The following is a 57152-nucleotide window of genomic DNA, read 5'->3' on the forward strand; positions in this document are numbered from 1 at the left end:
GGCGGCAGCTGGCATTGCTGATGAGCCACAAACTGCGCCTGACCTTCATCAACCTCGAACAGCTAAGCCTGATGCCCGCCCCGGCACGCCTGGCTCACCGCCTGCTGATGATCGCCGAGGGCTACGGCGAATACGATCCGCCGCGCCGAGTGCTGCAACTGCCGCAGGAGCAACTGGCGTCAATGCTGTCGCTGTCGCGCCAGACCACCAACCAGATCCTCAAGGACTTGCAGGGGCAGGGCATTCTGAATTTGAAGTATGGCGAGATCGAAATCCTCAACGCCGAGGGCTTGCGGGCATTGGCGATTTTCTGAAACTCAGCGTTTTTGATGGGCTTTGCCCGCGAACGCGCCTAGCCTGTGATGACGACAATCGAGGTGTGCCATGCGTGTGCTGCTAGTAGAAGACGAATCGGAGATCGCCAAACGCCTGGCCAACGGCCTGAACGAGGCGAGTTATTCAGTCGATGTGGCGCTCAACGGTATGGACGGGCGTCGCTTTATCGAGTCCGGCGAATACGATCTGATCATCCTCGACGTGATGCTGCCGGGGCTCAACGGCTGGCAGTTGCTGCAACAGATCCGCAAGCTCGGCGACACGCCGGTGCTGTTGCTGACCACCAAGGACGGCATCGAAGATCGCCTGCGCGGTCTGGAGCTGCATGAAGATGATTACCTGCTCAAGCCGTTTGCCGTGAGCGAACTGGTGACGCGGGTGCGCAAGTTGTTGCGGCGGGATCGGGGGCGTTAGGGCGTTACTGCGGTGTCTGGTCTGGCCCCTTCGCGGGCAAGCCTCGCTCCTACAGGTTTTTCGATTTGCCGCGATATTGGGGTCCATATGGAACCACTGTAGGAGCGAGGCTTGCCCGCAAAGAGGTCGGTTCTGGCAAACCATCTTTCCGATGTTTCACCGCAACCCATCCCGAAACTGCCCCGGTGTCATCCCGGTCCAGCGCTTGAACGCGCGGCTGAAGCTGCTGGTATCGGCGAACCCCAGCATATAACTGACTTCACTCAACGAGCATTGCGGGTCACGCAGGTGCAGCAGCGCAAGGTTTTCGCGGCTTTCATTGAGCAACGCGTCGAATCGACAACCTTCGTCCGCGAGATGCCGTTGCAGGCTGCGCAAGCTCAGGTGCAGGGCCTTGGCGATGTGTTCGGCGCTCGGTTCGCCTTCGGGCAATTGTTCTTCAATGGCATCGCGGACCTTGCGTTCCCATGTCAGCGGCTTGAGTTGCGCCAAAGTACGCTTGAGCACCGCTTCGTTGTGTTCGGCCAGTTCCGGGTTGGCATCGTCCAGGTGACTGTCGAAGTCCACGAGGGCAAATTCCAGTCGGTCCTCGTCGGCGGCGAAGTGCACCGGCGAACGAAAGACTTTGTGCCATTGATGCGGGTCGGCCGGTTCCGGGCGGCGCAGATACACCGCCAGCGGGGCATATTCGCGGCCCAGACGATTGCGGCAGGTGCGCACGTAAATCGCGGCAAACGCGTCGATGGCCTCCAGCGCCGGTGCGGGATTGCCTTGCGGAATTTTCAGGCGGAAGCGGTAGCGATCTTCAGCGCGGGTCAGTTCCAGTTCCAGCGCATCGCTGACCACCTGGTGATAACGCACGATGCGCTCGAACACTTCGCGCAGACTGCCGCTGGCCACCAGCGCATAACCGAGCGCATGGAACGTGGTCGGGCTGACAAAACGCGACACCCGCAAGCCAATCGCCGGGTCGCCGCTGACCTGCACCGCGATTTCCCACAGGCGCGTGGTGCCCGACAACGGGTAACGGGCGTTCGGGTCGTCCATCAATTGCGGGTCGAGCCCCGCCTGCTGGCACAAAGCGGTGCTGTCGAGGCCCAGCGCATCGAGTTGCTTGCGCAGGGCGCGGGTCCAGCTGGCGAGGGAGGTCGGTTCAGTCATGCTGATTGGCGCTTCCGGTCAACAGGTTGGCGTTCACGGCTACCACGGTGTGAGGGTTCACAAGGCAGGATGCGAACATCAATAACCAGAGGATGGAAGCATGGACGGTACTTCTGCAAGTCCCCAGCGACTGAATGCAGCCCAACGATCAGCGCATATTCGCGAAGTGGTGCTGGCCAGAGGGGTCGAACTGCGCAAACGCTACCCGATTCTCAACCATCAGGACGCCTTGGGCGCGGGCATTCTGGCCTTCGCGCTGGCCGGAATGATCGGTTCAGCGGCGCTCTACCTGACCGGGCACCTGGCCTGGTGGGCGTGCCTGTTGCTCAACGCGTTTTTCGCCTCGTTGACTCACGAGCTGGAACACGACCTGATTCATAGCATGTACTTCCGCAAACAACGGGTGCCGCACAACCTGATGATGGGCCTGGTGTGGCTGGCGCGCCCGAGCACGATCAACCCATGGATTCGCCGGCATCTGCACCTCAATCACCACAAGGTGTCCGGTACGGAAGCCGACATGGAAGAGCGCGCGATCACCAACGGCGAGCCCTGGGGAATCGCGCGGCTTTTGATGGTCGGCGACAACGTGATGTCGGCGTTCATTCGCATGCTGCGCGCCAAGACCTGGGCGCATAAATTCAGCATCATCAAACGCACGTTGAAGGTCTACGCGCCGCTGGCGCTGGTGCATTGGGGCGCCTGGTACATGTTCCTCGGATTCCATGCGGCGAATGGCATTGCCTACCTGATGGGGTCACCCATCGAATGGTCGGCGACCACGCTGTCGGTGATGACGGTCATCGACATCGCGGCGGTGGTGATCATCGGCCCGAACGTGTTGCGCACGTTTTGCCTGCATTTTGTCAGCTCCAACATGCATTACTACGGGGATGTGGAGCCGGGGAATGTGATTCAGCAAACCCAGGTGCTGAACCCTTGGTGGATGTGGCCTATGCAAGCGTTCTGCTTCAACTTCGGCAGCAGCCACGGGATTCATCACTTCGTGGTGAAGGAACCGTTTTACATCCGCCAGATGACCGTGCCGGTGGCGCACAAGGTGATGCGCGAGATGGGCGTGCGGTTCAATGATTTCGGGACGTTTGGGCGGGCGAACCGGTTTGTACGCGAGGAAACAGCAGAGGCGCAGGAGGTGCGTGCCGCTCAGGCGTGATCGATGTTATCGGAAACTCAACACGGCAAAGGCGCCCGTCATCAATCTGACCCAAAGGGTCGGTACGTTATGACCCAAACAGGATGACTTGGTAGTTGCTGTATCGCGATCCACTTATGCGTTTCGGATCTAACAAAGTAATTAAATATTCCTTTGTTGGATAAGTATTTAAGTCAATCATCGCATCCAGTGATGTTGATTAGCGCTAGCAGATTTTGAGTTTCCGGGGCCGTCTCCTTGGCAGGGTGCGGTCCCTTTTTTTGTCTTTTCAAAACCACCGCATATTCCTTATGGATCTTAATAAATAGCTTCTTATTCCTTAACGGATATAACTCTCCTCCCTATACTCGACCGGGAACAGACACGCAGCAGGAGAGCTCCCCCATGCGCAACGAATCAATTCGCTACCTGATTGTGCCGGGCTGGCAAGGATCGCCGAAAGATCATTGGCAAAGTCACTGGCAGAACAGCCTGCCCAATAGCGCTCGGGTGGAGCAGGCCGACTGGCTGACGCCGCGTCGTGAAGACTGGGTTGCCGCGCTGGCAGAAGCGATTGCTGCCGACAGCACGCCGGTGATCTTGATTGCGCACAGTCTGGGTTGCATTACGGTCGCCCATTGGGCGGCCACGGCATCGCTGCATTTTTTGCGACAGGTTCGCGGTGCCTTGCTGGTCGCGCCGGCGGACGTTGAACGTCCGGCATGTGCTCCGGCCTTGCGTAACTTCGCACCGATTCCCACAACCCTTTTGCCCTTCCCGAGCCAGGTCGTCAGCTCCGACAACGACAGCGCCGTGAGTGCGCCGCGAGCTCTGGAGCTGGCTCGCAACTGGGGCGCCGAGGCGGGGATTCTGCCGGGTGCCGGACACATCAACGTGAAGTCCGGTCACCAGCGATGGGAGCAGGGATTTGCCTATCTCTACCGCCTGCAAAATCGAATGGAACACCACGCCCTGCGACGTGCTTGAACCTTTTTCTTTTTTAGAACGCCAACCCGTCTCCCGGCGGTTCAGGGCGGGAGTCTGCCATGAGTTTCGAAGCCTTCGGTCAGCCACTGCTGACCTTTCCCGACGCAGAAAAAAGTCCCCTGAGTATTCGCGCCAAGGCGCTGGTGTTTGTCGATCCACGTTCCCGGCAGTTGCGCCTGGAGCTGGAACAACTGGCGCCGCGCTCGATCTCGGTGTTGATCCGTGGTGAAACCGGCAGCGGCAAGGAATTGCTTGCGCGGCACATCCATCGTGCCAGTGATCGCAGCGGGTTATTCGTCTCGGTCAACTGCGGCGCCATAAGCCCGACCTATGCTGACGCCGAACTGTTCGGCTATGCCGCCGGCAGTTACAGCGGATCGGCCAGCAGCCGCGCGGGGTGGTTCGGTTCGGCCAATGGCGGCACGCTCTACCTGGATGAGATCGGCGACTTGCCGCTGCCGATTCAGATCAAATTGCTCGCCGCCCTGGAAAACCACGAAGTCACCCGCGTTGGCGCTCAGCAACCGAGCCCGGTGGACGTGCGCCTGGTGGCGGCCACCAGTATCGATCTGGCCCAGGCGGTGGCGGCCGGGAAATTCCATGAGCGGCTTTATCACTACCTCAGCGAAGGTCAACTCGAACTGCCGGCATTGCGTGACAGGGTCGGGGATATTTTGTCGCTGTCAGAATATTTCCTCGGCATCTACAGCCAGCGCCTCGACCTGCCGGTGCCGCTGATCAGTGAGGCCGCGCAGTTGGTGCTGGAGCGGCACAGTTGGCCGGGCAATACCCGGGAGCTGGAGAATGTCATTCACTTTGCGCTGCTGGTCAGTACCGGCGACGAGATTTTGCCGGAGCATTTGAATCTGCCTGAAGTGCCTGTGTCGTTGGTGCAGATTGAGCAGCAGATCGCGCAAGTGAGCAAAAACGGCACGGCTGACGAGCGTTCGGCGCTAAAGGATCTGCTCGAAAGCTTTAGCCGAATGCTGTAACCCGTGTGGGTTAGAGCTGTATGAACAAAATGGAATATGAGAGTGAATAAAAGATATTGTTCGGGAATAAAAAATCCCGGTATTGTCCGCTTCACGCCAGCGATAGCACTTCACTGGCACACGTACTATTTAGCCGTCGTCGCTGACGACCGTGATTTTCGATAAGGACACTGCATGAAAAAGGTTCTGTTGTTCACCGCACTGGCGGCTGCCCTGACCGCGGGCCTGGCCCAGGCTGGCGAGAAACTGGTGGTGGCGGCGACCCCGGTTCCACACGCCGAGATTCTGGAACTGATCAAGCCAACCCTCGCCAAAGAAGGCGTGGACCTGGAAATCAAAGTGTTCACCGACTACGTTCAGCCGAACGTACAGGTCGATCAGAAGCGTCTGGACGCCAACTACTTCCAGACCCTGCCGTACCTGAAAAGCTTCAACGAAGGCAAAGGCACTAATCTGGTAACCGTGATCGGCGTGCACGTCGAACCATTCGGCGGCTACTCGAAGAAAGTCAAAACCCTGGCTGAGCTGAAAGACGGCGCGACCATCGCCATCCCGAACGAAGGCAGCAACAGCGGCCGTGCCCTGATCCTGCTGCAGAAGGCTGGCCTGATCGAGTTGAAAGACCCGAAAAACGCTCTGGCTACGCCGAAAGACATCGCCAAGAACCCGCACAACTTCAAGTTCAAGGAATTGGAATCGGCCATGCTGCCGCGTGTGCTGGATCAGGTCGACCTGGACATGATCAACACCAACTACGCGCTGGAAGCAGGTCTGAACCCGGCTAAAGATGCGCTGGTGATCGAAGGTGCCGATTCGCCTTACGTGAACTTCCTGGTGGCTCGTCCGGACAACAAGGACAGCGTTGCCATCCAGAAACTGGCCAAAGCCCTGACCAGCCCGGAAGTGAAAGCATTCATCGAGAAGAAGTACAGCGGCGCGGTACTGCCGGCGTTCTGATTCGCGAGGTAAACCCCTTCAAGGTTTCGAACGCCGACGGCTGGTAAAGCGTCGGCGTTTTTTTGCCTGCGAGAAACCTGTGGCGAGGGCGCTTGCTCCCGCTGGGTTGCGACCCTAAATCCTGCACATGCGCTTCTTCAGGCACACCGTTTCGACTGATTTTGCGACTGCTGCGCAGTCGAGCGGGACGGTGCGGCGGTCCGACAAGCTCCCTCGCCATAAAAGCGCCCGCGCATTCAGGCTACCCTGGCCTCCAGCGCCCGGCGCAATGCCACCAATAACTTCACGATTTCCTGCGGATCCAACCGCTGTGGCACTTTCATCTCAGCCATTTTTCTCTTCCTTGTGAGGGTTCAGCCAGGGAGTCTGGCCAAAAGCTGTGCGTCCTTGGAGGGGCTTTTTGAAAAAAAGATCCCTCCTACAGCTGCAAGGAAAATAGTCGTCTTCTTTCGCCGCGACAAATCCGCGAGATAGTTTTTTGCGTGATGCGACAAGGTCGACGTGAAGCTGGCCAACACGACCGTCATCCGAACCTCAGGCTGGCTCTCAGTGGGCTCCGCCGCGTGCTACAAGATTTGTGACTTGATGGCTTTATTTGAGGGCGTCAGGTGCACCCATGGAACCCTGTTCTAAGCTCACAGTCGTATCGCCATTGGCACGTCCGTACAACGCAAAGGAGTCTGCATGGCTGGTCCCGGATTGAAAATAGCGGTTGGTCTGAGCCTCCTTGCACTACTGACCGCGTGTGGCGATAAAAAACCGGTCGAGAAGGACCGTCCACGGGTCTTCGTCCAGGAGGTCAAACCCTTGGATTACGCCGCGTCGGTGACGCTCACCGGCGATGTTCAGGCCCGGGTCCAGACTGAGTTGTCGTTCCGCGTGGGCGGCAAGATCATTCAGCGCATGGTCGATGTCGGTGACCGAGTGTCGGCCAAACAAGTGCTGGCCAGACTCGATCCCAAAGACCTGCAGACCAGCGTCAATTCGGCCCAGGCCCAAGTCACCGCCGAGCAGGCCCGGGTCAAGCAGACCGCCGCCGCGTTTGTCCGCCAGCAAAAACTCCTGCCCAAGGGCTACACCAGCCAAAGCGAATACGATTCCGCGCAAGCCGCCTTGCGCAGCAGTCAGAGCGCGCTGACCGCTGCTCAGGCGCAGCTTGCCAATGCTCGCGAACAACTCGGCTACACCGCGCTGATTGCCGAGGCGCCAGGCGTGATAACGGCGCGTCAGGCCGAGGTCGGTCAGGTGGTGCAGGCGACGGTGCCGATTTTCAGCCTGGCGCGCGATGGTGAGCGTGACGCGGTGTTCAACGTCTACGAATCGCTGCTGGCCGAGGCGCCGGAGGATAAAACCATCGTGGTCAGCCTGCTCGACAACCCGTCGATCAAAACCACTGGCACCGTGCGGGAGATCACTCCGGCGGTGTCCGCGCAGACCGGCACCGTGCAAGTCAAAGTCACCCTCGACAGCCTGCCCGAGGGCATGCAACTGGGCTCGGTGGTAAGCGCTACGGCCAAGACACCGGGCAAGTCCGCCGTGGAATTGCCGTGGTCGGCCCTGACCAAAAACCTCAGCGATCCGGCGGTATGGCTGGTGGATGGCGAGGGCAAGGCGCAACTGCACAATGTCACGGTCGGTCGTTACCTGACCGGCAAAGTGATCATCAGCGCCGGCCTGCAGAGCGGCGAAAAAGTCGTCATCGCGGGCGGTCAGTTGCTGCACCCCGGCGTGAAAGTTGAAATCGCCGAAAACACCTACAAGGATCTTGCTGTGGAAGCTCAGCCATGAAGCGTCTGTTACTGGTGTGCACGGCGATGATGCTGGCGGCTTGCTCGAAAGAGGAACCGCCGCCGGAGCCGATACGTCCGGTGCTGTCGGTCAAGGTCGAATCGCTGGACGAGGAACATCTCGGCCGCTTTGCCGGCAGCATCCAGGCCCGCTATGAAAGCAATGTCGGGTTCCGCGTGCCGGGGCGCATCGCCAGCCGTAACGTCGATGTCGGTGCCGAAGTGGAAAAGGGCGCGCTGCTCGCCACCCTGGACCCTACCGATCAGCAGAATCAGCTGCGTTCCGCCCAGGGCGATCTGGCCAGCGTCCAGGCGCAATACATCAACGCCCAGGCCAGCGCCCGGCGGCAGCAGGAATTGTTCGATCGCGGCGTCGGCGCCCAGGCGCAACTCGATGTCGCGCAGACCGACCTGAAGACCACCCAGGCCTCTCTCGATCAAGCGAAGGCGGCGGTCGATCAGGCCAAGGATCAGCTCAACTATGTCGAATTGCGCTCGGACCACAAAGCCATCGTCACCGCGTGGAATGCCGAAGCCGGGCAAGTCGTCACCGCCGGCCAGCAAGTGGTGACCCTGGCGCAGCCGGACATCAAGGAAGCGGTGATCGACCTGCCGGACACCCTGGTCGACCAACTCCCGAGCGACGTCGTCTTTCAAGTTGCGGCGCAACTGGACCCGAGTATCAACACGACGGCCACTGTTCGTGAAATCGAGCCCCAGGCCCAGAGTGCGACCCGTACCCGTCGAGCCCGCCTGACCCTGACAGACACACCGCCCGGTTTTCGCCTGGGCACAGCGATCAGCGTCACCCTCAGCTCCGCGATCAAACCCCGCATCGAACTGCCCTTGAGTGCGCTACAGGAGGTCGGTGGGCAATCGCGCATCTGGGTCGTCGATACGCAGACCCAGACCGTTGCCCCACGGGACGTCAACCTTCTCAGCCGCACCGATTCGACCATGGTCCTGGCCAACGGTGTGAAGTCGGGTGAGCGGGTGGTCAGCGCGGGTGTGAACAGCCTGAAACCGGGACAGAAAGTGAGAATCGACGAGGACAGCCCCCAATGAAAGGGAGTTTCAACTTATCCGAATGGGCCCTCAAGCATCAGTCGTTTGTCTGGTATTTGATGTTCGTCGCGCTGCTGATGGGCGTGTTCTCGTACATGAACCTGGGGCGCGAGGAAGACCCGTCGTTCACCATCAAAACCATGGTCATCCAGACCCGCTGGCCGGGCGCGACCCAGGAAGAAACCCTCAAGCAGGTCACGGATCGCATCGAGAAAAAACTCGAAGAGCTCGACTCCCTCGATTACGTCAAAAGCTATACGCGGCCCGGCGAGTCCACGGTGTTCGTCAACCTGCGCGACACCACCAGTGCCAAGGACATCCCGGAAATCTGGTACCAGGTGCGCAAGAAGATCAACGACATTCGCGGTGACTTCCCCCAAGGCCTGCAAGGGCCGGGATTCAACGACGAATTCGGTGATGTGTTCGGTTCGGTCTACGCCTTTACCGCCGACGGCTTGTCGATGCGCCAGTTGCGCGATTACGTGGAACAGGTTCGCGCTGAAATTCGTGAAGTGCCGGGGCTGGGCAAGGTCGAGATGGTCGGTGAGCAGGACGAAGTCCTCTACCTGAATTTCTCCACCCGTAAACTGGCGGCGCTGGGTATCGATCAACGCCAGGTGGTGCAAAGTCTGCAAACCCAGAACTCAGTGACCCCGGCCGGTGTGATCGAGTCCGGCCCGGAGCGCATCTCGGTGCGCACCTCCGGGCAGTTCGCTTCCGAGAAAGACCTGGCCAACGTCAACCTGCGGCTCAATGACCGCTTCTACCGCCTGGCCGACATCGCCGACATCAGCCGTGGCTACGTTGACCCGGCGACCCCGGAGTTCCGTTTCAACGGTCACCCGGCCATCGGCCTTGCCATCGCCATGAAGAAGGGCGGCAACATCCAGGAGTTCGGCAAGGCGTTGCACCAGCGCATGACTGACCTGACCGCAGACTTGCCGGTGGGCGTTGGTGTGCACACTGTGTCCGATCAGGCCGAAGTGGTGGAAAAAGCCGTCGGAGGCTTCACCAGTGCCTTGTTCGAAGCGGTGGTGATCGTGCTGATCGTCAGCTTCGTCAGCCTCGGTGTGCGCGCCGGGCTGGTGGTGGCGTGCTCGATCCCGCTGGTGCTGGCCATGGTGTTCATCTTCATGGAATACAGCGGCATCACCATGCAGCGGATTTCCCTCGGCGCATTGATCATCGCCCTCGGCCTGCTGGTGGACGACGCAATGATCACGGTCGAAATGATGGTCACACGCCTGGAAATGGGCGAGACCAAGGAGCAGGCGGCGACGTTTGCCTACACCTCCACGGCGTTCCCCATGCTCACCGGCACATTGGTGACAGTCGCCGGGTTCGTGCCGATTGGCCTCAACGCCAGCTCGGCGGGCGAGTACACCTTCACCCTGTTTGCCGTTATCGCGGTGGCGATGCTGGTGTCGTGGATTGTCGCTGTGTTGTTTGCCCCGGTGATCGGCGTGCACATTCTCAGCGCCAAGGTGAAACCCCATGACGCCGAGCCCGGGCGCATCGGCCGTGCATTCAATTACGGGATGTTTTGGGCCATGCGCAATCGCTGGTGGGCGATCGGTATCACCATTGCGCTGTTTGTGGCCTCGGTGTTTTCCATGCAGTTTGTGCAGAACCAGTTCTTCCCGTCGTCGGACCGCCCGGAAATCCTCGTCGACCTCAACCTGCCGCAAAACGCCTCGATGGCCGAAACCCGCAAGGCGGTGGACAAGCTCGAAGCGACGCTCAAGGATGACCCGGACATCGTGCGCTGGAGCACTTACATCGGCGAGGGAGCGATCCGATTCTACCTGCCCCTCGACCAGCAATTACAGAACCCGTACTACGCGCAACTGGTGATCGTCAGCAAAGGCCTGGAATCGCGCAACGCCCTCAGTCAGCGCTTGCGCGAACGGCTGCGCAAGGATTTCGTCGGGATCGGCAGCTACGTCCAGGCGCTGGAAATGGGCCCGCCGGTGGGTCGCCCGATTCAATACCGGGTCAGCGGAAAGGACATCGATCAGGTGCGCAAGCACGCCATCGCCCTGGCCACCGAGCTGGACAAGAACTCGCACATCGGCGAGATCATTTACGACTGGAACGAACCGGGCAAAGTCCTGCGCATCGAGATCGCCCAGGACAAGGCGCGGCAACTGGGGCTGTCGTCGGAAGACGTGGCCAACTTGATGAACAGCATTGTGGTTGGTTCGCCGGTGACTCAGGTCGATGACGATATCTACCTGATCAACGTCGTGGGGCGCGCGGTGGACGCGGAACGTGGCACGCCGGAAACCCTGCAAAACTTGCAGATCGTGACCCCGAGCGGCACGTCGATTCCGCTGCTGGCGTTCGCCACGGTGCGTTATGAACTCGAGCAACCGCTGGTCTGGCGCCGTGACCGTAAACCGACCATCACCATCAAGGCGGCGGTGCGTGATGAGATTCAGCCGACTGACTTGGTGAAGCAGCTCAACCCCGCCATCGATAAATTCGCCGCCGGTTTGCCGGTGGGTTACTCGGTCGCCACGGGCGGCACGGTGGAGGAAAGCGGCAAGGCCCAGGGGCCGATAGCCAAGGTGGTGCCGCTAATGCTGTTCCTGATGGCGACCTTCCTCATGATCCAGCTGCACAGCGTGCAGAAGCTGTTCCTGGTGGCGAGTGTCGCGCCGCTCGGGCTGATCGGCGTGGTGCTGGCGCTGATCCCGACGGGCACGCCAATGGGCTTTGTGGCGATCCTGGGGATTCTGGCGTTGATCGGCATCATCATCCGCAACTCGGTGATCCTGGTGACCCAGATCGACGCCTTGGAGAAAGAGGGCGTTTCACCTTGGGATGCTGTGGCGCAGGCCACGGAGCATCGACGCCGACCGATTCTGTTGACCGCTGCGGCGGCCAGCCTGGGGATGATCCCGATTGCCCGGGAAGTGTTCTGGGGGCCGATGGCTTACGCCATGATTGGCGGGATCATTATTGCGACGTTGCTGACGCTGCTGTTTTTGCCAGCGCTTTATGTCGCCTGGTACAAAATCCGCGAGCCGCAGAAAGAGGTGCAGTAAGGCGAGCGCTACGCGCTCATCGCGAGCAGGCTCGCTCCTACAGGGGGACCGCGTCCGTCTGGACAACTCGGTCAACTGTAGGAGCGAGCCTGCTCGCGATGGCGTCCTGTCAGGCTACACCGGCTTGCGCCACACACTCGCCAACCAAGGCTGCTGCTCCCGCGGCAGCCCGGCCGGCCGGTAGTAATGCTCCAGCTCCACAAACCCCGCCTCAGTCAGTAATTGCTGCCACGCCGCAAGATCGTGGTAAGCCCCATAACGCGGCCCATTCCACCCTTCCTGATTCTCGCCGCGAGGATTGGAACTGAACAACACGCCACCTGGCTTCAACGCCCTGCGCAACTCCTTCAACACCCGAGGCAATTCCTGGCGCGGGATATGAAACAACACCGCATTGGCAAAAATCCCGTCGAAGCGTCCATCCGGCAGGTCCAGCTTCAGAAAGTCCTGCTGCCATACTTCGCATCCACTGTCCTCACGCGCCATCTGCGCAAACTTTTCCGAACCATCGAGCCCGACAGCCGTGTGGCCCATGCGCGTGAACGTCTGCAAATCCCGCCCCGGCCCACAGCCGAAATCGAGAATGTCGAACGGCGCCTCGCCCTGAATATGCCGCAGCAGGGCATCGATGTTCTGGCTGACATCATGATCGCGAGTCCCCTCGCGAAAACCTTCGGCCACCGAGTTGTAATGGTCCAGGGTGGTGGCGGTGATCTTCTGGAGGTCGTCGGGGGTTTGCTTCATGGTCGGCTGCGCAGGCAATGGGGATATGGCCGAATATACGCCATCAGACGTGGGGCTGCTTCGCAGCCATTCGCGGGCAAGCCTCGCTCCTACAGTTGATCGAGTTGTTTCGACAGACGCGTACTCCTGTAGGAGCGAGGCTTGCCCGCGAAGGCGATTTCACTGCCGACCGATGTCAGCCCTGCTTCATCCCCAAACAATCAATGGAGCGATCAACCATGGCTTTGGCAATCTCCAGCAAATGCCAAACGGAAAACACCATGGCTCGATCCGCCCCCTTGAGGTGATCGCCACACTGATACGCGGTGACTGAAGCGCAGCGCAGCAAGTCCGCAACATAGAGTTGGGTGTCTTCAAAGCTCACGTCTTCACTGACGTTGTAGAACCGCAGTTCATCGGGGGCCGAAGGCTGTTCTCCGGTGAGGTAGAAATCGATCGCACGATAAAGGGCGGAACGATCTCTGAGTGGATCGTCGGTGGGTTTGTCTTGGGTGGATGTTTCGGGAGGTGGATCGGGGACAGATCTTTTCATTGGCGTTGCTCCTATTGCTGCAGGGGAGCCGACACCTTCGCCTACTAAGCGGTGGGTGGCAGCTGTACGCAGGTAGTAGGCCGGTCAATAGGAAAACCGGTGCACCCGAGAGTGCCCCACGTACAGCCACCATTTTCTGCACGCGGCAAGCAACACCGGGCATGAGCATGGAACCGCCATACGCCTATTGTTCCGGGCTACTAAACCCGATCACTGATGAGCAGTGACGGACCGAGACTAGCCACCGAATTTGGCAGGCGCAAGCGAGCGGAATGATCTAGGAAATGTCCTGCAAATGAAAGGGACCAGGCCTGTAGGCACACTGATTTTCCTGTGGGAAATGTTCCCCCTGTTGCGAGGGAAATTGCCCGTGTCGAGGACACTTTTGTGGCGAGGGAGCTTGCTCCCGCTGGGCTGCGAAGCAGCCCCCAGCCATTCAATGAGGAGTGTCAGATAAACCCGGTCTAAAGATCTTGCGATTGCTGCGCAATCGAGCGGGAGCAAGCTCCCTCGCCACAAAAGCGCTACAACCTTGACCGTGTTCAGCGCTTGTTGAGCCCCTGAGCCAAGCGATCCCCACCCAGCTGGATAATCGCTACCAACACCACCAGCAACACAATCACCGTCAGCATGATCTGGCTGTCAAACCGCTGATACCCATACCGATACGCAATGTCCCCCAACCCCCCGCACCAATGGCCCCGGCCATGGCCGACGAGTTGATCATGGTCACCAACGTGATGGTGAAACCACCGACAATCCCCGGCAGCGCCTCGGGCAACAGCACGTGCCAGACGATGTGCCAGCGCCGGCAACCCATCGCTTGGGCCGCTTCGATCAAACCGTGATCCACCTCGCGCAAACTGACTTCGGCTATGCGCGCAAAGAACGGCGTGGCGGCAATCGTCAGCGGCACCACCGCGGCCCAGACCCCGTAAGTGGTGCCGACGATCAACCGGGTGAACGGAATCAGCGCCACCATCAGAATCAGAAACGGAATCGAGCGGAACAGGTTCACGAAGGCGCCCAGTGCACGGTTCAGCGCCGGTGCTTCGTAGATGCCGCCTTGTGTGCTGGTGACCAGGATGACCGCCAGCGGAATCCCCGCCAGCAGCGCAATCAGCGACGACACGCCCACCATCAGAAACGTGTCGATGAAGCCTTGCAACAAACGATCAAACCACATAACCGAGCACCTCCACCTGTTGCGCCCAGTGGCCGGCGCGCTGACGCAGTTGCTCGGCGCCCAAGGACGACCCCGTCACCGCCAGCAGCAATTGCCCCAGCGCATGGCCCTGAATGCGTTCCACGCCACCTTGCAGCAACCTCACGCGACCGCCGAGGGCGCTGAACAGCGCTGCCAGATCCGGTTCGTCTGTGGCGCTGCCGGTGAAGCGCAAACGCAACACAACCGCCGCATCCGAGGACTGAGGTTGTGGACGCAAACCGCTTTGCAGTTCTTCCGGCAGCGCGTGTTGCAGCGGCGCGAGCAAGGTCTTGCTGACTTCATGCTGCGGGTCGCCAAAGACTTTCCAGACCGGCCCTTGCTCGACGACTTTTCCGTGCTCCAGCACCACCACCCGATCACAGATATCGCGGATCACCGCCATCTCGTGGGTGATCAGTACGATGGTCAAACCAAGCCGCTGATTGATCTCGCGCAGCAGGCCGAGGATCGATTGCGTGGTCTCCGGGTCCAGTGCCGATGTGGCTTCGTCACACAGCAGGATCTCCGGGTCATGCACCAACGCGCGGGCGATGCCGACACGCTGTTTCTGTCCGCCGGACAGCTGCGCCGGATAGGCCTTGTGCTTGCCTTGCAGGCCGACCAACTCCAGCAGTTCGCGGACTTTCTGTTCGCGTTTTTCCTTGGGCACACCAGCGACTTTCAGTGGCAATTCGACGTTCTGCCAAACGGTCTTGGCCGACATCAGGTTGAAGTGCTGGAAGATCATGCCGATCCGTCGGCGCAGCGCGACCAGGCGGTCTTCATCGAACTCGCCGATGTCCACTTGATCGATCAGCACCCGGCCGCTGCTCGGTTGTTCGAGACGGTTGATGGTGCGGATCAGCGACGACTTGCCAGCGCCGCTGCGACCGATGATGCCGAACACTTCACTGCGCTGGATCGCCAGGTCGATGCCGTGCAACGCCGCCACTGGACCCTGCTGACCGGTGTAGGTTTTGCCCAGGCCGATGAAGCGCACATGAGCGCGGTTCAGGTCCGGGTGCAGTTCGGTCTGTTCGGCTTTATGTGGCTCTGGAATCTCCAGTCGCCGTTGGATCGCGGCCGTCATCCTCAGCTTTCCCAGCCGGCTTGATAGAGCTTGCCGTGGGCTTTATCCAAGGCTGCACGAACAGCCGGCGAGTGCTGGTAGATATCGACAAACTTGATCAGGCGCGGATCGGTTTTGCTCTTGGGCTGGATCACGAACTGGATCACGTATTCCTTGTGATCGAGACCGTCGAACAGCAACGCCGAACCGGCATCGAAAGTCTTCGACAGACGTATATACGCCGGGTAGCCCTGCACCAGATCGGCATCGTCATAGGCGCGCACCAGCTGTACCGCTTCAACCTGGAGGATTTTGATGTTCTTCGGGTTGGCGATGATGTCTTCTTCGGTGGCCTTGTAGCCGACACCCGGTTTTAGGGTGATCAGGCCGGCCTTGGCCAGCAGTTGAAGACCGCGACCGCTGTTGATCGGGTCGTTGGCGATGGCGACGCTGGCGCCTTGCGGCAGTTCGTCGAAGCTTTTGTATTTTTTCGAGTAGAGGCCGACGTTGTTGATGATCCCCGGCGCAAACGGCACCAGGTCAAAACCGGCGGCAGCCTTGGCGTTTTCCAGGAACGGTACGTGCTGGAAATAGTTCACGTCGATGTCGCCGGCCGCGAGGCTGACGTTGGGGGCGATCCAGTCGCTGAACTCCACGAGGTCGACTTGCAGGCCTTGTTTTTTGGCTTCCTCGACGGCGGCTTCCAGCGGGATGGCGAAGGCCGCGGTGGTGCCGACTTTCAGCGGCGCGTCGGCGGCGAAGGTGACAGAACTGAAGAGGCCGAGGGCCAGGGCCAGTGCTTTGACTGGGTGGGAGAGGCAGGTCTTTTTCATGATGGGGTTTCCAGTCAGTGCATAAATTTTGGGTGTTTGGGCGGGCCTCTTCGCGGGCAAGCCTCGCTCCTACAGGTTCAGCGCCGTACCGGACATTTGTGAACGACCAATACCTGTAGGAGCGAGGCTTGCCCGCGAAGCTTTTAGCGCCGAAACGCCGAGCCCGTATGTTGCTCAGGCAAATGCGCTTCGCCGTGAAACAGCTTTTCCCGCAGGCTGCCGTTGTCATAAGCCGTTTTGTACGACCCACGCCGCTGCAGCTCCGGAATCACTAGCTCAATGAAATCCACATAGCTTTCCGGCGTGACAATCCGTGTCAGGTTGAAGCCATCCAGCCCGGTCTCGGCGATCCACGATTCCAGTTCGTCCGCCACTTGCTCAGGCGAACCCACCACCGTGATGTAGCGGCCGCCGAGGGCGTGTTGCTCGAGCAATTTGCGCCGGGTCCAGTCGTTGTTTTGCAGGTTTTTGGTCGCCGACTGGATCGCATTGCTCTTCACGTACTGGATCGGCTCGTCGATCTCGTAGTCGGAGAAGTCGATGCCGGTCGACGCCGAAAAATGCGCCACGCCGGCCTCCGCGCTGGCATAACTCAGGTATTCGGCGTGCTTGGCCCAGGCCAGTGCTTCGGTGGCGCCGACAATCACGTTCAAGCCCATGAACACCTTGATGTCTTCGGGATTGCGCCCGGCTTCAATAGCGCTGGCGCGAACCTTATCCACCTGAACCTTGGTCGATGGTTTGTTCTGCCCGCTGATGAACACGCACTCGGCATGACGCCCGGCGAACAGCAAACCGCGATCGGAACTGCCGGCCTGAAACAACACCGGCGTGCGCTGCGGCGATGGCTCGCAGAGGTGATAACCCTCGACCTGATAGAACTCACCCTTGTGTTCGACCTTGTGCACTTTTTCCGGTTGGGCGTAGATCCGCTGTTGCGGGTCATTCAACACCGCGCCGTTTTCCCAGCTGCCTTCCCAGAGTTTGTAGAGCACTTCGAGGTATTCATCAGCCTGGTCGTAACGGCGGTCGTGTTCGACCTGTTCGCTGAGGCCCATGGCCTTGGCGGCGCTGTCGAGGTAACCGGTGACGATGTTCCAGCCGACCCGGCCGCGACTCAGGTGATCGAGCGTCGACAGGCGGCGGGCGAACAGGTACGGCGGTTCGTAAGACAGGTTGGCGGTGAGGCCGAAACCGAGGTTTTTCGTCACCGCCGCCATGGCTGAAACCAGCAGCAGCGGGTCGTTGACTGGCAGCTGGATCGATTCTTTCAGAGGCACGTCCACCGAGTTCTGGTAGACGTCGTACACGCCGACGATATCGGCGATGAACAGACCGTCGAACAAGCCGCGTTCCAGCAACTGCGCCAGTTCGGTCCAGTATTCAACGGTTTTGTATTGGGTGGAGGTGTCCCGTGGATGCGTCCACAAGCCGTGGTTGATGTGCCCGATGCAGTTCATGTTGAACGCGTTGAGCAGGATCTTCTTTCTCGCCTCGGCCATCAGATGGTCCCCCGCAACGGAGGGTTTTCATCGTTGAGGTAGTAGTTGCCGACGGCGTGATACTTCCAGCGCACCGGGTCGTGCAGGGTATGCACCCGCGCGTTGCGCCAGTGGCGATCGAGGCCGTGTTCGATCAGCGTTGCCTGGCTGCCGGCCAGTTCAAACAACGTGCTGCCGGCGGCGAGGGAAATGTCGGTGCTGATGGCGCGGGCTTCGGCAACGGCAATCGAGGCCGCAGCGACGGTCTCGGCGTTGGTGTTGGCCTGGGCTTTGTCGAGGAATTCGCCGGAGCGTTCCAGCAAGGCTTCGGCGGCGTGCAGGCGAATGCTCAGGTGGCCGAAACTCTTGAGGGTGAGCGGGTCGTCAGTGGCTTTTTCATGGGTGGCGTCGATCCACGGTCGGGTTTTGGTGCGCACGAAGTGCAGGGCATCTTCATAGGCGGCGCGGGCGATGCCGGTGTCGATGGCGGCGTGAAGAATCTGTGCCAGCGGGCCAACGGTGGTCGGGCGCTCGAACGCACTTTGAAACGGGATGACGTCTTCGGTGGCGACGTAGACGTCTTCGAACACCACCGAACCGCTGCCGGTGGTGCGCTGGCCGAAACCGCTCCAGTCGTCGATGACGGTCAGGCCTTTGCTGTTGTGGGGGACGAACGCCAGTTGCTGCACGCCGTTTTCATCCACCACCGACGTCGGAATGCGTTGCGCATAGATCGCGCCGGTCGCGTAGAACTTGCGACCGTTGATGCGATAACCGTCAGCGTCGCGGGTCAGGCTGGTGACGCGGTCATGGGCGGTTTTGGTGCCCAGTTCCGCCAAGGCATTGCCGAAGCGCTGGCCGGCGAGCACTTCGGCGTACAGGCGTTTTTTCTGCTCTTCGCTGCCGTTCACGCGCAGCACTTCGAGGGCGTAGAAATGGTTCTGCGGGATCTGTCCGAGCGAGCCGTCAGCCTGGGCAATCAGCGCGATAACCTTGGCCAGGGTCACGTTGGAAACCCCGGCGCCGCCGTATTCCTTGGGCACGCTGATGCCCCAAAGACCCGAGCGGGAAAACACTTCCAGCTCCGGGTGCGGCAAACGGCGTTCGCGGTCGCGCAGGGCGCTGTCGCGTTTGAAATCTTCGGCCAGATCGGTAGCGACGATCAGGGCTTGCTCATCGCTGGTTATGACCGCGACGTGGTGAGAATGAGTCATGTGTTTCTCCAGAGATCTGGTCGTTAAATCCAGGAGTGGCGAGCGGGCAGCGTGCCGTTCAGGTGATAGCTGCCGATGGCGTGGTATTTCCAGCGCACCGGGTCGTGCAGCGTGTGCACGCGGGCGTTGCGCCAGTGGCGGTCGAGATTGAATTCGGCGAGGGTCGCGCGGCTGCCGGCCAGTTCGAAGAGCTTTTCGCTGGCGAGCAGCGAGATCTCGGTGGTCAGCACTTTTGCTTCAGCGACGGCAATCGACGCGCGCGCGGCGGACTCGGCAGTGAGTGGCGCGGCGCTGACCTCATCGAGTACTTGCCCGGCCTTGCGCAGCAGTGCCTCGGCGGCGTGCAGTTCAATTTTCAACTTGCCGATATCGGCGATGACGTAGAGGTCGTCGCTGGCCCGCTCGACCTTGGCGTCGATCCACGGACGGGCACGGGTTTTCACGAACTCGATGGCATCGTCGATGGCACCGCGAGCGATACCGGCGTCAATGGCCGCTTGAATCAGTTGCGACACGGCACCCTGGATGTTCGGGCTGTCGTTGATCTTCCAGTTGTCTACCACCAGCTCGGCGTCGACCCGCACGTTGTTGAGCAAAATAGTGCCGCTGGCGGTGGTGCGCTGACCGAAGCCTGACCAGTCATCCACAATGCGCAGGCCCGGTGTGCCGCGACGGACGAAGGCCAACACTTGCTTGCCGTCGTCGTTCAGCGCCTTGACCGCCACCCAATGGGCGAACAGTGCTCCGGTGGAGTAAAACTTCTGCCCGCTGATGACAAAACCATCCCCGTCAGCGGTGATTCGTGCTTTGAGTTCGAGGGTGTTTTTGGTGCCGCGCTCCGGCCCGGCATTGCCGATGCGCCAGCCTTCGAGCACGCTTTTGAACAGCTGTTTTTTTTGCGCATCGGTGGCGCTGCCGAGTACCAGGTGCAGGATGCCGAACTGGTTCTGCGGGATCTGTCCCAGTGCCGGGTCCGCCGCAGAAATGATCGCGAAAACCTCGGCCAGGGTGACGAACGAAACCTGCGGGCCACCGTACTCGCGCGCAATGGAAATGCTGCCCAGGCCGCTGCGGGTGAACTGTTCGATTTGCGACCATGGCAATTTGCGCTGCCGGTCACGTTTGGCCGCTTGCAGGCGGGCGACTTGCGCCAGCTCATGGGCGGCCTTGATGGCTTGTGCGTCGTTGCGCAGGACCTGCGCGGGCAACAACAGGGGGCGATGTCCAGATCACTCTGAACGATTGCATCTGCAAGACTGGACATCAGTGCCGCTCCTTGGCTGCACGCAATGCCCTGGCGATCTGCACTGGGGTGATTGTGTTCCGGGCCATACCTACCTCACATCTCATGGAGTCGCCGCGAGGGTTGCGGCGAACGAAAATCAAGAATGTCCGGTGGTCCGGTGCATATACCCTAAACGCGTATAAAAAATTAATAAACTAACTTTTGGGAATATGCATAGAAGGGTGTTGCTTCCCCTGTAGGAGCGAGGCTTGCCCGCGAAGGCGGAGTGTCGGGCACCTTTGATGTTGGCTGACGCACAGCCTTCGCGGGCAAGCCTCGCTCCTACAGGGACGGCGGTGTTTTTACTTTTTGCGCGTTTCGGCGGCTTTCAATTGCTCTTTGAACGGCACTTTCAGATAGGGATTGTTGCAACCGATCTTGAGCCAGCGCGGTGGTGCCCAGCCGGAGTTGTTGCCCACGCGATCGAGGATGCAGTAAGTCACCTCCAGCCGAAGGTCTTCGCCGGCTTCGAGAATGATCGCCGGCGGCACCCAGACCTGAACCGGCTGGCCCACCTCGTCGGCCTTGAGCTGCGGCAGGTCCATGCGCACATCACCCCAGCGCAGGGTGATTTCATCGTCGACGGCCATGTTCAGGTAAGGCTCGATGGTCAACGGCACGCCCCGCTTGATCTGGTTCGGATTGACCCCCTGACGGCGAATGGTTTCGGGGATGCCCACTGGCGCCAGGTGCTCGTTTTCGTGGCCGCACAGCGTGAGTGGCTGACCGCCCGGGCAATCGAGCTTGATCTGTACCCGTGTGGCGAGCGACAGCGCCGGCCCCTGTCCGACTTGCATGACGCGGTAGTGAATGCAGGAGGAGCCATTGGCAATGAAGCTTTGCGGCACACGCAGACTGACGACTTCGCCGACATCGTCGGCCATGAGGACGCGGGAGGCGACGTAGCAGTTGTCCCAGAACAGTTCGATCAGGTCGCCTTCGTCCATGCCGGGGTAGGGCGCCACATCGATCAGCAGATGGGCCGCCGAAGTGACATTGATGCCAGTCTTGTGGGATTGCGCCAGGGTAGGGGCCGCAAGTCCGGATTTATTCGAGGTGCTTGTCATGGGTTTCTCCTTGACGCCTTGCAGCGAAGTCCGTTTCTGAAAAAATCAAAAGGCGTGTATTACCGAGCAACAAAGTTGTTCACTATTTGCAAGTTTCAATAATGGTTTTTAACGATGGTTGACGCCTGCTGGGGACTAGATAAGAGTGCGCCTGAATAGGTGTCAATAGAACTGACTAGTTAAGTAGGGTATTCAGTGCTATTCAGAAAAATCCTACGCCTTAAAGTTAATATGCCGCACCGCTCTGTCGAATTTCGCCGCGTATTTATTGATTTTCGGGCGCGGGTGGCGGCGACGGTGTGCTCATTGATGGCACTGGATCTGGCGGATTTTAGGCGCGTTTAATCTGTTGCAGAACATATATATGTACCGCATGCAGTTGTAAAAATTAATCTATTGTTCGAATGAACGAGAAGAGAGAGTCGAGCGATGTGGGTGGCGGGGTAAGTTGTCACTTCCATCCATGGAAGTTGACAAATAGTGAAGCGATATTAAGGGTTGGTGTTATTCAGGAACTTGCTGAGAAACTGCTTCGTCCGTTCTTCTTTCGGGTTGGCAAACAACGCCTTGGCTTCGCCTTGCTCGACGATCACACCCTTGTCAAAAAACACCACACGGTTGGCCACGTCCCGGGCAAAGCCCATTTCGTGGGTAACGATCACCATGGTTCGCTTCTCTTCGGCCAGGCTGCGGATGGTCGCCAGCACTTCACCCACCAGCTCTGGATCAAGCGCTGAGGTGGGTTCATCGAACAGGATCACTTCCGGCTCCATCGCCAGTGCACGGGCAATCGCCACACGCTGCTGCTGACCACCGGAAAGGCGTCGCGGGTAAGCGTCTTCCTTGCCCGCCAGGCCAACCCTGGCCAATAGCTTTTTACCCAGGGCAACGGCGTCGGCGTGCGGGATCTTCTTCACGATGATCGGGCCTTCGATGACGTTTTCCAGGGCGGTGCGATGGGGGAACAGGTTGAAGTTCTGGAACACGAAACCGACATGCTGACGCAAGCGCCGCACCAGGTTCTGCTGCTGGTTCAACGGGCGGCTGCCATCGATCTCGATGTCACCGACCTTGATCCGGCCGCTGGTGGGTTCTTCCAGAAAATTCAGGCATCGCAGGAAGGTGGTTTTACCCGAGCCGCTAGGCCCTATGATCGCGACGACCTCACCTTCCTTCACTTCCAGATCGATGCCGTTGAGCACCACTTGACCCTTGAACTGCTTTGTCAGTTTTTCCACGACAATCATTGGGTCAGGACTCCTGGTCGTGCCGATTGACCCGCTCTTCCAACTTGTTCTGCAGGTGCGAGAGCACCGTGGCCAGAATCCAGTAGATCAGCGCGGCGGCAAGGTACATGGTGAACACTTCGAAGGTGCGTGCTGTGATCAGTTGCGCCTGGCGGAACAGTTCCGGCACCTGGATGGTGGCGGCCAGCGCGGTGTCCTTGACCAGCGAAATGAAGCTGTTGCCCAGCGGCGGTAATGCGGTGCGCATCGCTTGCGGGATAATGGCCCGGCGAAGGGTTTGCGCACGAGTCATGCCGATGCTGGCGGCAGCTTCCCACTGACCGCGCTCGATGGAGCTGATCGCGGAACGCAGGATTTCACAGGCGTAAGCGGCCATATTCAGCGAGAAGCCGATCAGGGCCGCCGGCAGCGGATCGAGTTCCATGCCCAATTGCGGCAAGCCGTAATAGATCACGAACAGTTGCACCAGCAACGGCGTGCCGCGAAAGAACGACACGTAGATGCGGGCGATCCAGCTGACCAGCTTGAAGCGCGACAGGCGCATCAGTGCCAGGCCGAAGCCCAGCATGAGGCCGAAGAACATCCCGCCCAGGCTCAAGATGACCGTGTAGTAGGCCCCCTTGAGCAGGAAAGGCAGGGAGTCCAGTGCGAGTTGAAAAGCTTCTTCCATTATTGAGTGACGTCAGCGCTGAAGTATTTTTCCGAAAGCTTTTTCAGCGTACCGTCGGCACGCAGCTTGTCGATGGCTTTGTTCACCGCAGCCAGCAACTCAGGCTCGCCTTTGCGCAGGGCAATACCGGCTTCCTGACGGGAGAACGCTTCGCCGGCGGCGGTGGTGTCCTTGGCTTTCTTGGCGTATTCCAGAGCGGCCAGACGGTCGATCAGAATGGCGTCGATGCGGCCGACGCGCAGGTCCTGGAACTTGGTCGGATCATCGTCATAGGTCTTGATGATGGCTTTTGGCTGATTGTCTTTGAGCCACTGCTCGTAGTTGGTGCCCAGGCCTACGCCGACTTTCTTGCCGGCCAGATCGGCGGCAGACTTGATGTTCAGCTCCGCGGCCTTCTTGGTCAGCACCAGCGCCTGAATCCCGGAAACGGTGTACGGCTCGGAGAAGTCATACTTCTTCTTGCGCTCTTCGGAGATGGTCACCTGGTTGATCACTGCGTCCAGACGTTTGGATTCCAGCGCCGCGAGGATGCCGTCCCATTTGGTCGGTTGCAGTTTGACCTTCACGCCCAGTTCTTTGGCCAGGGCTTCGGAGAACTCGACTTCGAAACCGGCCAGTTTGCCGTCGGCGTCAACGAAGCTGAACGGTGGGTAAGTGCCTTCCAGACCGACGTTGATCACGCCCGCGTCCTTGATTTTTTGCAGCTGCTCACCGGCAACCGCTTGCCCCAGCAGACCGGCGCTCAGCGCCAGGCCCAGCGAACCGACCAGCAGATTTCGACGTAGTGCGGAAAAATTCATGACAAGCCCCTGTGTTTTCTTATGAAGACGCTTTTAGGAATGTTGGCAAAATCGGGATTTGGACGACTGCAATATCCTGCCCTAAAGCAGCGTATGCGTCTCGCTGCAAATTCGCCTGCGGCGTGACTATATGATGGCGCTTTTAGATAGGAAAATAATAAATATCGTGTTTGTTATTCTTTTATTTCATATGAGATACACGCGATTCCCTGTGGCGAGGGAGCTTGGTCCCTCGCCACAGGAGTACTTCAACTGGTCAGCGAGTCCTTGTAGGCAAACAACGCTGGTGCCCCGCCGGTATGCAGGAAAATGATCGGGCCATCGTTGAACCGTTGACGACCGATGCCATCCAGCAACCCGGCCATGGCTTTACCGGTGTAAACCGGGTCCAGCAGCAACCCTTCCTGACTCGCCACCAGCTTCACCGCCGCCAGCGTCCCGGCATTCGGCTCGCCATACCGCGGGCCAAAATATTCGTCCCACAGTTCGATCTTGAAACCCGCCGGCAGGCTCACGCCCAGCAACTCGGCAGTGCGCTCGGCCAGGCCCTGGACTTTCGGGCGCTGATCTTCATCGCTACGGGACACCGTGACACCAATCACTGGCAAATCCGGCAGTACTTCACTCAGTGCCAGCGCCAGACCACTGTGGGTCCCGGCACTGCCCGAGGCCAGGACCACGGCGGCAAATTGCAGGCCGGTGTCCTTGATCTGTGCGGCCAGTTCCAGCCCGGCGCGCACATAACCCAAAGCGCCCAGCGCATTGGAGCCACCAATCGGCACCAGATACGGTTTCTTGCCGTTATTGCGTAAACGGTCGGCCAAGGCTTGCAGTTGCTCGTCGGCATTGTCGAGGTTTTCCACCAGCTCGACCTTGGCATCGAACAGGTCGAGCAGCAGCCGATTGCCGTTGCCCAGGTAGTTGGCGTCGTCGGTGCCCAATGGATTTTCCAGCAGCGCGACGCAGCCCAGGCCAAGCTTGGCCGCAATGGCGGCAGTCTGGCGCACGTGGTTGGACTGAAGCGCACCCGCGGTGATCAACGTGTCGGCGCCCTGGGCCAAGGCATCGGCCGCCAGGTATTCGAGTTTGCGCAGCTTGTTGCCGCCCATGGCCAGCGGTGTCAGGTCATCGCGTTTGACGTACAGATCACGGCCGAGCCAGGTCGACAGCCGTTCGAGTTTTTCAAGTGCGGTAGGGTGGCCGAGGAGGTCGAGGCGGTTAAAGCGGGCAAGCTGTTGTTTGATCATGGGTCCGTACTGGCCAAGGAAGATGTCAGGACTATAGGCACGGCTATATGCATGGGCAACCGTCAATCGCTTATAGCCAAAAGAACTGAACACAGCACAATTGGTTCTTAATTCGGCCTCCAGACCTTGCCGTAAAGTAATCGCCGACAACGCGGCCAGACACTCCGGCCGCCCGTGAGGAGTTTTTACCGTGAGCGAGCGTTCCAGCCATTGGCAATTGCAGACCATCGTCAGTCAACTGCGTACTGCGCGGGACCAGTGGCGCGCACAAAACGGCCGAGTCAGCGGCGAGCAGGGCGGTCGCGAATTGCCTTCCCGGGCCGCCATGGCGGAGATACTGGAAGCGCTGTGCGGTGCCTTGTTTCCGATGCGTCTGGGACCGGTGGATTTGCGTGAGGAGAGTGAAGACTTCTACGTCGGGCACACGCTGGACGTCGCGTTGAACGCGTTGCTGGCGCAAGCACGACTCGAACTGCGTTACGCCGCTCGTCACAGCGCCGAAGCTGACACCGAAGTGGAGGCCAAGACTATTGCGATCATTCAGGATTTCGCCCTCGCGTTGCCGGGGCTGCGCAGCTTGCTGGACACCGATGTGCTGGCGGCCTATCACGGTGACCCGGCAGCTCGTAGCGTCGATGAAGTGCTGTTGTGCTATCCCGGGATTCTGGCGGTGATCCACCATCGCCTGGCGCACCATTTGTACCGCTCGGGGCTGCCGCTGCTGGCGCGGATCAGCGCAGAAATCGCCCACTCGGCCACCGGTATCGACATCCATCCTGGGGCGCAGATCGGTCGCAGCTTCTTTATTGATCACGGGACGGGTGTCGTGATCGGCGAGACGGCGATCATTGGTGAACGCGTGCGGATTTATCAAGCCGTGACGTTGGGCGCCAAGCGCTTCCCGTCGGATGAGGACGGCCAGTTGCAAAAGGGCCATCCGCGGCATCCGATCGTTGAGGATGATGTGGTGATCTATGCCGGCGCGACGATTCTGGGGCGGATCACCATTGGCAAGGGCTCGACCATTGGCGGCAACGTCTGGCTGACCCGTAGCGTACCGCCGGGGTGCAACCTGACGCAGGCGAATTTGCAGCATGATGACGGGACGCAGAAGTAAGCTTCGAAATTTCAGCTGATTGCACCGGCCTCATCGCGAGCAGGCTCGCTTCCACAGTGGATTTTTGAACGACACATCTCCCTGTGGGAGCGAGCCTGCTCGCGAATGGATTTCAAGGCGCACGGTAATCATGGCATTTAGCTAATTTCCCGCTGAACGAATCCCCCAAATCCCACGTCATACCCATCCTTGAGCTAGCGTACAGAACGTACCGCCGAGCCCTGCGATTAGTCCTTAGCACCCTATTCATGTTTAACTTGAACGCTCATTCAAGTTAAACCGCCGGTTTGCTGCCCGTTCACAACAGGAGGCTTGCCTTGCCGAGTCCGTTATTGATTGCCCTGTTTCACCCCCTTGAGGTGCACCTTTCATGAGTGCATCGTCCCTCCCTCCAAGCGGCCAGGTCCGCATGAATCCGCCGGTGTTTTATTTCGCGGCGACCTTCATTCTGCTGTTCGGCATCGTCGTCATTGCCATGCCTGAACAGGCCGGCGCCTGGCTGCTGGAAGCGCAAAACTGGGCGGCCAATACGGTCGGCTGGTATTACATGCTCGCGATGACGCTGTATCTGGTCTTCGTGGTGGTCACCGCCTTGTCTGGCTACGGCAAGATCAAGCTCGGTGCCGACCACGACGAGCCCGAATTCAGTTACCTGTCCTGGGCCGGCATGCTGTTCGCCGCCGGGATCAGCATCACGCTGTTCTTCTTTTGCGTGTCCGAACCGCTCACTCACTTGGCCCAACCACCGCAAGGCGAGGCCGGCACGGCGGATGCGGCGCGTCAGGCGATGCAGATTCTGTTTCTGCACTGGGGCCTGCACGGCTGGGGCGTGTTCGCCTTTGTCGGCATGGCGCTGGCCTACTTCGCCTACCGCCACAACCTGCCGCTGGCCTTGCGTTCGGCGCTCTATCCGCTGATTGGCAAGCGCATCAACGGCCCGATCGGTTACGCCGTGGACGGCTTCGGCATCATCGCCACGGTGTTCGGCCTCGGCGCCGACATGGGCTTTGGCGTGTTGCACCTCAACTCGGGCCTGGACTACCTGTTCGGCATCGCTCACACCCAGTGGATTCAGGTCGGCCTGATCACGTTGATGATGGGCGCGGCGATCATCGTCGCGGTGTCCGGCGTCGATAAAGGCGTGCGGGTGATGTCCGACATCAACATGCTGCTGGCCTGTGCGCTGTTGCTGTTCGTGTTGTTCGCCGGTCCTACGCAGCACTTGCTCAACACCCTGATCCAGAACATCGGCGACTACCTCGGCGCGTTGCCGATGAAGAGTTTCGACCTGTACGCCTACGACAAACCCAGCGACTGGCTGGGCGGCTGGACCGTGTTCTATTGGGCCTGGTGGATTGCGTGGTCGCCGTTCGTGGGCCTGTTCATCGCCCGGATCTCCCGTGGCCGTACCATTCGCGAATTCGTCTTCGGCGTGTTGCTGATTCCGCTCGGTTTCACCCTGGCGTGGATGTCGATCTTCGGCAACAGCGCCATCGACCAGGTCCTGAACCACGGCATGACCGCACTCGGCATGTCGGCCGTCGACAATCCGTCGATGACCCTCTACCTGCTGCTGGAAACCTACCCGTGGAGCAAAACCGTCATCGCGGTGACGGTGTTCATCAGCTTCGTGTTCTTCGTCACCTCGGCCGACTCCGGCACCGTGGTGCTGTCGACGCTCTCCGCCAAGGGCGGCAACCCGGATGAAGACGGGCCGAAATGGCTGCGGGTGTTCTGGGGCGCGATGACCGCGCTGGTGACCAGTGCGTTGCTGTTCTCCGGCAGCATCGATGCGCTGAAGTCAGCGGTGGTGCTGACGTCGTTGCCGTTCTCGATGATCTTGCTGCTGATGATGTGGGGGCTGCACAAGGCGTTCTATCTGGAGTCGCAAAAGCAGATCGCGCAGCTGCATTCCCTGGCGCCGGTGTCCGGCTCGCGGAGGGGCGGTTGGCGTCAGCGTTTGACCCAGGCCGTGCATTTCCCGTCTCGCGATGAGGTCTATCGCTTCCTCGACACCACGGTGCGCCCGGCGATCGAAGAAGTGAGCGCCGTGTTCGTCGAGAAAGGATTGAACGTGGTCACTCAGCCCGACCCGGCCAACGACAACGTCAGCCTGGAAATCGGACACGGCGAAGAGCATCCGTTTATCTATCAGGTGCAGATGCGTGGCTACTTCACGCCATCGTTTGCCCGTGGTGGCATGGGTTCCAAGGAACTCAACAACCGCCGTTATTACCGGGCCGAAGTGCATTTGAGCGAGGGCAGCCAGAACTACGATCTGGTGGGTTACACCAAGGAGCAGATCATCAACGACATCCTTGATCAGTACGAACGGCATTTGCAGTTCTTGCACTTGGTGCGTTGAACGTAGTGGCGGTGCTGTTCACGTTTCGGTGGTCAACACCATGAACAGCACCAGCGCCGCCACCGGTACACCGAACACGGCGCTGCCAACGACCAGTTCAGTGCTCAACGGCTGGCCGGCATTGACCATGCCGACCGCGCCGTTGATCAGTGTCAGGGCCAGCCACAGGACCACAAAACTGTAGGTCAGGGTCTCGCGGCTGAAGCCGATTTTCTCGCCGATGAACAGCATCAGCGCCAGCAGGATCAGGCCGAAGGTGATGATGATCGTGGTGTGCATGATGCATTCCGTCCTTTCGATGTGTGCTGCCCTCAAGACCGCCTTCGCGGGCAAGCCTCGCGCCTACAGATTGCGCGCAACCCCTGTAGGCGCGAGGCTTGCCCGCGAAGGCGTCTGGCCTGCCTGCAAACCAGCTTAAACCAATCCACCATTCACCCGCAGAATCTGACCATTGACCCAAGCCGAATCCGGCCCGACCAGAAACGACACCACACGAGCAATGTCCTCCGGCTGACCGAGACGCTCCAGCGGAGGCATCTTGGCGAAGGTCTGGATCTGCTCTTCGCTCTTGCCGTGCAAAAACAATTCGGTCGCTACCGGCCCGGGGGCGACTGCGTTGACGGTGATGTTGCGCCCGCGCATTTCTTTGGCGAATACCTGGGTCAGGGATTCCACGGCCGCTTTGCTGGCGATGTACACCGCATAGCCTGGCAGGTTGAGCCCGACGGTGCTGCTGGAAAAGTTGACGATCCGCCCGCCGCTGTTCAGACGCGTCGCCGCCTCACGCAAGGTGTTGAAGGTGCCACGCGCGTGGATGTTGAAGGTCTGGTCGAACAGTTCGTCTGTGTGTTGCGCCAGCGGCATCACTTTGAGAATGCCGGCGTTGTTGATCAGCACATCGACCTTGCCCAGTTGCGTTTCGGTCTCGTCGAACATCCGGCGCACGTCGTCGGCATTGGCCACATCGGCCTTGATCGCTATGGCTTGATGGCCGGCCTGACGCAACTCCACCACCCGTTTTGAGGCTTCGATGGCGCTGCTGGCGTAGTTGATGGCGACGGCGAACCCTTCGCTGGCCAGTTGTCTGGCGATCACGGCACCGATGCCACGGGAGGCGCCGGTCACGAGGGCAACTTTCGAAGTTTGAGTAGTCATGGCGAACCTTTGAAGGTGTTTGTTGGGGTGAAGCCAGATTCACATGTTTACCGAAGTCGATAAATGCACGAGAGTTGCCTTGACTGTTCAATAATCGCCAACAATCGAGGAGCAGGAGCCAAGCGTGGATCAAGTCAAAGCAATGAAGGTTTTCGTGCGGATCTACGAGCGCAGCAGCTTCACGCTGGCCGCCGAGGACCTGAATCTGCCGCGGGCGACGCTGACCCATACGCTGAATCAGTTTGAAGCGTGGCTCGGTACGCGCTTGTTGGAACGCAGCACCCGCAGGGTGCGTCCGACGCTGGACGGCGAGGCCTACTATCAGCGTTGTGTGCACTTGCTGGCGGAACTGGAAGAAGCCGAACTGGCGTTTCGCGGTTGCGCACCCAAAGGCCGCTTGCGCGTTGACTTGCATGGCACCCTGGCCAGGCATTTTGTGATCCCGGCATTGCCACAATTCATGGAGCGTTACCCGGACATCGAGTTGTCCATCAGCGAAGCCGACCGTTTTGTCGACCTGATCGCTGAAGGCGTCGACTGCGTGCTGCGCGCCGGCACCTTGAGTGATTCGGCGCTGATCGGAAAACGCATCGCCAACCTGCGCCAGATCACCTGCGCCAGCCCCGCCTACTTGCGCAAACACGGCGAACCGCAAAGCCTGGAAGACCTGAAACACCATCGCGCGGTGAACTACGTCTCGCGCACCACCGCCAAGTTGTTCCCCTTCGAATTCATGGTCGATGGCGAGCTGAAAGAAGTCGCTATCGAAGGCGCGGTTTCAGTGTTCGGCGCGGAAATCTACGCGGCGTCGGCAATTGCCGGGCTCGGCCTGATCCAGTGTCCGCATTACCGTATGGAGGCGCAGATTTCCCAAGGCCTGGTGCAAGAAGTCCTCATCGACACGCCGCCACCGTCAATGCCGGTTTCGGTGCTGTACCCCCACAACCGACACATGTCGCCACGGGTTCGGGTGTTTGTGGATTGGTTGGGGGAGCTGTTTACGGGCGCTGTTTGACCTTGCTGTTCTTGATCGTTCCCACGCTCCGCGTCGGAACGATCATCTGTGAAACGTTTCAGCTTTTTCTCGAGTCCGAGGTTTATCGGCGTTTGTCTGGGCGTATGCTGGGCAACTTGCGAAGCAGTCGATACCAACTTCAAGACAGACAAGAGAGGATTCGATGACTTACACCGCTGCCGAAAACCGCTACGACTCTATCCCTTACCGCCGCGTAGGCCGCAGCGGTCTGGTGCTGCCGGCGCTGTCCCTGGGGCTGTGGCACAACTTCGGTGACAGCACGCCGATCGACACTCAGCGCTCGCTGTTGCGCACCGCCTTCGACCTGGGCATCAACCACTTCGACCTGGCCAACAACTATGGCCCGCCATATGGCAGCGCCGAGATCAACTTCGGTCGTTTGCTGCGTGAAGACTTCAAGCAGTACCGCGACGAGTTGATTATTTCGAGCAAGGCCGGCTGGGACATGTGGCCCGGCCCTTATGGCCAGGGCGGTGGTTCGCGCAAATACGTGCTGGCCAGCCTCGACCAGAGCCTGCAACGCCTGGGCCTGGACTACGTGGACATCTTCTATTCCCATCGCTTCGACCCGGACACGCCGCTGGAAGAAACCGCCAGTGCGTTGGCCACCGCCGTGCAGCAGGGCAAGGCGCTATACATTGGCATCTCGTCCTATTCCGGGGTGAAAACCCGTGAGATGGCGGCGCTGCTGAAAGAGTGGAAAGTACCGTTGCTGATTCACCAACCAGCCTACAACCTGCTCAATCGCTGGGTTGAAAAGGATCTGCTGGACGTCACCGACGAACTCGGCACTGGCGTGATTGCGTTCACGCCGTTGGCGCAGGGCTTGTTGACCGACAAGTACCTCAATGGCATTCCGAAGGATGCGCGGGTCAATCGCCCGGGCGGTGGTTCTTTGCAGGAATCTCATCTGTCCGAAGCCAACATCGCCCACGTGCGCGGGCTCAACGAAATCGCCAAGCGTCGCGGTCAGAGCCTGGCGCAACTGGCGTTGGCATGGACGCTGCGCGATCCGCGCGTGACCTCGGCACTGATCGGTGCGAGCCGGCCGGAGCAGATTATCGAGAACGTCGCAGCGTTGAAGAATTTGAGTTTCAGCGCGGAAGAACTGGCGGAAATTGACCGGTTTGCCCAGGAAGGCGGGATCAATCTTTGGGAGAAGCCTTCGACGGCTGAATAAGTGTTCGGCACGGGGTCTTGCTGCGCCTGTTCCTGCCTCTTCGCGAGCAGGCTCGCTCCCACAGTGGATTTGTGTCAGGCACAGACCCTGTGGGAGCGAGCCTGCTCGCGATGGGGCCAGAACAGGCAGTAAAGAACTCAGGACTCACCGAAAGAAAGGCACATCCCCCAACACCGTAGCCCGCTGCATCACCCGCCGCGCCGGTCGGTAATCATCCACGGCGTAATGCTGTGTCACGCGGTTATCCCAGAACGCCACATCATCTTTTTGCCAACGCCAGCGAATGGTGAATTCCGGCCGCGTCGCATGAGCAAACAACAACTTCAAAATCGCTTCACTCTCGGTGTCCGACAGCTCATTGATCTTCGACGTGAAGCCTTCATTGACGAACAACGCCCGGCGCCCGCTCACCGGGTGTGTGCGGATCACCGGGTGCGACAGCGGTGGATTTTTGCGGCGTGCTTCTTCCCACTGGGCCAACGCTTGCGGCGTGTTGCCATATCGCTCCAGCGGGAACGAGCGGGTGAAATCGTGAGTGGCCGTCAGGCCTTCGAGCAAACTTTTCATCGGCGCGGACAACGCTTCATACGCCGCAATGCCACTGGCCCACAGCGTGTCGCCACCAAATTCAGGCAACAGCTTGGCACTCAGCACCGCGCCCATGGCCGGGGTGGGCAGGAAGGTCACGTCGGTGTGCCAGATTGCGTTGTCGCGCACGTCGGTGACGGCGGTATCGAGGATCAGCACTTCGGGCTGTTCCGGCACATTCGGGTAGATCGGATGGATGTGCAGATCGCCAAAATTCGCAGCGAATCGCGCCTGCTGTTGCGGCGTGATCGGCTGGTCGCGGAAGAACAGCACTTGATGCTTGAGCAGCGCTTGCTCGATGGCGTCGCGCTGTTCCAGATTCAGTGGCTGGCTGACGTCGATGCCGCTGATTTGGGCGCCGAGGGCCGAGCTGAGGGGGAAGATGGTCAGGTTGCTCATGGTGATTCTCTTCAATCCGGTGTGCCGAGCTTTTGTAGGAGTGAGCCTGCTCGCGATAGCGGAGAGTCAGGCGACAGGGTGGTGGCTGATACACCGCCATCGCGAGCAGGCTCGCTCCCACATTAAGATCCCAAAAAACTCAGTGGGCCTGGCCGTGCCACGGCACCAGTTTGCGTTGCAGGGCGCGCAGGCCCATTTCCATGGCAAACGCGATCAGGGCAATCACCAGAATCCCCAGCACCACCACATCGGTGACCAGGAATTGCGCGGCCGACTGCACCATAAAACCCAAACCGCTGGTGGCGGCGATCAATTCGGCGGCAACCAGCGTCGACCAACCCACGCCCAGACCAATGCGCACGCCAGTCAAAATATCCGGCAAGGCACTCGGCAGAATCACATGGCGAATCAACTGCGCCCGGGTCGCTCCCAGCGACTGAGCGGCGCGCAACTTGGCCGGGTCAACCGTGCGCACGCCAGTCGCGGTGGCGATGGCGATCGGGGCAAAAATCGCCAGGTAGATCAGCAAGACTTTCGACAACTCACCGATGCCGCACCAGATGACGATCAGCGGCAGATAAGCCAGCGGTGGAATCGGCCGGTAGAACTCGATCAACGGATCGAGCACGCCGCGGGCGATGCGGTTATGGCCGATGGCGATGCCGATGGGCACGGCGGTCAGCACCGCGAAACCAAGGCCCAGACCGATACGGCTGAGACTGGCCCCCAAGTGCTGCCACAACGTTGAATCCATGTAGCCGCTGGTCACCAGCAGCCAGCCCTTTTGCAGCACGGCGGACGGTGGTGGCAGGAACAGCGGTTCGATCATCCCTGTGGCGGTGACGGCCCACCAAATGACAACCAGCGCCACCAGCGTCAGCACGCTGATCCACCGAGTGCTGAGGCTGCGACGTGCCGGGATGTCCGTGGAACCCGGTTTAACCGCGACGGCGCGAATTTGATAGCTGCTCATGCGCGCTCCTGCCGCTGGGCGGTGCTGCGTTGGGAGAACACTTTGGCGAGTACGTGTTCGCGAGTTTCGATGAAGCGCGGGTCGGACTTGATCGAGCGAGCTGACTCACCGGCCGCATACCGCTGACCGAAATCCAGGCTCAGGCGCTCGACGATTTGTCCCGGATCAGGCGCCAGCAGAATCAGGTCCGTGGCGAGGAACACCGCTTCTTCGATGTCGTGGGTAATCAGGAAAACCGGTTTGGCGGTGCGCTGCCAGACTTGCAGCAGCAGCTCCTGCATCTGTTCGCGGGTGAAGGCGTCGAGGGCGCCGAAGGGTTCGTCCATCAGCAAAACGCGCGGGTCGGCGGCCAGCGCACGGGCCAGGCCGACACGTTGCTTCTGGCCACCCGAGAGCTGCCAGATGCGGCGACTTTCGAAGCCGGAAAGGTCCACCAGTGCGAGCATTTCCTGAGCGCGCAGTTCACGTTTTTCCCGCGCAATGCCGGCCAGCTCCAGGCCGAAACCGACGTTGGCCAACACGTCCTGCCAAGGCAGCAGGGCGTCGTCCTGGAACACCACGCCGCGTTCGGCGCTCGGGCCTTTGACCGGCACACCGTCAAGGGTGATGCGCCCGGCGCTGGGTTCGACGAAACCGGCAATCAGGTTCAACAGCGAGGTCTTGCCACTGCCGGACGGGCCGAGAGCTACCAGCAACTGCTGGGGGCCCAGGCTCAGGGAAATATCCGCCAGTACCGGTTCGGCGGCGCCGGGGTACTGTGCGCTGATGCGCTCCAGCTGTAGCAAAGCCATCGCAGTTAACTCCCGATCAGTTGGTGATGTACTTGGCGCTGACGTAAGGGGCGTAGTCCGGCAGCACGGCCTCGACCTTGCCTTGTTCCTTGAGGAAGGCGGCGGTGTCGGTAATGGCCTTGGTGGTCGGTGCGCCGAGGGTGATCACTTGGTCAGCCGCCAGCGGGAAGACGTTGCCTTGCAGCAACAACGGAATGTCGCTGGCCTTGGCGCCCGACAGTTTGACAAGCTTGTCCACGTTGCTTTGATTGGCCAGCCAGGCTTTCGGGTCTTTGCGGTAATCGGCGTAGGCGTCGAGGGTCACTTTGGCGAACGCAGTGACGATTTCCGGGTGCTTCTCGGCGAAGTCCTTACGCACGATCCAGGCATCGAAAGTCGGAGCGCCGAACTTGGCCAGCTCGCCGGAGGTAATCAGCACTTTGCCGTTTTCCTTGGCGACTCCGAGGGCTGGGTCCCACACGTAAGTGGCGTCGATATCACCGCGTTTCCACGCAGCGATGATGGCGGGCGGAGCGAGGTTGAGCACGGTGACCTTCGACGGATCGATGTTCCAGTGCTTGAGCGCCGCCAGCAGGCTGTAGTGGCCGGTGGAAACGAACGGCACGGCGATTTTTTTGCCGATCAGGTCTTGCGGAGTCTTGATCCCGGAGCCTTCGCGGGCGACCAGGGCTTCAGCCGCGCCGATCTGGGTGGCAATGAGGAAGGTTTCTACCGGGACTTTGCGGGTGATGGCCGCCGTCAGGGGGCTGGAACCGAGGTAGCCGATCTGCACGTCGCCGGAAGCGATGGCGGCGATGATGTCGGCGCCGTTGTCGAATTTGCGCCAGTCGATCTTGGCGTTGGTGGCTTTTTCGTAAGCGCCGTCGGCCTGGGCGACCTTTGCCGGGTCAACCGTGGTCTGGTAGGCGACGGTCACGTCAGCCGCCTGGGCAAACAAACTCGCAGCAGCCAGCGACGCGGCCGCCAAGAGGCGAAAAGAGAAATTCAGTTTCATTGAGAAGCTCCTTGTCAGGCGACCGAGAGTCGGCGTGAAAGGAGACTAAATGATCTAAGAATCCGAAAATAAATAACTTTTTCGAATGAGCTTATGAGCGGAAAATTCTAAGGGAGACCGCAGTGCGGCCATCGCGGGCAAGCCTCGCTCCTACAGATTCGGGGTCGAGTCACAAATGGGGACCGACACAAAACTGTAGGAGCGAGGTTTGCCCGCGAAAAGGTCTGAAGGACCTTCTGATGTTAGTTGCTGATCGCCAGAATGCTCGCCTGATACGACCCGACAAACACATCGAAATCGCCGACTTCGTTCTGCTCCAGCGCCACCTGCTCTGCCAGCGAGGAGCGTGCGCGTTCTTCAAACTTCGCCTGATCTTCGCTATTCAACGGCTCGCTGCGGAAAAACTCCGCATGCGCCTGGCTCTGGCGCAGGGAGAACTGGGCAAAGCTCTCCTTGTGTTCAGCCATGGCCGCCAGCACTTGTGCTGAAGGTGTACGCGACGAATCCTTGACCTTCTCCATCTGCACGTCCAGCGCCTTGCTGTGGGCATCGCCTCCATGGCTTTGATCAAGCAGCGCCGCGAGCGGAGCTATTTTTTCCAACAATTCGCCGGCCCATTCCTTCAGGTCGACCGGTTGACCGTCACGCTGCAGTTGCAGGCCCGGACGACGACCTTCCTTGACCACGCTGAGGAAGTTCGAGGTCGCGTTGCCGCACGAAGTATTGGTCAGCAGCGGGCTGTCGTTCAGCGCGCAATACAGCAGGAACGCGTCGAGGAAGCGCGACTCTGGCAAATCGATGCCCATCGGCAGGAATGGATTGATGTCCAGGCAACGCACTTCGACGTACTGAATGCCGCGGGCCACCAGCGCCTGGATCGGCCGTTCGCCGGTGTAGGTCACGCGCTTCGGGCGGATGTTGGAGTAGTACTCGTTTTCGATCTGCAGGATGTTGGTGTTGAGCTGAACCCACTCACCGTCCTGATGCGTACCGATTTCGACATACGGTGCATACGGCGTGGCGACCGCTTTGCGCAGGCTGTCGGTGTAGCTGGCCAGATCGTTGTAGCACGGCGTCAAGCCGGCCTGGGCGTTGCTCTGGTAACCCAGGTCACTCATGCGCAGGCTGGTGGCGTATGGCAGGTACAAGGTGTCCGGGTCCAGTTGCTCCAACTGGTGCGAACGACCGCGCAGGAAACCGGCGTCCAGCGCAGGGGAGGCGCCGAACAGGTACATCAGCAGCCAGCTGTAGCGGCGGAAGTTGCGGATCAGCGCAATGTAGGCTGACGACTGATAGTCGCGGTCGGTGCCGACAAAGCCTTCAGCCTCTTTAAGCAGTGGCCAGAGCTTTTCCGGCAGGGAAAAGTTGTAGTGAATCCCGGCGATGCACTGCATGGTCTTGCCGTAACGCAGGGCCAGGCCCTTGCGGTAGACGTACTTGAGCTGACCGATGTTGGACGTGCCGTAATAGGCGATCGGGATGTCTTCCTCGGCCGGCAACGGGCACGGCATCGATGGACTCCACAGAAACTCGTTGCCGAGCTTGCTGTAGGCAAAACGGTGAATCTTGTCCAGGCTCGCCAGCGTATCGGCTGGGTCTGGCAGGGCTGGGGTAATGAATTCCAGCAGCGACTCGGAATAGTCGGTGGTGATTTGTTCATTGGTCAGCGCGGAACCCAATGCTTCCGGGTGCGGCGTTTGCGCCAGGCGACCTTCGCCGGTCACGCGCAGGCATTCACGTTCGATGCCGTGAAGGCACTGTTCGAGCAGAGAGAGGTTAGCGCGCTCGCCGAGCAGAGCCAGGCGGCGGTTGAGAAGTTCGCTCAAGTTGGATTCCTTCACGCGTCAGTCGCCCCAATATGGGGGTGGGCAAGACGGTCTACAAGGGTGAAGTTGAAACTGGCGTTTTCGCCTGGTTTTTGGACCGTACACGGCTGCTGACAGCAGCCAAGGAATTCCCTGTGGGAGCGAGCCTGCTCGCGAAGAGGGCGTGTCAGTCAACATTGATGTTGTCTGATACATCGCCTTCGCGAGCAGGCTCGCTCCCACAGGAAACTTCGGCGCTGCAGTCACAGCGCCGAAATTAACTCAAATCGATGACTTCTAGCTACAGGACAGCGAACGTGCCTTGTGCTTTTGCGACGAGTTTGTCGCCTTGCATCACGTCGGCTTCGACCACTAGCGTGCGCCGGCCCGGGTGAATCACCCGCGCCGTGCACATCACTTCACCGTCGGAAACGGCGCGAATGTAGTTGATCTTGCACTCGATGGTCGCGCTCTGCTGGTCAAAGCCGTGGGTGCTGGAACAGGCCAGCCCCATGGCAATGTCCACCAGACTGAACAAGGCCCCGCCGTGCAGCTTGCCGCCGCGATTGCGCAGCTCTGGCGCAAGCCCCAGGGCGACTTGCGCCACCCCGGCTTCCAGACTGTGCAAGCGACATCCCAGCAGCTTGAAAAAAGCGCTTTCGGTCAGCCCGGCAGGGATCTCCATCAGCGTTTCTTCAACTGCTTGGCGTTGGCAAACAACGATGCCATGGCGTTGTTGGCCGGGGCCGCCGCCGTGGTTTCCTTACGCGGTGCGTTGTTCTGGGACTGGCGTGGCGCCGACCCCGGACGTGCACCACGAGCGCCGTCGATTTTCTCGCCCGGGGTGTCGCTCATGCGCATCGACAGACCCACGCGTTTACGCGGGATATCGACTTCCATGACCTTCACTTTCACCACGTCTCCGGCCTTTACCGCTTCGCGCGGATCCTTGATGAACTTCTCTGAAAGCGCAGAGATGTGCACCAAACCGTCCTGATGCACGCCGATGTCGACGAACGCGCCGAAGTTGGTCACGTTGGTGACGACGCCTTCGAGGATCATGCCCAGTTGCAGATCCTTGAGGTCTTCGACGCCTTCCTGGAACTCGGCGGTCTTGAACTCCGGACGCGGGTCACGGCCCGGTTTTTCCAGCTCTTGCAGAATGTCGGTGACCGTTGGCAGACCAAAGGTTTCGTCGGTGTACTTCTTCGGGTCGAGACGCTTGAGGAAGCTCGCGTCGCCGATCAACGAGCGAATGTCACGGTCGGTCTCAGCGGCAATGCGCTGCACCAGTGGATAGGCTTCCGGGTGAACCGCCGACGAATCCAGCGGATTGTCGCCGTTCATGACGCGCAGGAAACCGGCCGCCTGTTCGAAGGTTTTCTCGCCCAGACGAGCGACTTTCTTCAACGCCGCACGGGTTTTGAACGCGCCGTGCTCGTCGCGGTGGCTGACGATGTTCTGCGCCAGGGTCGCGTTGAGGCCGGAGATGCGGGCGAGCAGCGCCACGGAGGCGGTGTTGACGTCCACGCCCACGGCGTTCACGCAGTCCTCGACCACGGCATCCAGGCCACGCGCCAGTTTCAGCTGCGACACGTCGTGCTGGTACTGGCCGACACCGATGGATTTCGGATCGATCTTCACCAGTTCGGCCAGCGGATCCTGCAAGCGGCGGGCAATCGACACGGCGCCACGGATCGACACGTCGAGGTCCGGGAATTCCTTCGAAGCCAGTTCCGACGCCGAATAAACCGATGCACCGGCCTCGGAGACCATGACCTTGGTCATCTTCATCGCTGGGTATTTTTTGATCAGCTCAGCGGCGAGCTTGTCGGTTTCACGGCTGGCGGTGCCGTTGCCGATGGCGATCAGGTCCACGGCATGCTTGGCGCACAGGGCCGCCAGAATCGCGATGGTCTGGTCCCACTTGTTGTGTGGCACGTGCGGGTAGACCGTGGCGTGATCCAGCAGCTTGCCGGTGGAATCGACCACGGCGACCTTGCAACCGGTGCGCAGGCCCGGGTCGAGGCCCAGGGTGGCACGCGGGCCGGCCGGGGCCGACAGCAGCAAGTCGTGCAGGTTGTGGGCGAATACGTTGATCGCTTCGGTTTCCGCGCCATCGCGCAACTCGCCGAGCAAATCGGTTTCGAGGTGGGTGTAGAGCTTGACCTTCCAGGTCCAGCGCACCACTTCGCCCAGCCATTTGTCGGCGGCGCGGTTCTGGTTCTGGATGCCGAATTGCTGGCCGATCATGCCTTCGCACGGGTGCATGGTGCCCGGCAGCTCGTCGCCGACTTTCAGCGCCGAACTCAGGATGCCTTCGTTGCGGCCACGGAAAATCGCCAGCGCGCGGTGCGACGGCATGCTTTTCAGCGGTTCGTCGTGTTCGAAGTAATCGCGGAACTTGGCGCCTTCCTCTTCCTTGCCGGCGATGACGCGGGCACTGAGGGTCGCTTCCTGCTTGAGGTAACTGCGCAGCTTGTCCAGGAGGCCGGCGTCTTCGGCAAAGCGTTCCATCAGGATGTATTTGGCGCCTTCGAGGGCCGCCTTCACATCGGCCACGCCTTTTTCGGCGTCGACGAAGCGTGCGGCTTCGGCGTCTGGCGTCAGGGTCGGGTCGTTGAACAGGCCGTCGGCCAGCTCGCCGAGGCCGGCTTCCAGGGCGATCTGGCCCTTGGTGCGGCGCTTCTGCTTGTACGGCAAGTACAAGTCTTCCAGGCGGGTCTTGGTGTCGGCGAGTTTGATGTCGCGTTCGAGTTGCGGGGTCAGCTTGCCTTGCTCCTGAATGCTGGCAAGGATGCTGATACGCCGTTCGTCGAGTTCTCGCAGGTAGCGCAGACGCTCTTCCAGATGACGCAACTGGATGTCATCGAGGCTGCCGGTCACTTCTTTCCGGTAACGGGCGATGAAGGGAACGGTAGAGCCTTCATCGAGTAGCGCGACGGCCGCTTCGACCTGTTGTGGGCGTACACCGAGTTCCTCGGCGATGCGGCTGTTGATGCTGTCCATAAAACCACCTGACAAATTGTGAAAGCAGGCTCGCAGGCGCAGGGAGAAAGGCTCGGCGAGTCTGGTTGAGCGGCCTGGCGTGCGCCGCTACCTGGATCAACAGGTATCCCATTGACCCGTGAAATCGAACAATGACTGCCGGCGCCATGAAAATAAAAAGCGGCCACCTGCAGCCATGATCAGACGTTGCCTGACACAAAAGGCCGCGCATTATAACCAGCGTTCTATCATTCAGGGGCATCGCAGGCATTAGCGCGAGGGCCGGATTTCTGGCAGTGAAGGAAAAATCTGCTAACAATGCACACGGTGCGTATAACGGCAGCTACGCCATAATGCGCGCCGAGATCAAAGGAGCATCCAATGAGCAGCACTGCAAACAATGCTGAAGGCGAAAAAATTCTTATTGTTGACGACGATCCAGGGCTGAGCAGCCTGCTGGAACGCTTTTTCGTCAGCAAGGGCTACCGCGCCCGCGCCGTGCCGAACACCGAACAAATGGATCGCCTGCTGGCGCGTGAAGTGTTCAACCTGGTCGTCCTCGACCTGATGCTGCCCGGCGAAGACGGTCTGACCGCCTGCCGCCGGCTGCGCACGGCGAACAATCAGATTCCGATCATCATGCTGACCGCCAAGGGCGATGAGCTGAGCCGCATCAAGGGCCTGGAACTGGGCGCCGACGATTACCTGGCCAAGCCCTTCAACCCGGATGAGCTGATGGCCCGTGTCAAAGCGGTCCTGCGCCGTCAGTCGACGCCTGTGCCGGGCGCACCGGGCAGCGAAGACGAAAGCGTGACCTTCGGTGACTACGAACTGTCCCTGGCCACCCGCGAACTCAAGCGCGGTGACGAAGTGCACATGCTGACCACCGGTGAATTCGCGGTGCTCAAGGCCTTGGTCATGAATGCGCGTCAGCCACTGACTCGCGACAAGCTGATGAACCTGGCCCGGGGCCGCGAATGGGATGCCCTTGAGCGTTCCATCGACGTGCAGATTTCCCGTCTGCGCCGGATGATCGAGCCTGACCCATCCAAACCGCGTTACATCCAGACGGTCTGGGGCGTGGGCTACGTGTTCGTTCCGGATGGCGCCGCCACCAAGTGATCGGCGATTTGTAGGAGCGGGTCTTGCGGACAATCGTCCGCAGACTCGCGATCCGCAATATGCGAGCATCGCTCGCTCCTGCAAGTGTGTAGCGGTTATTCATGAAAACCCCCGTTTGGTTCCCCCAGAGTTTCTTCTCCCGCACCCTGTGGCTGGTGCTGATCGTCGTCCTGTTTTCCAAGGCACTGACCCTGGTTTATCTGTTGATGAACGAAGACGTGCTGGTGGACCGCCAATACAGCCACGGTGTCGCCCTGACGCTGCGCGCTTATTGGGCCGCTGATGAAAAGAACCGAGAGAAAATCGCTGATGCTGCCACCCTGATCAGGGTCGTGGGCGCGGGTGTGCCGGAAGGCGAGCAACATTGGCCTTACAGCGAGATCTATCAGCGGCAGATGCAGGCTGAGTTGGGTGCCGACACCGAGGTGCGATTACGCATGCACTCACCGCCGGCCCTGTGGGTTCGGGCACCTAGCCTGGGCGATGGCTGGCTGAAAGTGCCGCTGTATCCGCATCCGTTGCGCGGCCAGAAAATCTGGAACGTGCTCGGCTGGTTCCTTGCTATCGGCTTGCTGTCCACCGCCTCGGCGTGGATCTTCGTCAGCCAGCTCAATCAACCCTTGAAACGTCTGGTGTATGCCGCACGGCAACTCGGCCAGGGGCGCAGCGTGCGCCTGCCGATCAGTGACACGCCGAGCGAGATGACCGAGGTGTATCGCGCCTTCAACCAGATGGCTGAAGACGTCGAGCAGGCCGGTCGCGAGCGCGAGCTGATGCTGGCCGGGGTGTCACACGACCTGCGTACACCGCTGACCCGTTTGCGCTTGTCCCTGGAATTGATGGGCGACCACAACGACCTCACCGACGCGATGGTGCGTGACATCGAAGACATGGACGCGATCCTCGACCAGTTCCTCGCGTTTATCCGCGATGGTCGTGACGAGTCTGTCGAGGAAGTGGACCTGATTGACCTGGTTCGTGAAGTCGCTGCGCCGTATAACCAGAACGAAGAAAAAGTGCGTCTGCGCCTGGAACCGATCCAGGCGTTTCCCCTGCGTCGGGTGTCGATGAAGCGGTTGCTGAACAATTTGATCGGCAACGCTTTGCACCATGCTGGCAGCGGGGTTGAGGTGGCGGCTTATGTCTCCGGTGATACCAGCGCGCCGTATGTGGTGCTGAGCGTCATGGACCGTGGCGCAGGGATTGATCCGTCGGAACTGGAGGCGATCTTCAACCCGTTCACCCGGGGTGATCGTGCCAGGGGCGGGAAGGGGACAGGACTTGGACTGGCCATCGTGAAGCGGATCGCTTCGATGCATGGCGGGAATGTCGAGTTGCGCAATCGGCCGGGTGGCGGGCTTGAAGCTCGGGTGCGGTTGCCGCTTGGGCTTATGTTGCCGCGGGATGCGGTTTAACAGCTGACTACTATTCCCACGCTCTGCGTGGGAATGCAGCCCTGGACGCTCGGCGTCCCAGCAACAGCCGAACGCGGAGCGTCCGTTAGAGCATTCCCACGCAGAGCGTGGGAATGCCCAGTGGGTCAGCCCTTGCCTTTGGTGCGCGTCATATTCGGCCCGCCATTCTTCTCAAGATGCTCGATGATGATCCCCGCCACATTCTTCCCGGTGGTGGTCTCGATCCCTTCCAGCCCTGGCGACGAGTTCACTTCCATCACCAGCGGCCCGTGATTGGAACGCAGGATATCCACGCCCGCCACCGCCAGCCCCATGACCTTGGCCGCCCGCAACGCGGTCATGCGTTCTTCCGGGGTGATCTTGATCAGGCTGGCACTGCCACCGCGATGCAGGTTGGAGCGGAACTCCCCAGGCTTGGCCTGGCGCTTCATCGCCGCGATCACCTTGTCGCCCACCACGAAGCAGCGAATGTCCGCGCCCCCGGCTTCCTTGATGTATTCCTGAACCATGATGTTCTGCTTCAGGCCCATGAAGGCCTCAATCACCGACTCTGCCGCCGTCGCCGTTTCACACAACACCACACCGATGCCTTGTGTGCCTTCCAGCACCTTGATCACCAGCGGTGCGCCGTTGACCATGTCGATCAGGTCGGGAATATCATCCGGTGAGTGCGCAAACCCGGTCACCGGCAAGCCGATGCCGCGGCGCGAGAGCAATTGCAGTGACCGCAGTTTGTCCCGCGAACGGGCGATGGCCACCGATTCATTGAGCGGGAAAACCCCCATCATTTCGAACTGACGCAACACCGCGCAGCCATAAAACGTCACAGACGCACCGATCCGCGGGATCACCGCGTCGAAACCTTCCAGCGGCTTGCCGCGGTAATGGATCTGCGGTTTGTGGCTGGCAATGTTCATATAGGCGCGCAGGGTGTCGATCACCACCATTTCATGTCCACGCTCGGTACCGGCTTCGACCAGACGACGAGTGGAATACAGACGCGGGTTCCGCGACAGCACAGCGATCTTCATGCAACACCTGTGGAAGAGGTAGATACCGGGAACACCGGCTTGTCTTGTACATATTTGATGCCCGGATTGACCACCAGTTGGCCGTCGATCAGGGCTTTGGAGCCGAGGAGCAGGCGATAACGCATGGACTTGCGGCAGGCGAGGGTGAATTCGACCCGCCATACCCGATCACCCAGGGCCAGTGTGGTGCTGACCACGTAACGCATCTGAGCGTGACCGTTGGAGCTTTTGATGGTTTTGCGCGTCACCAGTGGCGCCTCGCAGCGTCGATGGCGCAACTGCACCACCGTGCCCAGGTGCGCGGTGAAGCGCACCCAGCTTTCACCGTCGCGCTCGAACGGCTCGATGTCGGTGGCATGCAGGCTTGAGGTGCTGGCGCCGGTGTCGATTTTTGCGCGCAGGCCCGCCACTCCCAGATCCGGGAGCGCCACCCACTCGCGCAGACCGATAACGGTCAAATGGTCAAATGTCTTCAATAGGAAAAAACCGGCGATTAACGCGTCCAGGCCTCAGGTGCTACCTGGGCCAACGCTTTGAATGCAGGCTTGGCGAACCAGTAACCCTGCATCAGAAATATTCCACAGTCCGCCAGGAAATCCCGTTCTCCGGCGCTTTCGATGCCTTCGGCGATGACTGTAACGTTCAACTCCGCACACATTGTGACAACCCCTCGGACGATCGCCTGACGAACACGGTCGTGATCGACATCGCGGATCAGTGCCATGTCGAGTTTGATCAGGTCCGGTTGGAAATCAGCCAGCAGATTGAGCCCCGAGTAGCCCGCGCCGAAATCGTCGATGGCGGTCTTGAAGCCGAATTCGCGGTATTCACGCAGAATATTAGTCAAATGGCGATAGTTATCTACGTGCTCGCTTTCCAGGGTTTCGAAAATCAGCCGGTCGATGGGGAAGTTGTGTGTTTTCGCGGCTTCCAGAGTGGTGCGGATGCACAGCTCCGGGCGGTACACGGCGTTGGGCATGAAGTTGATGGACAAGTGTGTCTGCATGTTTAGATTGGCCGCTCCTGCAATGGCGCGGGTCCGGCAGAGCTGGTCGAAGCGGTAGCGATTTTCCTCGGTGACCTGGTCGAGCACCGACAGTGCGCCTTCCCCGGCAATGCCACGCACCAACGCTTCGTGAGCAAAAACTGATTGGTCGCGCAGATCGACGATCGGTTGGTAGGCAAAAGAAAAATCGAAGCCCAGCGGCTCGCTTTGCTGGCAGCCCTGGCAACCGCCCTGAGGCGAGGTCAATGAAGACGGGAATATAGTCACTCGATCACTCCATGCCGGTGAGCCGGCCAAGATCACAGTCTATCTGGGGGGCCGAGTTCTTGCGCCCGACAGAAACGGTAGTACAGTTCCGACTATGGGCTGAAAGAGGAATTCCAGTGGCACAAAAAAACGAAGAGGACGACAAGGTCCGTCTCGATAAGTGGTTGTGGGCCGCGCGTTTTTATAAAACACGTGCCTTGGCCAAGGCGGCAATTGAAAGCGGCAAGGTGCATTGCCGTGGTGAGCGCTGCAAACCGGGCAAGGAGCCGAGGGTGGGCGACGAGTTTCAGATTCGTGTGGGGTTCGAGGAACGCACGGTGGTGGTTCAGGCGCTATCGATTGTGCGCCGTGGCGCGCCAGAGGCTCAGACGTTGTATGCGGAAACCGATGCCAGCATCGCCAAGCGCGAAGCGGCTGCGGCCATGCGCAAGGCGGGCGCGTTGGGCATGAGCACCGATGGCAAGCCAAGCAAGAAACAGCGGCGGGATTTGTTCAAGTTTCGTGGGAGCAGTAACGACGAGTGAGGTAGATGCTTCTGTGTCGTCTGGGCTGAAGTCTTCGCGGGCAAGTCACGCTCCCACAGGTATAGCGCAGAGCTTTGTGGGAGTGAGCCTGCTCGCGATCGAGTGCGCAGCACTCGCCGGCAGCACCACAAAATCAGGCCCTAAGCACCACACTCAGCCGCGAAACTCCCCACATCGAATGGGCGCAGACTTGCAATCGCCCAGATGCGTAGCCATATCGGGTTGCTGGCCAGCGGCGCATTCAGCAGATGAAACAGCCACTCGTCGAAAATCACACACAGCATCTGACCTGTAGGCCATAACCAAAAGGCCAGCAGCGCCAGGAGGCACGAAATTGCACAGAGCCAACCGGCGCAGGTTCCACCTTGCTTGGAACAAACCCGGATTGTTCATAAAATGCCTCCCATGGCTGAACGTCGCGCACCAAAGTGGTGCTGCAAAGGCGCAATTTTCACGATTTGTAACCATTTTGTCATTACTTCAGAACCCAGACCTATGACCGATCTACCGGATACCGACTACACCCAACGCTTCATCTTCGATGACAGCGACACCCGCGGCGAGCTGGTTTCGTTGGAACGGAGTTACGCTGAAGTCCTCGCCAAACACCCGTATCCGGAGCCGGTCGCGCAACTGCTCGGCGAACTGATGGCGGCTGCGTCGTTGCTGGTCGGCACGTTGAAGTTCGATGGCTTGCTGATTCTTCAGGCCCGTTCCGACGGTCCGATTCCGCTGCTGATGATCGAGTGCTCCAGCGAGCGTGAAATCCGTGGCCTGGCCCGTTACGAAGCCGACCGGATTGCCCCCGACGCGACCCTCGCCGACCTGATGCCCAATGGCGTGCTGGCACTGACCGTCGACCCCACTCAGGGTCAGCGTTACCAAGGCATTGTCGACCTGGATGGCGAAACCCTGTCGGAGTGCTTCACCAACTACTTCGTCATGTCGCAACAGGTTGGCACCCGGTTCTGGCTGTACGCCGATGGCCGTCGCGCCCGCGGCATGTTGTTGCAGCAACTGCCTGCCGACCGCTTGAAAGACCAGGAAGAACGCGAGGACAGTTGGCAGCACATCACCGCGCTGGGCAACACCCTGACCGCCGACGAATTGCTGAGCCTGGACAACGAAACCGTGCTTCATCGCCTCTACCATGAAGAACAGGTGCGCCTGTTCGATGTGCAGAGATTGCGTTTCCGTTGCAGCTGCTCGCGAGAACGTTCGGCCAATGCTCTGGTCAGTTTGGGCATGGAAGACGCGCAGGCGCTGGTCATCGAGCACGGCGGCAACATCGAGATCGATTGCCAGTTCTGCAACCAGCGCTACCTGTTTGACGCGGCCGATATCACCCAATTGTTCGCCGGTGCGGGTGTCGAGACACCGTCAGATACCCGGCACTAAAACGGTTCAGCGCAGGTAAATTCACTGGATAGCGCCGGAATAACGCCGTTCTGACGGGAGGGCCCTACTATTTTTGGGCGTTTCTGGCATAATCCGGCCCACTTTTTGTCGCGGTAGTAGTGCACGACTTTCTACTACAAAACGTTTGGAGCACACTCGGCCACTGGCCGACGGGGAATCTCATGACGCAAGCCAATAACGCCGTGTACACCGATCTGAGTGTTGATGATCTGGTAAAAGAAGCTCTGAATCGCGGTGAAGGCGAGCTTGCCGACACTGGCGCACTGGTTGTTCGCACCGGTCACCGTACCGGCCGCTCGCCAGTCGACCGTTTCATCGTTGAAGAGCCGTCCACTCAGGCCGCCATTGCCTGGGGCCCGATCAACCGCAAGTTCCCGGCCGACAAGTTCGATGCCCTGTGGGACCGCGTCGAGGCCTTCAACAACGCGCAAGAACATTTCGTTTCCCACGTCCATGTAGGTTCGGCTGAAGAGCACTACTTGGCCGTGAAAATGACCACCCAGACGGCTTGGCAGAACCTGTTCGGTCGTTGCCTGTTCATCAACCCGGCTCAGTACAACCCGGCCGGTCGTGAAGAGTGGCAAGTTCTGAACGTCGCCAACTTCGAGTGCGTTCCAGAGCGTGACGGCACCAACTCCGACGGCTGTGTGATCATCAACTTCGCCCAGAAAAAAGTGCTGCTCGCCGGCATGCGTTACGCCGGTGAAATGAAGAAAGCCATGTTCTCGGTGCAGAACTTCCTGCTGCCGGCCGCCGACGTGCTGCCAATGCACTGCGCTGCCAACATCGGTGAAGCGGGCGACGTGACCCTGTTCTTCGGCCTGTCGGGCACTGGTAAAACCACCCTGTCCGCCGACGAAAGCCGTTACCTGATCGGTGACGACGAACACGGCTGGGGCGAAGGCGTTGTCTTCAACATCGAAGGCGGCTGCTACGCCAAGTGCATCGACTTGTCCGAGAAGAACGAGCCGGTCATCTGGAAAGCCATCAAGCACGGCGCCGTCCTGGAAAACGTCGTCATCGACGATGCCAAGCACGCCGACTACGCCGACGTCAGCCTGACCCAGAACAGCCGCGCCGCTTACCCGCTGGAGCACGTTGCCAAGCGTTCCGAGAAGAACCTCGGTGGCGAGCCAAACGCTGTGATCTTCCTGACCTGCGACCTGACCGGCGTACTGCCGCCAGTGTCGATCCTCAGCGAAGAACAAGCGGCCTACCACTTCCTGTCCGGCTACACCGCGCTGGTGGGCTCGACCGAAATGGGTTCCGGCAGCGGCATCAAGTCGACCTTCTCCACCTGCTTCGGCGCACCGTTCTTCCCGCGTCCGGCCGGCGAATACGCAGAACTGCTGATCAAGCGCATCCGCGGCTTCGGCTCCAAGGTTTACCTGGTCAACACCGGCTGGACCGGCGGCGGCTACGGCGTTGGCAAACGCTTCAACATCCCGACCACTCGTGGCGTGATTGCAGCGATCCAGAGCGGCGCGTTGATCGGTGCAGAAACCGAGCACCTCGACACCATCAACCTGGACGTGCCGTTGGCAGTGCCAGGCGTTGAGACTGGCCTGTTGAACCCACGTAACACCTGGGCTGACAAGGCTGCTTATGATGAAGCGGCCAAGGCGTTGGCTGGGTTGTTTGTTGAGAACTTCAAGAAGTTTGAAGTGAGCGACGCGATCAAGGCTGCAGGTCCTAAGCTGTAAGGCTTGGATTTAGCGAATGAAAAAGCCGCCCTTTGAGGGCGGCTTTTTTGTGGGCGTTTGGTTTCACCATCCAACTCACAACTGCCAATATTCCAGCTGTGTTGGCGCTAAACGACCAGAATAATGGCACTTATGTGTTGGGCTCGATGCCTTCCAGTTGCTGCGTATCCCACCGTTGCATTTTGATCGCTTGGTAAAGCATGCCGATGGTCAGCGGGATTTTGTCACCGCGACCCTTTGCCTTTCGCTTGAGATGCACATCAAACCCTTCGGGCTGAAAGTAGCGATAGGCGTCGTAGTCATCGAGGTCGATCCCGAACTGTTGTTCCAGCGATTCCATCAAATGCCGCGCATCAGCGCCATTGCAGCCCAGGTCGAAGTTGATCGAGGTGGTGAGGCTGATGGTTTTGCGTTCGGGCAGGCCGAGCTCTTCGTGCAACAGCTGCATGAGCAGGTGCATGACTTGGTCGTCGGGGAAGTTGGGGGAGAGGTTCATTGCGGGGGTGTCCGGTTGGGCTTGGATGGATCTTATTGATCGGCAGGCTTGTGGGGAAGGGCGGGAGCGGGTTGTGACGGTTTGTCTTGTTGGTATTTGGCGAGCGCTTCTTCTCGCTTAGGCAGTGGTTTGTCGAGGTTTGCCGGTGATGTGTCGAAACCAGCGAAATGCAGACTGGCCAGGTAATTAGAGCGGCACACCTTTTCGTAGTGCGCTTGTTTGTGTTTGAACGTTAATTCAGACATCACGATTGTCTCAGGCGTTGAAGGCTTGATCGAATGCAGCCCGGGACGCTCTGCGTCCCAAGTGCCGAACGCGGAGCGTCCGTAGAGGCATTCCCACGCGGAGCGTGGGAACGATCTTTTCATTCGGCGTCAGGCAGGTGCTTTCCAGCCCATCATGCGTTGTTGGGCGACTTGGAGCAGGTCGCAGCCGTCCTGGGCCAAGAGGTAGAGCGCGTGGGTGATGTGGGGGATATCTTCGACGTCGCCGTGTTTGAAGCAAACGCAGTGCAGGGTTTTGAGGAGGTCGCTGGAGGCTCGGATGCGCTGGAGGGCGGCTTCGAGGATGTCCTGGGGGTTGGCCTCTGTGTCGATGATCAGGGGCGGGGAATCGGTTAGGTTGGTTTGCAGTGGTAGGTAGCGATCGGTTGTGGACGGGTTCCATGTATTCATTTTATGTATTCTCAAATGCATTAGATGAAGCCACTACCATCGTGACCAAGCGATGGAGGCGGACTGTGTTCGGGTTGGTCAACCGTTGGAACCCATAAAGGCCGGCACGCCTAAAGGCGTCCCAAACACAGCCACCATATAGCGTGCAGACACTTGAGTGCCGGCAGCATACAACGGACGCGTTTATGTATTCCATCGGGTGACCAAGCCCGGTCGCTGATTTGTCAGCGACAGTCACGACTATAGATACGAGCCATCAAGCAGCGATAGACGACAAAGAGTCTCCGCTTGTAGGACCTGGCCGAACCTTGGCTAGGCCCTTTCCATAGGAATTTTCCGCGGCGCAATTTCTCGCGTTTTTTCGCCATCAGCCTCATCGCGTCCTCATCAGAAATGCTCGGTCGTGAATCATCAAGGTTGGCCTGAACCTGCCCCCCAACCACTCAACCAATATGCTTATAAGCCCCCACATCCTGCAGGCCAGTGGTCAACCCAGTCGCCGGCGCATAGATCGTGCCTTTCACTGCCGAGAACTTGACCCCGTTGCTGCCCAGCGAAACGTAGCGTTCGCCCTGGTCCAGCTCGGTGAAGAAGGTGTACGAGCACTTTTCCATCGCTTTGTATTTCGCGGCGGCGCTGGCCATGGCGTTGTGGTGGTTTTGCAGGTCGGTCGGGGTCAGGTTGGTGGTTTTGTTCAGCGGCACACCCCAGCGTTTCAAGCACACTTCGGCAAAGTGGCGGACGATCAGGCCGGGTTCGGCCAGCGCTTTAGGGCCGCTGACACCATCGGCGGCGGCGTTGCCGACCAGCGTGCCGTGGCGGCCGGGCATCGGGTAGATGTGAGTGCGGGTGCCGGTGGCCGTTTGCGGGATGACGCAGCTGAAGCCTTTGGAGCGTTCGTCCCGGGCGTAGAAGCCGACGTATTCTTTTACGTTGGCATTCAGTTTGACTTTTTCTTCCTGAAAGTTACCGATGCCCGGCACCGGATCTATCGCAAAGATGTTCACCGGGATGTTCTTCAGTGCGCTGTCCTTGAACATAGCATTGGCCAGCATATGGCAACTAATGCCACCGCGGCTCCAGCCTACCAAGTTGACGTTGGTTGGAATAACGCCGTCCTTGCGGAATGTTTTGATGATTTGTTCCTGTAACTTCTGTTGGGTCACGCTGCGGTCGCCGTAGTTGTACTTGCGCCACAACCAGGAACCTTCGACGATCACATCTTCAATAGGGATTCCGGCAGCCTTGAGACGGTTGTATTCAGCCTCGGTCAGTTTTTCACGTTCCCAGTCGCATTTGCCTTTGATGATGTTGATGGCGTGTTTGACGTTTTCTTCCCAGCCCTTGCCGAACAGCGTGCCGCTCAGGCCGTAGTCCCCGGATTTGGTGAACAGCTCGTCGGCTTGCAGGTTGCTGGTGCCGGGGCCGTCAATCACGATCCATTCGGCAAATTCGCGGCCGCCGTGATGGGAAGCCAGTGTCGAGACCAGTTCGCCGTTCCAGTAAGTCGGGTTCTGGTTGTCGAATTTGGTCGAACCGGTGCCGCAGAAGAAAATAGTTAATGTAGTCATTGTAGTGCTCTTGATGGGTTTAAGAGCTTGCAGACTAGTGTTTGTTATTTGCAAGTTGAAGAAGTTAGTTGTTTCTGTATTTGTGTTTTTAAAGTTCTGTTCGTTGTCTTGCAACTTCAAGAAGTTCGCAGCCGTCCTGCGTTAATAAATAAAGTGCATTCACTATGTGAGGAATATCCTTCACATCCGCCTGTTTGAAGCACAGGCAGTAAAGTGTTTCGAGCAGGTCGCTGGCGGCGCGCAGACGTTGGTGGGCGGCGTCGAGGATTTCGTGAGGGTCGGCCTCGGTGTCGATGACCAACACGGGCGATTCGCTGTAGCGGGTTTTGAGCGGGCGATAGCGGTCTTGCATGAGGTCCGTCCTATTTTCAGCGGCGACGCAAACTATAGAGGCGTACTTCCTGGCGTCGCAATACAGCGCAAATGGACGGGATTTGTAGGGGATTTACTTGCGTTGTGGCTTTTTGCCTACGTGTACCCCGAGGCTTTTTTCAGCAAATCCCCTAGAAGTCGAATTTCCTACATGTTTGTCAGGCGCAACGCAGCAATCCTCTGTATGGTGCGCGCCAGAATCTGTAGGACGTTTCGAAAACGTCTGTTCAATGCTTAAAGGGAATTAGGTATGCAATGGCTACGTATGGCCTCGATTTTGTTGCTGTGGGCAGGTGTTTGTCGTTTGGCGGGCGCAGCTGACACGGATAACTCTTTGATCCTCGCCAATGTGGATCGCACCGGTTGGCCAGATGCGATGACAAGCCAGGCCAATGTGGATACCGCATCCCGCGCCGAAGTATTGATGTTCAGTAAGGCGCTGCTGGCCAGCGAAATGCTCGACGAACAAAGTCTGAAACAGCGACTGGGCGTGCAGGATGTAAAGCTCAAGTCGGTCAGGCGAGTGCGTGACGGGTTGTGGGATCGGTTACTGATCACCTACCGCGGCGCCAGTCAGAACTGCGACGGCGAACCCTTCTGCCCTCGCGTGCGAAGCGTCGCCGATTTGCGTCAGTTGGCGGCGGCGTTCACGGGGGAAATCAGCCCGGCCCATGCGGTTTGGGTGAGCAAGAGCCAAACCGTTCACGAGCAAGCGCTGAATGATCAATTGCGTGTGGCGGTGTTGGTGCCCTGAGGGCTCTCGAAAGTCTTGCGGAGATTGCTCTGGCCTTCTCGCGAGCAGACTAGCTCCCACATTATTTTGAAATGCATTTCCCTGTAGGAGTGAGCCTGCTCGCGATAGCGATCTGAACGCTACCCAACCCTCATGCCTTGCCGTGTCCAGGTTGCATCCGCTGTATCATCCCGTATCGTTTTGGTCCCCGACCTTTTCTCGACTCGCTGCGTTTGCCGGCTAGGCTTTGGGCTTCGCAGCGGTCAACGGAGTGACAGCTTATGCACAACACCCTGGAACAGGTTTTCGGTTATCCACAGTTTCGGCCCGGCCAGGAGGCGGCGGTCAGCGCGGTGTTGGCCGGGCGTTCGGCAGCGGCGATTTTCCCCACCGGCTCAGGCAAGTCCCTTTGTTATCAATTGCCGGCGCTTTTGCTGCCGCACCTGACGCTGGTGGTCTCGCCGCTGCTGGCGTTGATGCAAGATCAGTTGGCGTTCCTTCAACGCCATGGCATTGCGGCGGGCAGCATCGATTCGGCCCAGAGTCGGGACGACGCAAGTGATGTGATGGCCCGGGCCAGGTCCGGCGAACTGAAGATTTTGATGATCTCTGTGGAGCGCCTGAAGAACGAGCGCTTTCGCAATTTCCTGCAGCAGGTGCCCATCTCGTTGTTGGTGGTGGACGAGGCGCACTGCATCTCGGAGTGGGGCCACAATTTCCGTCCCGACTATCTCAAGCTTCCCGACTACCAGCGCCAGTTCAACATTCCGCAGGCGCTACTGCTGACCGCCACTGCGACGCCCAAAGTGATCGCGGACATGGAGGCCAAATTCGCCATCGCACCCGAAGATGTGGTGACCACCGGTTTCTACAGGCCGAACCTCAATCTGCTGGTCGAGCCGGTACGCGGTCAGGACAAGCGCCGACGTCTGGTCGAATGGATGAGCGAACGTCCTGGCCAGCCGAGCATCGTCTACGTCACCCTGCAAAAAACCGCCGAGCACATCGCCGAACACCTGGGCCGTAACGGCATACAGGCCGAGGCCTATCACGCCGGTTTGCCCCACGAACAACGCGAAGCCATTCAAAAACGGTTCATGGGCGGGCAGTCCAATTGCATCGTCGCCACCATTGCCTTCGGGATGGGGATCGATAAGAGCGATATCCGCAACGTCGTGCATTTCGACCTGCCCAAATCCATCGAAAACTACAGCCAGGAAATCGGCCGTGCCGGGCGTGACGGGCAGCCATCCGATTGCCTGGTGCTGGCCAATCGCGACAGCCTCAACGTGCTGGAAAACTTCGTCTACGGCGACACGCCGGAACTGGACGGCATTCGTTGTGTGCTCGATGAGATGCAAGCTGCCGCGCCAGAGGGGCAGTGGGAGTTTCTGTTGGGGCCCTTGTCGGACCAGAGCAACATTCGCCAATTGCCGCTCAAGACTTTGCTGGTGCAACTCGAGCTGCGTGGCTTGATTGCTCCGCGTTACGCCTATTACGCCGAATACCGCTTCAAGTATCTGCAAGAGCCGGAAGCCTTGCTGGCCCGCTTCGAGGGCGAGCGAAAAGACTTCGTTGCAGCCATCATTCAGACTTCCAGCCGTGCGCGGACCTGGGCTACGGTGAATTTCGACGCGCTCTATGAACAGCATCAGGCCGAGCGTAACCGGGTGGTCAAGGCCCTGGATTATTTCCAGGAGAAAGGCTGGGTCGAGCTGGAAAGCAAGCAGATGACCGAGGTCTACAGCCTGCTGCAAGCGAATGTCGACAGTCAGGCACTGAGCGCCGAACTGCACGCTTATTTCACCCAGCACGAACGTACCGAGATTGCTCGGATTCACGCGATGCTGGATCTGTTTGCCACCGACCACTGCCTGGGCTATCGCCTGGCCGAGTACTTCGGCGATGAAAACGCGCCTCGTCAGTGTGGACATTGTTCGGTGTGTCATGGGCACGTGGCGCGACTGCCATCGCCGCCGGAATTGCCGGCGCTTGTGGATAAAAACTTTGAAGCGCTGTGCGATGATTTTATCCACAGGCATGAACAGCACACCGGCAATGTGCCGTCGGCTGAACGCGTAACGCGATTTTTGTGCGGGATCAGCGTGCCGCTGTTTACCAAGCTCAAGGCGCGAGCGACTCCCGGATTTGCGACGCTGGAGAACTATCCATATGCCGATGTGCGGGCTTGGGCAGAAGTGGCTTTGTCAAAATGAGGGGGCGCAGGCATGGTTGCGAGCAGCTATGCCTCGCCTCGTTGATTAATCAGTTTTTTTGGAAATACAAAGAACTTGAACATCAGGAAAAGAAAACCGGCAACGGCAAATATGGAAAATACCTGGACCCACTGATGCGGGTAGCCGAGATGGTCCACCATGATGATTAGAAGGGACAAATTCAAGGCATACCCAAGGCTATGCGCAAAAATATAACGCGCCCCAGCACTCATCAGATTGCCATCATGGGAAAAGGTCCATTTTCGGTTACTGATAAAACTGATGGCGGTACCCACCGCGTAGAGTACGCTCATCGTGATTTTCGGTGTGCCGCCATAATAGATAATCAACAAATAGATCAAATAGCCTAGAAAGTTAGTTATCAGACCGATTACGCCGTAACGCACTAACTCGATAATTGTCTTTTTCTTGGGGAGCTTGCCTAGTGATTTACGCATCTACCCAAACCGCCAGACCAAAACCGGATTTGCCATAACCATTACCGTTGTAGAGCATGTAACGTTGGTCTTTATGGATAAACACGTAGGGGTATTCGATCATCTCCGAGTCCCAATCATCAGCCGAGACATCAATGCCGCAAGCGTTCAAATCCAACTGCCAGGCGTGACCATCATTACTGCGCGCATACCCGATCCTGTAGGATTCCCCCGCACCACTTCGATAAGAAAACCACATTTCAAACCCGGTTTCTGTCGAGCCTATGACTGTTGGTCTCGAGAACGCTTGTGCTTGCCCAATAACGTAGGGAACCGCCAATCCTCGCCGATTCCAATGATGCCCGTCGGTAGAGGATGCGTAGTTCAAGGTATGCAGCATTTCTCCATTGCCGGCATCCCAATTTGCGGTTGAGCCGTACCACATATCGTAACCATCGCTGTCACGGCGCATCACCCAAGGGTAGGAAAGACTAATGGGATCGGTAGCATCAGCACCCATGAAAGGCACCTGACTCTCAAGTTTCAACGTGAGATCCGCATTGACGATCAGTCGACCGATATCACCACGCCAATGGCCGGCTGCTGGGTTTTGCCAACCCATAAATAGCATGTACCGAATGCCGTCGGCCTCATAACAATTGCCGATGCTGACGCCATCTGCAAAAAAGCTTCCTTCGTTGCCATGCACAAACATCGGTTCGTTATGTTCACAGATCACTTGGCGAGTGATGATGTTGACATCAACCGCGCCCACTGAGGACCGATTGTTGGCGTCTCTTCCGCTGTAATAAATCCGATAAACGTCGCCTTCAAGCAAAACGGGTAAGGGATTGGCAACGTGAGTCAAAAGCTTTGGATGCCGTCCGGTAATGGGGGGCGGTAGAGCAGTCCCAGTTTTTTCCAGTGAGGGGTCATATCTTCCTCAACTTGGTGCTTGGCACTTTGGAGCGCTCAGTCGCTGAACCGACGTACAAGCCCTCGGGTTCGGCATCACTCAAGAGCAAGGCACCTGCACCGATGACGCACCGTTCACCGACTTTGATGTGATCGCGCAGCGTTGCGTTAACACCGATAAAGCACTGCTCACCGATGTCGACGCCTCCAGAAACCACCACGTGGGAGGCAATGAAGGCGTGATCCCTGATCGTGGAGTGATGGCCAATATGATTACCGCTCCACAGCGTCACGTTGTTGCCGATGGTGACAAAGGGCTGGATGGTGTTGTCTTCGAAAATGAAGCAGTTCTCTCCGATACGTCCTTCATTCAAAACCGTTGCGTGAGAGCTGATAAAGTTTGCAAACCGGTAGCCCATTGCCTTGCCGGCAAGGTACTTTTCTTTGCGCACAGCATTGAGTTTCGAGTAGCTCAATGCGACGAACAATTCGAATCGATCTGGCGGATACTGCGTAGAGAGCTCCTCAAATGCGCATACAGGAAGCCCGCAAAATGTCGGGT

53 protein-coding genes and 2 pseudogenes (2 of these 55 running past the window's edge) are annotated in these 57152 nt (G+C 59.2%); 20 read left to right on the forward strand and 35 right to left on the reverse strand.

The genetic code is table 11. The features are described 5' to 3' along the window. Positions 1-314 carry the 3' end of a Crp/Fnr family transcriptional regulator gene (locus HP062_RS21860; protein ID WP_077747479.1) on the forward strand. It extends 373 nt beyond the left edge of the window, so only the last 314 of its 687 coding nucleotides appear in the window; the start codon falls outside the window, past its left edge; it ends in the stop codon at positions 312-314. Between the two features lie 70 nt (positions 315-384). Continuing rightward, positions 385-750, forward strand: a complete 366-nt coding sequence (locus HP062_RS21865) for a response regulator (RefSeq protein ID WP_077747480.1) — start codon at positions 385-387, stop codon at positions 748-750. Positions 751-906: 156 nt separating this feature from the next. Here the strand turns inward: HP062_RS21865 and HP062_RS21870 are convergent, their stop codons facing one another. Continuing rightward, positions 907-1911, reverse strand: coding sequence for an AraC family transcriptional regulator (locus tag HP062_RS21870; RefSeq protein ID WP_010464838.1), 1005 nt, complete (start codon positions 1909-1911; stop codon positions 907-909). 100 nt (positions 1912-2011) lie between these two features. Between HP062_RS21870 and HP062_RS21875 the strand changes: the two genes are divergently transcribed. The 7 genes from HP062_RS21875 to HP062_RS21905 all read left to right on the forward strand — a co-directional run bounded on the left by HP062_RS21875 (position 2012) and on the right by HP062_RS21905 (position 11902). After that, on the forward strand, positions 2012-3085 hold the full coding sequence (locus HP062_RS21875; RefSeq protein WP_010464836.1) for a fatty acid desaturase: 1074 nt from the start codon (positions 2012-2014) through the stop codon (positions 3083-3085). 384 nt (positions 3086-3469) lie between these two features. After that, the gene (locus HP062_RS21880; protein WP_172792013.1) at positions 3470-4051 is read left to right on the forward strand and encodes an alpha/beta hydrolase; all 582 of its coding nucleotides are present in this window, start codon (positions 3470-3472) and stop codon (positions 4049-4051) included. A 59-nt stretch (positions 4052-4110) separates the two neighbouring features. Further along, on the forward strand, positions 4111-5043 hold the full coding sequence (locus HP062_RS21885) for a sigma 54-interacting transcriptional regulator (RefSeq protein ID WP_172792014.1): 933 nt from the start codon (positions 4111-4113) through the stop codon (positions 5041-5043). 174 nt (positions 5044-5217) lie between these two features. Further along, on the forward strand, positions 5218-6000 hold the full coding sequence (locus tag HP062_RS21890) for a MetQ/NlpA family ABC transporter substrate-binding protein (protein WP_010464830.1): 783 nt from the start codon (positions 5218-5220) through the stop codon (positions 5998-6000). Between the two features lie 684 nt (positions 6001-6684). After that, on the forward strand, positions 6685-7788 hold the full coding sequence (locus HP062_RS21895) for an efflux RND transporter periplasmic adaptor subunit (protein WP_083375297.1): 1104 nt from the start codon (positions 6685-6687) through the stop codon (positions 7786-7788). After that, complete coding sequence (locus HP062_RS21900; protein WP_172792015.1) at positions 7785-8852, forward strand: efflux RND transporter periplasmic adaptor subunit; 1068 nt, start codon at positions 7785-7787, stop codon at positions 8850-8852. Before HP062_RS21895 ends, HP062_RS21900 begins: the two co-directional genes overlap by 4 nt. After that, positions 8849-11902, forward strand: a complete 3054-nt coding sequence (locus tag HP062_RS21905) for an efflux RND transporter permease subunit (RefSeq protein ID WP_010464825.1) — start codon at positions 8849-8851, stop codon at positions 11900-11902. Before HP062_RS21900 ends, HP062_RS21905 begins: the two co-directional genes overlap by 4 nt. Positions 11903-12016: 114 nt before the next feature. Here the strand turns inward: HP062_RS21905 and HP062_RS21910 are convergent, their stop codons facing one another. From HP062_RS21910 to HP062_RS21970, 13 genes and pseudogenes are all read right to left on the reverse strand, one after another. Beyond that, a complete protein-coding gene (locus tag HP062_RS21910; RefSeq protein ID WP_077747485.1) occupies positions 12017-12646 on the reverse strand; it encodes a bifunctional 2-polyprenyl-6-hydroxyphenol methylase/3-demethylubiquinol 3-O-methyltransferase UbiG in 630 nt (209 codons plus the stop codon). Between the two features lie 175 nt (positions 12647-12821). Beyond that, positions 12822-13178 (reverse strand): DUF6124 family protein, encoded by a 357-nt coding sequence (locus tag HP062_RS21915; RefSeq protein ID WP_010464820.1) that lies wholly within the window; start codon positions 13176-13178, stop codon positions 12822-12824. A 542-nt stretch (positions 13179-13720) separates the two neighbouring features. After that, positions 13721-14364: pseudogene (locus HP062_RS21920) on the reverse strand (methionine ABC transporter permease). Beyond that, positions 14354-15475 carry a methionine ABC transporter ATP-binding protein gene (locus HP062_RS21925; protein WP_145309099.1) on the reverse strand — a complete coding sequence of 374 codons (1122 nt, stop codon included), beginning with the start codon at positions 15473-15475 and terminating at the stop codon, positions 14354-14356. The pseudogene HP062_RS21920 and the gene HP062_RS21925 overlap by 11 nt, the downstream one beginning before the upstream one ends. A gap of 2 nt (positions 15476-15477) precedes the next feature. Continuing rightward, positions 15478-16287: a MetQ/NlpA family ABC transporter substrate-binding protein gene (locus HP062_RS21930; protein ID WP_172792016.1), complete on the reverse strand. Its 810-nt coding sequence runs from the start codon at positions 16285-16287 to the stop codon at positions 15478-15480. Between the two features lie 143 nt (positions 16288-16430). Beyond that, positions 16431-17789 (reverse strand): LLM class flavin-dependent oxidoreductase, encoded by a 1359-nt coding sequence (locus HP062_RS21935; RefSeq protein ID WP_172792017.1) that lies wholly within the window; start codon positions 17787-17789, stop codon positions 16431-16433. Then, complete coding sequence (locus tag HP062_RS21940; protein WP_172792018.1) at positions 17789-18982, reverse strand: SfnB family sulfur acquisition oxidoreductase; 1194 nt, start codon at positions 18980-18982, stop codon at positions 17789-17791. Before HP062_RS21940 ends, HP062_RS21935 begins: the two co-directional genes overlap by 1 nt. A gap of 23 nt (positions 18983-19005) precedes the next feature. Then, complete coding sequence (locus HP062_RS21945; RefSeq protein WP_372242826.1) at positions 19006-20196, reverse strand: SfnB family sulfur acquisition oxidoreductase; 1191 nt, start codon at positions 20194-20196, stop codon at positions 19006-19008. Between the two features lie 373 nt (positions 20197-20569). Then, entirely contained in the window at positions 20570-21334 is a 765-nt protein-coding gene (locus HP062_RS21950) for a hypothetical protein (protein ID WP_102593417.1), read from the reverse strand. Positions 21335-21825: 491 nt separating this feature from the next. After that, positions 21826-22581 (reverse strand): L-cystine ABC transporter ATP-binding protein TcyN, encoded by a 756-nt coding sequence (gene tcyN / locus HP062_RS21955; RefSeq protein ID WP_010464805.1) that lies wholly within the window; start codon positions 22579-22581, stop codon positions 21826-21828. Positions 22582-22585: 4 nt separating this feature from the next. Continuing rightward, a complete protein-coding gene (tcyL, locus tag HP062_RS21960; protein WP_010464804.1) occupies positions 22586-23251 on the reverse strand; it encodes a cystine ABC transporter permease in 666 nt (221 codons plus the stop codon). Next, the gene (tcyJ, locus tag HP062_RS21965; RefSeq protein ID WP_010464802.1) at positions 23251-24051 is read right to left on the reverse strand and encodes a cystine ABC transporter substrate-binding protein; all 801 of its coding nucleotides are present in this window, start codon (positions 24049-24051) and stop codon (positions 23251-23253) included. The genes tcyL and tcyJ overlap by 1 nt, the downstream gene beginning before the upstream one ends. Before the next feature lie 248 nt (positions 24052-24299). Beyond that, positions 24300-25298 carry a D-cysteine desulfhydrase gene (locus HP062_RS21970; protein WP_010464800.1) on the reverse strand — a complete coding sequence of 333 codons (999 nt, stop codon included), beginning with the start codon at positions 25296-25298 and terminating at the stop codon, positions 24300-24302. A gap of 190 nt (positions 25299-25488) precedes the next feature. On the opposite strand from HP062_RS21970, the gene epsC reads away from it, so the two are divergent. Then, positions 25489-26415 (forward strand): serine O-acetyltransferase EpsC, encoded by a 927-nt coding sequence (epsC, locus tag HP062_RS21975; protein ID WP_010464798.1) that lies wholly within the window; start codon positions 25489-25491, stop codon positions 26413-26415. 409 nt (positions 26416-26824) lie between these two features. After that, positions 26825-28780 carry a choline transporter BetT gene (betT, locus tag HP062_RS21980; RefSeq protein ID WP_172792602.1) on the forward strand — a complete coding sequence of 652 codons (1956 nt, stop codon included), beginning with the start codon at positions 26825-26827 and terminating at the stop codon, positions 28778-28780. An 18-nt stretch (positions 28781-28798) separates the two neighbouring features. Here the strand turns inward: betT and HP062_RS21985 are convergent, their stop codons facing one another. Next, entirely contained in the window at positions 28799-29059 is a 261-nt protein-coding gene (locus HP062_RS21985; RefSeq protein WP_083375286.1) for a hypothetical protein, read from the reverse strand. A gap of 135 nt (positions 29060-29194) precedes the next feature. Continuing rightward, positions 29195-29935 carry an SDR family oxidoreductase gene (locus HP062_RS21990; RefSeq protein WP_083375285.1) on the reverse strand — a complete coding sequence of 247 codons (741 nt, stop codon included), beginning with the start codon at positions 29933-29935 and terminating at the stop codon, positions 29195-29197. 124 nt (positions 29936-30059) lie between these two features. On the opposite strand from HP062_RS21990, the gene HP062_RS21995 reads away from it, so the two are divergent. Continuing rightward, complete coding sequence (locus HP062_RS21995) at positions 30060-30950, forward strand: LysR family transcriptional regulator (protein WP_172792020.1); 891 nt, start codon at positions 30060-30062, stop codon at positions 30948-30950. A gap of 163 nt (positions 30951-31113) precedes the next feature. After that, complete coding sequence (mgrA, locus tag HP062_RS22000) at positions 31114-32151, forward strand: L-glyceraldehyde 3-phosphate reductase (RefSeq protein WP_010464790.1); 1038 nt, start codon at positions 31114-31116, stop codon at positions 32149-32151. Between the two features lie 144 nt (positions 32152-32295). On the opposite strand, the gene tauD is transcribed toward mgrA, so the two are convergent. The 7 genes from tauD to HP062_RS22035 form a co-directional block, all read right to left on the reverse strand. Next, positions 32296-33138 carry a taurine dioxygenase gene (tauD, locus tag HP062_RS22005; protein WP_172792021.1) on the reverse strand — a complete coding sequence of 281 codons (843 nt, stop codon included), beginning with the start codon at positions 33136-33138 and terminating at the stop codon, positions 32296-32298. Between the two features lie 139 nt (positions 33139-33277). Next, the gene (gene tauC, locus HP062_RS22010) at positions 33278-34111 is read right to left on the reverse strand and encodes a taurine ABC transporter permease TauC (protein ID WP_172792022.1); all 834 of its coding nucleotides are present in this window, start codon (positions 34109-34111) and stop codon (positions 33278-33280) included. Beyond that, on the reverse strand, positions 34108-34902 hold the full coding sequence (tauB, locus tag HP062_RS22015) for a taurine ABC transporter ATP-binding subunit (protein ID WP_010464784.1): 795 nt from the start codon (positions 34900-34902) through the stop codon (positions 34108-34110). Before tauB ends, tauC begins: the two co-directional genes overlap by 4 nt. A 16-nt stretch (positions 34903-34918) precedes the next feature. Further along, positions 34919-35896, reverse strand: a complete 978-nt coding sequence (gene tauA, locus HP062_RS22020) for a taurine ABC transporter substrate-binding protein (protein WP_172792023.1) — start codon at positions 35894-35896, stop codon at positions 34919-34921. 242 nt (positions 35897-36138) lie between these two features. Beyond that, positions 36139-37722: a glutamate--cysteine ligase gene (gene gshA, locus HP062_RS22025; protein WP_010464781.1), complete on the reverse strand. Its 1584-nt coding sequence runs from the start codon at positions 37720-37722 to the stop codon at positions 36139-36141. 280 nt (positions 37723-38002) lie between these two features. Then, complete coding sequence (locus HP062_RS22030; RefSeq protein ID WP_010464779.1) at positions 38003-38386, reverse strand: PaaI family thioesterase; 384 nt, start codon at positions 38384-38386, stop codon at positions 38003-38005. Beyond that, positions 38386-40710 (reverse strand): Tex family protein, encoded by a 2325-nt coding sequence (locus HP062_RS22035; RefSeq protein ID WP_010464777.1) that lies wholly within the window; start codon positions 40708-40710, stop codon positions 38386-38388. The genes HP062_RS22030 and HP062_RS22035 overlap by 1 nt, the downstream gene beginning before the upstream one ends. Positions 40711-41070: 360 nt before the next feature. Between HP062_RS22035 and ompR the strand changes: the two genes are divergently transcribed. Continuing rightward, positions 41071-41811, forward strand: a complete 741-nt coding sequence (ompR, locus tag HP062_RS22040) for a two-component system response regulator OmpR (RefSeq protein ID WP_010464774.1) — start codon at positions 41071-41073, stop codon at positions 41809-41811. A 101-nt stretch (positions 41812-41912) separates the two neighbouring features. Then, positions 41913-43226 (forward strand): ATP-binding protein, encoded by a 1314-nt coding sequence (locus tag HP062_RS22045; protein WP_010464772.1) that lies wholly within the window; start codon positions 41913-41915, stop codon positions 43224-43226. 125 nt (positions 43227-43351) lie between these two features. Here HP062_RS22045 and rimK read toward each other — a convergent pair whose 3' ends face one another. From rimK to HP062_RS22060, 3 genes are all read right to left on the reverse strand, one after another. Then, entirely contained in the window at positions 43352-44257 is a 906-nt protein-coding gene (gene rimK / locus HP062_RS22050) for a 30S ribosomal protein S6--L-glutamate ligase (RefSeq protein WP_007949201.1), read from the reverse strand. Beyond that, complete coding sequence (locus tag HP062_RS22055; protein ID WP_234452961.1) at positions 44254-44667, reverse strand: ATP-dependent zinc protease; 414 nt, start codon at positions 44665-44667, stop codon at positions 44254-44256. Before HP062_RS22055 ends, rimK begins: the two co-directional genes overlap by 4 nt. An 83-nt stretch (positions 44668-44750) precedes the next feature. Continuing rightward, a complete protein-coding gene (locus HP062_RS22060) occupies positions 44751-45530 on the reverse strand; it encodes an EAL domain-containing protein (protein ID WP_172792024.1) in 780 nt (259 codons plus the stop codon). A gap of 116 nt (positions 45531-45646) precedes the next feature. Here HP062_RS22060 and HP062_RS22065 point away from each other — a divergent pair, with 116 nt between their 5' ends. Next, the gene (locus HP062_RS22065; protein ID WP_077747501.1) at positions 45647-46054 is read left to right on the forward strand and encodes an RNA-binding S4 domain-containing protein; all 408 of its coding nucleotides are present in this window, start codon (positions 45647-45649) and stop codon (positions 46052-46054) included. A 173-nt stretch (positions 46055-46227) separates the two neighbouring features. Here HP062_RS22065 and HP062_RS22070 read toward each other — a convergent pair. Further along, a pseudogene (locus HP062_RS22070) lies at positions 46228-46447 on the reverse strand (phosphoesterase); the annotation flags it as partial. 102 nt (positions 46448-46549) lie between these two features. Between HP062_RS22070 and hslO the strand changes: the two are divergent. Next, entirely contained in the window at positions 46550-47452 is a 903-nt protein-coding gene (gene hslO, locus HP062_RS22075) for an Hsp33 family molecular chaperone HslO (RefSeq protein ID WP_083375279.1), read from the forward strand. Between the two features lie 182 nt (positions 47453-47634). After that, the gene (locus HP062_RS22080; RefSeq protein ID WP_077747502.1) at positions 47635-49176 is read left to right on the forward strand and encodes a phosphoenolpyruvate carboxykinase; all 1542 of its coding nucleotides are present in this window, start codon (positions 47635-47637) and stop codon (positions 49174-49176) included. A 130-nt stretch (positions 49177-49306) separates the two neighbouring features. Here the strand turns inward: HP062_RS22080 and HP062_RS22085 are convergent, their stop codons facing one another. From HP062_RS22085 to HP062_RS22105, 5 genes are all read right to left on the reverse strand, one after another. After that, positions 49307-49672, reverse strand: a complete 366-nt coding sequence (locus HP062_RS22085; protein WP_077747503.1) for a DUF1493 family protein — start codon at positions 49670-49672, stop codon at positions 49307-49309. A 32-nt stretch (positions 49673-49704) separates the two neighbouring features. Beyond that, positions 49705-49917: a YhfG family protein gene (locus HP062_RS22090; RefSeq protein WP_077747504.1), complete on the reverse strand. Its 213-nt coding sequence runs from the start codon at positions 49915-49917 to the stop codon at positions 49705-49707. Positions 49918-50046: 129 nt separating this feature from the next. Next, positions 50047-50346: a hypothetical protein gene (locus tag HP062_RS22095; RefSeq protein ID WP_010464752.1), complete on the reverse strand. Its 300-nt coding sequence runs from the start codon at positions 50344-50346 to the stop codon at positions 50047-50049. A gap of 443 nt (positions 50347-50789) precedes the next feature. Next, positions 50790-51917, reverse strand: coding sequence for a hypothetical protein (locus HP062_RS22100; RefSeq protein ID WP_172792025.1), 1128 nt, complete (start codon positions 51915-51917; stop codon positions 50790-50792). Positions 51918-52005: 88 nt separating this feature from the next. Further along, entirely contained in the window at positions 52006-52269 is a 264-nt protein-coding gene (locus HP062_RS22105; protein ID WP_010464748.1) for a hypothetical protein, read from the reverse strand. Positions 52270-52539: 270 nt separating this feature from the next. Between HP062_RS22105 and HP062_RS22110 the strand changes: the two genes are divergently transcribed. Both HP062_RS22110 and HP062_RS22115 read left to right on the forward strand, forming a co-directional pair. Next, positions 52540-53043, forward strand: a complete 504-nt coding sequence (locus HP062_RS22110; protein ID WP_172792026.1) for a polysaccharide deacetylase — start codon at positions 52540-52542, stop codon at positions 53041-53043. 260 nt (positions 53044-53303) lie between these two features. After that, positions 53304-55238: an ATP-dependent DNA helicase RecQ gene (locus HP062_RS22115; RefSeq protein WP_172792027.1), complete on the forward strand. Its 1935-nt coding sequence runs from the start codon at positions 53304-53306 to the stop codon at positions 55236-55238. A gap of 26 nt (positions 55239-55264) precedes the next feature. Here the strand turns inward: HP062_RS22115 and HP062_RS22120 are convergent, their stop codons facing one another. From HP062_RS22120 to HP062_RS22130, 3 genes are all read right to left on the reverse strand, one after another. Next, entirely contained in the window at positions 55265-55696 is a 432-nt protein-coding gene (locus HP062_RS22120) for a GtrA family protein (RefSeq protein ID WP_172792028.1), read from the reverse strand. Continuing rightward, on the reverse strand, positions 55689-56543 hold the full coding sequence (locus tag HP062_RS22125) for a hypothetical protein (protein WP_256665870.1): 855 nt from the start codon (positions 56541-56543) through the stop codon (positions 55689-55691). The genes HP062_RS22120 and HP062_RS22125 overlap by 8 nt, the downstream gene beginning before the upstream one ends. Before the next feature lie 64 nt (positions 56544-56607). Continuing rightward, positions 56608-57152, reverse strand: the 3' portion of a protein-coding gene (locus HP062_RS22130; RefSeq protein WP_010464737.1) for an acetyltransferase. The gene runs 121 nt beyond the window's last position; only the last 545 of its 666 coding nucleotides appear in the window; its start codon lies off the right edge, out of view; the stop codon is at positions 56608-56610.

Source organism: Pseudomonas sp. B14-6, from assembly GCF_013260315.1.
Classification (GTDB): Bacteria; Pseudomonadota; Gammaproteobacteria; order Pseudomonadales; family Pseudomonadaceae; genus Aquipseudomonas; species Aquipseudomonas mandelii.

Bases quoted from the DNA above. Each gene is read 5' to 3' on its own strand.
- HP062_RS21865 (WP_077747480.1), top strand. From the start codon at position 385: ATGCGTGTGCTGCTAGTAGAAGACGAATCGGAGATCGCCAAACGCCTG.
- HP062_RS21870 (WP_010464838.1), bottom strand. From the start codon at position 1,911: ATGACTGAACCGACCTCCCTCGCCAGCTGGACCCGCGCCCTGCGCAAG.
- HP062_RS21875 (WP_010464836.1), top strand. From the start codon at position 2,012: ATGGACGGTACTTCTGCAAGTCCCCAGCGACTGAATGCAGCCCAACGA.
- HP062_RS21880 (WP_172792013.1), top strand. From the start codon at position 3,470: ATGCGCAACGAATCAATTCGCTACCTGATTGTGCCGGGCTGGCAAGGA.
- HP062_RS21885 (WP_172792014.1), top strand. From the start codon at position 4,111: ATGAGTTTCGAAGCCTTCGGTCAGCCACTGCTGACCTTTCCCGACGCA.
- HP062_RS21890 (WP_010464830.1), top strand. From the start codon at position 5,218: ATGAAAAAGGTTCTGTTGTTCACCGCACTGGCGGCTGCCCTGACCGCG.
- HP062_RS21895 (WP_083375297.1), top strand. From the start codon at position 6,685: ATGGCTGGTCCCGGATTGAAAATAGCGGTTGGTCTGAGCCTCCTTGCA.
- HP062_RS21900 (WP_172792015.1), top strand. From the start codon at position 7,785: ATGAAGCGTCTGTTACTGGTGTGCACGGCGATGATGCTGGCGGCTTGC.
- HP062_RS21905 (WP_010464825.1), top strand. From the start codon at position 8,849: ATGAAAGGGAGTTTCAACTTATCCGAATGGGCCCTCAAGCATCAGTCG.
- HP062_RS21910 (WP_077747485.1), bottom strand. From the start codon at position 12,646: ATGAAGCAAACCCCCGACGACCTCCAGAAGATCACCGCCACCACCCTG.
- HP062_RS21915 (WP_010464820.1), bottom strand. From the start codon at position 13,178: ATGAAAAGATCTGTCCCCGATCCACCTCCCGAAACATCCACCCAAGAC.
- HP062_RS21925 (WP_145309099.1), bottom strand. From the start codon at position 15,475: ATGACGGCCGCGATCCAACGGCGACTGGAGATTCCAGAGCCACATAAA.
- HP062_RS21930 (WP_172792016.1), bottom strand. From the start codon at position 16,287: ATGAAAAAGACCTGCCTCTCCCACCCAGTCAAAGCACTGGCCCTGGCC.
- HP062_RS21935 (WP_172792017.1), bottom strand. From the start codon at position 17,789: ATGGCCGAGGCGAGAAAGAAGATCCTGCTCAACGCGTTCAACATGAAC.
- HP062_RS21940 (WP_172792018.1), bottom strand. From the start codon at position 18,982: ATGACTCATTCTCACCACGTCGCGGTCATAACCAGCGATGAGCAAGCC.
- HP062_RS21950 (WP_102593417.1), bottom strand. From the start codon at position 21,334: ATGACAAGCACCTCGAATAAATCCGGACTTGCGGCCCCTACCCTGGCG.
- tcyN (WP_010464805.1), bottom strand. From the start codon at position 22,581: ATGATTGTCGTGGAAAAACTGACAAAGCAGTTCAAGGGTCAAGTGGTG.
- tcyL (WP_010464804.1), bottom strand. From the start codon at position 23,251: ATGGAAGAAGCTTTTCAACTCGCACTGGACTCCCTGCCTTTCCTGCTC.
- tcyJ (WP_010464802.1), bottom strand. From the start codon at position 24,051: ATGAATTTTTCCGCACTACGTCGAAATCTGCTGGTCGGTTCGCTGGGC.
- HP062_RS21970 (WP_010464800.1), bottom strand. From the start codon at position 25,298: ATGATCAAACAACAGCTTGCCCGCTTTAACCGCCTCGACCTCCTCGGC.
- betT (WP_172792602.1), top strand. From the start codon at position 26,825: ATGAATCCGCCGGTGTTTTATTTCGCGGCGACCTTCATTCTGCTGTTC.
- HP062_RS21985 (WP_083375286.1), bottom strand. From the start codon at position 29,059: ATGCACACCACGATCATCATCACCTTCGGCCTGATCCTGCTGGCGCTG.
- HP062_RS21990 (WP_083375285.1), bottom strand. From the start codon at position 29,935: ATGACTACTCAAACTTCGAAAGTTGCCCTCGTGACCGGCGCCTCCCGT.
- mgrA (WP_010464790.1), top strand. From the start codon at position 31,114: ATGACTTACACCGCTGCCGAAAACCGCTACGACTCTATCCCTTACCGC.
- tauD (WP_172792021.1), bottom strand. From the start codon at position 33,138: ATGAGCAACCTGACCATCTTCCCCCTCAGCTCGGCCCTCGGCGCCCAA.
- tauC (WP_172792022.1), bottom strand. From the start codon at position 34,111: ATGAGCAGCTATCAAATTCGCGCCGTCGCGGTTAAACCGGGTTCCACG.
- tauB (WP_010464784.1), bottom strand. From the start codon at position 34,902: ATGGCTTTGCTACAGCTGGAGCGCATCAGCGCACAGTACCCCGGCGCC.
- tauA (WP_172792023.1), bottom strand. From the start codon at position 35,896: ATGAAACTGAATTTCTCTTTTCGCCTCTTGGCGGCCGCGTCGCTGGCT.
- HP062_RS22030 (WP_010464779.1), bottom strand. From the start codon at position 38,386: ATGGAGATCCCTGCCGGGCTGACCGAAAGCGCTTTTTTCAAGCTGCTG.
- HP062_RS22035 (WP_010464777.1), bottom strand. From the start codon at position 40,710: ATGGACAGCATCAACAGCCGCATCGCCGAGGAACTCGGTGTACGCCCA.
- ompR (WP_010464774.1), top strand. From the start codon at position 41,071: ATGAGCAGCACTGCAAACAATGCTGAAGGCGAAAAAATTCTTATTGTT.
- HP062_RS22045 (WP_010464772.1), top strand. From the start codon at position 41,913: ATGAAAACCCCCGTTTGGTTCCCCCAGAGTTTCTTCTCCCGCACCCTG.
- rimK (WP_007949201.1), bottom strand. From the start codon at position 44,257: ATGAAGATCGCTGTGCTGTCGCGGAACCCGCGTCTGTATTCCACTCGT.
- hslO (WP_083375279.1), top strand. From the start codon at position 46,550: ATGACCGATCTACCGGATACCGACTACACCCAACGCTTCATCTTCGAT.
- HP062_RS22080 (WP_077747502.1), top strand. From the start codon at position 47,635: ATGACGCAAGCCAATAACGCCGTGTACACCGATCTGAGTGTTGATGAT.
- HP062_RS22085 (WP_077747503.1), bottom strand. From the start codon at position 49,672: ATGAACCTCTCCCCCAACTTCCCCGACGACCAAGTCATGCACCTGCTC.
- HP062_RS22090 (WP_077747504.1), bottom strand. From the start codon at position 49,917: ATGTCTGAATTAACGTTCAAACACAAACAAGCGCACTACGAAAAGGTG.
- HP062_RS22095 (WP_010464752.1), bottom strand. From the start codon at position 50,346: ATGAATACATGGAACCCGTCCACAACCGATCGCTACCTACCACTGCAA.
- HP062_RS22100 (WP_172792025.1), bottom strand. From the start codon at position 51,917: ATGACTACATTAACTATTTTCTTCTGCGGCACCGGTTCGACCAAATTC.
- HP062_RS22105 (WP_010464748.1), bottom strand. From the start codon at position 52,269: ATGCAAGACCGCTATCGCCCGCTCAAAACCCGCTACAGCGAATCGCCC.
- HP062_RS22110 (WP_172792026.1), top strand. From the start codon at position 52,540: ATGCAATGGCTACGTATGGCCTCGATTTTGTTGCTGTGGGCAGGTGTT.
- HP062_RS22115 (WP_172792027.1), top strand. From the start codon at position 53,304: ATGCACAACACCCTGGAACAGGTTTTCGGTTATCCACAGTTTCGGCCC.
- HP062_RS22120 (WP_172792028.1), bottom strand. From the start codon at position 55,696: ATGCGTAAATCACTAGGCAAGCTCCCCAAGAAAAAGACAATTATCGAG.